Source organism: Calidifontibacter terrae, assembly GCF_054778835.1.
The window spans coordinates 167896-225566 of sequence record NZ_BAAGZF010000005.1; the positions used below are offsets into that span (position 1 = coordinate 167896).

Here is a 57671-nt window from a genome sequence, read left to right on the forward strand (position 1 = left end):
CTCGCGGCCGTCATCGGTGATCTTGTCCGGACCCCACGGTGGCATCCAGACCCAGTTGATGCGGGCCGAACCCACCAGGCCCTCAAGCGCCTGGTGCGTCTGGTCCTCGATCACGTCGGTCAGCGGGCAGGCCGCCGAGGTCAGTGTCATGTCGAGCACGGCGTTCGAGTCGCCGTCGACGGTGATGCCGTAAACGAGACCCAGGTCGACAACGTTGATCCCCAACTCGGGGTCGACGACATCGCGCATGGCTTCCTCGACGTCCGCCACATTGGGCGGGCTTTGCAGGTCGGTCATCGGGTGCCTCCCGTAGAAATGGACGAAATATCGGCGCCGGCTCGGGCCAACGCATCGGTGTAAGCGGCCCAGGACAGCAGCGCGCACTTCACTCGGGCGGGGTATTTCGAGACACCGGCGAGGGCAACGCCATCGCCGATCTGCTCTTCGTCACCGCTGTCTTGACCGCGACTGGTCAGCATCGACCGCATCGCGTCATAGGTCTCCAGGCTCTCGGCCACGCTGTAGCCGATCACCTCCTCGGTCAAGATCGACGCGGACGCGACCGAGATCGAACAGCCGATGGACTCGTACGAGACGTCGACAACCTTCGCCTGCGAACCTTCACCTTCAAGATGAACTCGAAGAGTGATTTCGTCACCACAGCTGGTGTTGACGTGGTGCGTTTCGGCTTCGTACGGCTCCCGCAGACCCGCATGCTGCGGGAACTTCGAGTGGTCCAGAATCAGCTGCTGGTAAAGGTCCATCAGGAAGCCTTCGCCGACACGTCGATCCCGAAGATGCCCGGCACCCGGTCAAGAGCGGTCAGGAAAGCCTCGACCTCGGCCAACGTGTTGTAGACACCGAAGCTCGCCCGCGTCGAAGCCACGACACCGAGCGCACGGTGCAACGGCCACGCGCAGTGATGCCCGGTTCGTACGGCGACGCCCGCGTCATCGAGCACCTGCCCCACGTCGTGCGGGTGAACACCCTCGACCGCGAACGCAACCGCGCCGGCGCGGCGCGATGCCTCCAACGGACCGAGCACCCGGACCCACGGACGCTTCGCCAAGCCGTCGAGCGTGGCCTGAATCAGTTCACGGTCATGGTCGGCCACGACATCCATCCCGATGTCCGAGAGGTAGTCGCAGGCGACACCCAGGCCAACGGCCTGGGCGGCCATCGGAACTCCCGCTTCGAACCGGGTCGGCGGATCGGCGTAGGTGGAGTGGTCCATGTAGACGGTCTCGATCATCGAGCCACCGGTGATGAACGGCGGCAGCGCGGCGAGCAGCTCTCGCCGCCCCCACAACACGCCAATGCCCATCGGGCCGAGCATCTTGTGGCCGCTGAACGCCAGGAAATCGACGCCCAGGTTCGCCACGTTCACCGGCAGGTGGGGCACCGACTGGCAGGCATCGAGGACCACGACGGCACCCACGCGGTGGGCGGCGTCGGTGAGCTCGCGCACCGGGTTGATGGTGCCGACAACGTTCGAGACGTGGCCGAACGCAACAACCTTGGTGTGCTCGTTGATCAGCTCATCGATCTCGCTCAGGTCGAGGGTTCCGTCCGTCTTGTCGACCGGAATCCACCGCAGGGTGGCGCCGCTACGACGGCAGAGTTCCTGCCACGGCACCAAGTTGGCGTGGTGCTCCATCTCGGTGACGAGCACCTCGTCGCCCGCGCCCAGCGCGAACCGCTCACTGCCCTCGATCGCCGGGTGGGGCGCCGAAAGGAAACCGTGGGCCACCAAGTTGAGCGACTCGGTCGCGTTCTTGCTGAACACAATCTCGTCAACGCTCGCCCCGATGAACGCCGCGATCTTCGCGCGCGCCTGCTCGTAGGCGTCGGTGGCCTCTTCGGCCAACTGATGAGCCCCACGGTGTACGGCGGAGTTCTGCGTCTCGTAGTAGGTGCGTTCCGCGTCGAGCACGGTCAACGGCTTCTGCGAGGTCGCCCCGGAATCGAGGTAGACCAGCGGGCGGTCGTCGCGGACCGTGCGACGCAGCAGCGGGAAGTCCTCCCGCAGCCGCTGCACGTCGAACGAACCCATGATCAGGCCTGGACAGCCGACACGTAGCGGTCGTAGCCCTCAGCCTCGAGGCGGTCGGCCAGCTCGGGGCCACCTTCCTCGGCGACCTTGCCATCGACGAACACGTGAACGAAATCGGGCTTGATGTAGTTCAGGATGCGCGTGTAGTGGGTGATCAGCAGAACGCCCACGTCGGTGCTCTCCTTGGCGCGGTTGACACCCTCCGAGACGATGCGCAGCGCGTCGACGTCGAGGCCGGAGTCGGTCTCGTCGAGGATCGCCACCTTCGGGGCGAGCAGCTCCATCTGGAGGATCTCGTGGCGCTTCTTCTCGCCACCGGAGAAGCCCTCGTTGACGTTGCGCTCGGCGAACGCCGGGTCCATCCGCAGGTTCTCCATGGCGCCCTTGACGTCCTTGACCCAGGTGCGCAGCTTCGGCGCAGCGCCGTCGACGGCGGTCTTGGCCGTACGCAGGAAGTTCGAGACGGAGACGCCCGGAACCTCCACGGGGTATTGCATCGCAAGGAACACGCCGGCGCGGGCGCGCTCGTCAACCGACATCGCCAGGACGTCTGCCCCGTCCAGGGTGACGCTTCCGGAGGTCACCTTGTATTTGGGGTGACCGGCGATGGAGTAGGCCAGCGTCGACTTGCCGGAACCGTTCGGGCCCATGATGGCGTGGGTCTCACCGGAGTTAATGGTGAGGTTGACACCCTTCAGGATCTCCTTTTCGCCCTTCTCGGTCTCGACGGAGACGTGCAGGTCGCGGATCTCGAGCGTGGTCATGTTCGTGGGTCTCTTTCTGTTGCAGAGTCAGTCGTTGAGGGCGACAAGCACGTCGGTGCCGTCGATCTTCACGGTGTGGACGGCCACCGGGGCGGTAGCCGGAAGAGCGGTCGGATTGCCGGTACGCAGGTCGAACCGCGATCCGTGCAACCAGCACTCGATCGAGCAGTCGTCGACCTCGCCCTCGGCGAGTGACACGTTGGCGTGGGTGCAGGTGTCGTCGATCGCGTGGACGGTGCCGTGACTGTCGCGGACGATCGCCACCCGGCGACCGTCGATGTCGGCCACGACGGCGCCCATCTGCGGCAACTGGTCAATCGAGCAGATGCGCACGTAGTCGGTCACGGCATCGCTCACGACGGCGTCGCCGCCAGTTCGTCCTCGATCGCCTTCATCAGCGGGTCGCAGATCTCCGGCACACCGATCTTGGCGATCACGTCGGCGAAGAAGCCACGGACGACCAGGCGCCGTGCCTCGCTCTCCGGGATGCCGCGGGCCTGGAGGTAGAACAACTGCTCGTCGTCGAACCGGCCGGTCGAGGAAGCGTGGCCTGCACCCTCGATGTCACCGGTTTCGATCTCCAAGTTCGGCACCGAGTCGGCGCGCGCACCGTCGGTCAACACCAGGTTGCGGTTCAGCTCGTAGGTCTCAATACCTTCGGCTTCCTTGCGGATGAGCACGTCGCCGACCCACACGGTGTGGGCCGAATCGCCCTGCAACGCACCCTTGTAGGTGACCAGCGAGGTGCACCGCGGCGTGTTGTGGTCGACGAACGAGCGGTGCTCGAGGTGTTGGCCGGCATCGGCGAAGTAGACGCCCAGCAGGGTCGCCTGGCCGCCAGGGCCGGAGTATTTGACGTTGGAGTTGATCCGAACGATCTCGCCACCGAGGCTCACCGCGATGTGGCGGTAGGTTGCGTCGCGGCCGACGACCGCGTCGTACTGACCGAGGTGGGTCGCTTCGTCGTCCCACTCAGCAGTGGTGACCAGCGTCAGGTTCGCACCATCGGCGACCTCGACCGACAGCACCTCGCTGTAGTCGGAGGTGCCGTCGTGAACGATGACGACGGTGGCATGGGAGTTCACGCCTGCCCGAACCAACAGGTGGCCGTGGACGACCTGGCGCTGCTGCCCGGTCAACCGCAGACGTACGGGGCCTTCGAGCTCGGCGTTCGCCGCGATGTCGAGCACCGCGAGACCACCGGAGTGGGTGGCCGCCACGGCGGCGGCGCGGTCAGCCGGCAGCGTCGTCGTGGTCGACTGCCACTCCTGCACCGACATCTCGCCGAGGGTTGCGCCCTGCGGGAGATCGTTGGTCCAGGTGAGGTGATTGCCGGTCGCTTCGTCGGTGAACAGCTGTCCCAGCTTGTCGACCGGGGTGAAGCGCCACTCCTCCTCACGACCGTGCGGGACCGGGAAGTCAGAGACCTCGAAGGAGGTCTTGCGCTCCGCCCGCGACTGGTCGGGCACGAAAGCGGCGGCCGGGTCGATGTGACCAGCGGCCTGATTGCGCTCTGGAGTGATGAGCGTCATGAAAGTCGTTCTCCTACTCGTTCGATGTCAGGGGTGATCGGAAGGGCGCGGGTCGCGCTATCCGACAGCCCCTTCCATCTGCAGCTCGATCAGACGGTTCAGTTCGAGGGCGTATTCCATCGGCAGTTCGCGAGCAATCGGCTCGACGAAGCCGCGCACGATCATCGCCATCGCCTCTTGCTCTGACATGCCGCGGCTCATCAGATAGAACATCTGGTCCTCGGACACCTTGGAAACCGTGGCCTCGTGGCCCATCTGCACGTCGTCCTCGCGGACGTCGACGTAGGGGTAGGTGTCGCTGCGGCTGATCTGGTCGACCAGCAGCGCGTCACACACCACGCTGGACTTGGAGTGCTCAGCGCCCTCAAGCACCTGCACCAGACCGCGGTAGGAGGTGCGGCCACCACCACGGGCCACCGACTTCGACACGATCGTCGAGGAGGTATGGGGGGCGGCGTGGACCATCTTGGCGCCGGCGTCCTGGTGTTGACCCTCGCCCGCAAAGGCAATGGACAAGGTCTCGCCCTTGGAGTGTTCACCGAGCAGGTAGACGGCGGGGTACTTCATCGTCACCTTGGAGCCGATGTTGCCATCAACCCATTCCATGGTCGCGCCGGCCTCACAGGTAGCGCGCTTGGTCACCAGGTTGTAGACGTTGTTCGACCAGTTCTGAATCGTCGTGTAGCGAACCCGAGCGTTCTTCTTGACGATGATCTCGACGACCGCGGAGTGCAGCGAGTCCGACTTGTAGATCGGCGCGGTGCAGCCCTCGACGTAGTGAACGTAGGAGTCCTCGTCGGCGATGATCAGGGTGCGCTCGAACTGGCCCATGTTCTCGGTGTTGATCCGGAAGTAGGCCTGCAGCGGGATGTCGACGTGGACACCCTTCGGCACGTAGATGAAGGAACCACCCGACCACACCGCGGTGTTCAGCGAGGCGAACTTGTTGTCGCCGACCGGAATGACCGAACCGAAGTACTCCTTGAAGATGTCTTCGTGTTCGCGCAGGCCGGAGTCGGTGTCGACGAAGATGACACCCTTCTCCTCCAGGTCCTCCCGGATCTGGTGGTAGACGACCTCGGATTCGTACTGCGCCGCCACGCCGGCGACAAGACGCTGCTTCTCGGCCTCCGGGATGCCCAGTCGGTCGTACGTGTTCTTGATGTCCTCGGGCAGGTCTTCCCAGCTGGTGGCCTGCTTCTCGGTGGACTTCACGAAGTACTTGATGTTCTGGAAGTCGATCCCGGTGAGGTCGCTGCCCCACTGAGGCATCGGCTTCTTGCCGAACAAGCGCAGCGCCTTCAGGCGAAGGTCAAGCATCCACTGCGGCTCGGACTTGCGGCCGGAGATGTCCTTGACGACCTCGTCGGACAGGCCGCGACGCGCGCCCGCACCCGCATCGTCACTGTCGGCCCAGCCGTATTCGTAACGGCCGATGTCCTTCAGTCCCGGGTTGAGCTCTTCGATGGTGCTCATCGCGGATCCCTTCTGTTGTCGTGGGAGGGGGCTACTTGCTGAACAGGAATGAACGTGGTGCACACGTGGTCACCGTGTGCGAGCGAGGCCAGGCGCTGAACGTGGACGCCGAGCAGTTCGGAGAACACCTCCGCCTCCGCCTCGCAGAACTGGGGGAATTCGGTGGCGACGTGTTGCACCGGGCAGTGACCCTGGCACAACTGCACGCCGGCCAGCGGGGTGCCCCGACCGACCGGGCGGGTCGACGCCGCATATCCCTCGCGGCCCAGCGCCTCGGCCAGGATCGTAGAACGCTCGTCAGTGTCGACCGCATCGGCCATCTCGGGCGCGATCCGATCGGCCATCGCCCGGGCACGCTGCCGCGCAAATGCCACGACCGCCTCATCGCCCTGCTCGGCGCGCACGAAGCGCAGCACCGAGCTGGCGAGTGAGTCGTAGTCGCCGCGCAGGGTCTGGTGGCCACGCTCGGTCAACACGTAGGCGCGCGCCGGACGGCCGCGCTTGCGAGCACCGACGGGAGCCATCTCGCGGTCCTGCACCGAACCCTCCGCGGCCAACTGGTCGAGGTGGCGGCGTACGCCTGCAGTCGTCAGGCCGAGGGTCTCGGCGACCGCAGCAGCGGTGATCGGGCCGCGCTCGGAGACGAGGTTCAGAACTCGCCGACGCGTGCCCGACTCGACCCGTTCGGGTCCGGGCTCAGCACGGTCAGCGATAAACACAACACCAGTATGACGTTATTCACGGTGAACTTAAAGGCAGGCTCCCCTAACCTGCTGCACGACCTCAGCAGGTGGCCGGCAGCAGCCCCTGCGCCTGCTTCGACTGCAGCATCGCCAGCGTGGCCGCATTCACCCGGGCCCGGAACGTTGCGTTCCTGCCGTAGTAGCCCAAGACCGCCGAATACATCTCCGGGATAGCGGCCGGTGTCACCGTCAGAATCAGCTGTCCACCGGCGTTGATCGTGTTGATTGCCCGCATGCCGTACGACCACGGCGACATCGCCTTCGCGACGCCAAGGTCGTCGGTCATCACGATGCCCTTGTAACCCATGTTGCGCAGCAAGCCCACCACCGTCGGCGAGAAGACTGCGGGCCGGCTGCCATCGATCCGGTCGTATATCGCCGAACTCATCATCACGAACGGAACCCCGTCATTCACCGACTGCTTGAACGGCGTGAGGTAGGGGTTGTTGGATGTCGTGCCGTAATCGTGGACGTTCACCGTCGTGTCAGTGTTCGCGCGGACCGCGCCCAGGCCCGGGAAATGCTTCGCGGTGGGTGCGACCCCCACCGATTTCATCCCGCGCATGAAGGCGCTGGAGGAACCGGCGACCAGCGCCGAGTAGTAGTTGTACTCGCGGTACCAATATCCGATCGGCGGGTTCCCGCGGCCGAGCGACGCCGGAACCGTGTCGGCCACCGGGGCCAGGTTCATGTTCACCCCAGCGGCGCGCATCTGTCGTCCCCAGGTCTGCGCATAGGAATACAGCGTCCCCGTGGAATAGGTGCCCTGCGTCAGACCGGTGGGGATGGTGCTGAACCCGCTGCCCTTCAGGACCTGAACGTAGCCGCCTTCCTGATCGGTGGAGATCAGCAACTTCACGTTCTGGGTGCTGCTGGGGTTCACCGCCGACCGCAATGACGCCGTCACGCTGGCGACCTGAGAGACGCCACCGGTGCTGCGACCGGAGAGGAAGACATTCCCGATGTGGTATTTCGCGATGTAGCTCTTGACCGTGCTGCTCGCTCCCGTGGCCGGGTTGCCGACCATGAACAGTTGACCGATCTTTCGTTCGATCGGCATCACCGACGCCATCCGCGTTGCCGTGCAGGTGGTCACCGACGGCACTGCCGCCGGCGTCGCCTGAGCTGGCGCCACGATCACCCCGGCTCCCCCCATCACCGCGACAACAGTCCCCGCTACCAATGCACCCTTGACCATGACCCGACCCCTTCGGCAGAACTTCGCTTTCCGACGTTTCTCAGCACAGCACGTTCTGGCGACCACGTCCACGGTGGGGCATGGGTAGATCTTCCCGAGGGCAACCTAGAATTGTCGATCGTGGAATCTGCGGCGGTCTCCTATGACGGTGTGACCCATCATTACGGGGCCAACCAGGCCCTTGCCGACCTCACCTTCCAGGCGCCCACCGCCCGCATCACCTGCGTCCTGGGCCCCAACGGGGCCGGCAAGACGACGGCGATGGAACTGGCCGAGGGCCTTCGGGCCCCGCAACAGGGATCCGTACGCGTCCTGGGCCAGCAGCCGTGGCGCGCGTCAGCCGACCATCGGGCCCGCGTCGGGGTCATGCTGCAAGACGGCGGCCTGCCCGGCGCCGTACGAGGCGAGCGCTTTTTGCGCCACGTCGCCAAACTGCTCGGCGGCGATCACCGACTGACGGAATTGACCGGCGTGCTCGGCCTCGAGTCCTTCTGGCAGACCAGCCTGCGCCGCATGTCCGGTGGCCAGCGACAGCGCATCGCGTTGGCCGCTGCGCTCACCGGCTTGCCGGACGTTGCCTTCCTGGATGAACCGACGGCCGGCCTGGATCCGCATGCGCGACTCGACGTCTGGGATCTCGTTCGCGCCGAACGCGACCGTGGGGCGACCGTCGTGGTCACCACCCACTCCTTCGACGAGGCAGAACGATTGGCCGACAAGATCGTGGTCGTCGCCGACGGGCGGGTGCTCGCCGACGGATCGCTGGCAGAGGTGGCCGGAGCCGACGGCCTCGAACAGACCTACTTCGCGTTGACCCGACCGGGGGGCGCCCGATGACCGCGACCGCCGCAAGCAACCACGCAGCGCCTGCGAGTCCCGCCGGCCGCATCCGCGCCCAGGCCGGCTACGAGGCCCGCACCCTGCTCGGCAACGGCGAGCAGTTGCTGGTGTCGCTCATCCTGCCGGCGCTCGCCCTCTTCGGCATGGCCCTGTCGTCACAACCGTCCCTCGGGGCGGGCCGACGGATCGATGTCGTGGTGCCTTCGGTCCTCGCGCTCGCGGTCGTGTCGACGGCGTTCACCGGTCAGGCCATCTCCACCGGATTCGACCGCCGTTACGGCGTGCTGCGATTCCTGGGCACCACACCACTCGGCCGCGCCGGCCTGTTGGGTGGCAAGGCGCTCGCGGTGCTGGCTGTCGTGGCCCTGCAGACTGTCGTGCTTTCCGTTCTCGGCCTCGCCCTCGATTGGCATCCGAATCTGGGCGGGATCGCGGTGGCGGTGTTGCTCCTGCTGCTCAGCACTTTCAGCTGGGTCGCCATTTCGCTGCTCCTGGCGGGCTCGTTGCGAGCCGAGGGCGTGCTGGCTGTGGCCAACCTGGTGTGGGTCTTGCTGGCCGCCGGCGGCGGCTTGCTCTACCCCACCTCACGGATGCCCGATGGCCTCGGATCAGTCGTCGCCCTGCTGCCGTCGGGTGCCCTCGGCGACGGGCTGCGCGCCGCGTTCATCGGCCATCTGGGCGACACCTGGCTGCCTGCCCTGGTGCTGGTGGTCTGGGGCGCCGCAGCGGCGGCCCTGACCACGCGTACGTTCCGGTGGGGCGACTGACCCCGTGACTTCGAGCCTGACCGAGAGTGACCGATCGATGCTTCTCCCCCGTCCCCTGCAGCCGGCCCTGCCTCGCTGGCTGACTGCATTGTTCTGGCTCAACCTGGTTGTTGAGACCGGCATCGTGGTGACGGGCGGACTCGTGCGCCTCACCGGCAGCGGGCTCGGGTGTCCGAGATGGCCGCAGTGCGTCAACGGGTCACTCACCCCGACCAGACACCAGGCTCAGAGCTGGCATAAGTACATCGAGTTCGGCAACCGCACCCTGACCAGCGTGGTGAGCATCGTGGCCCTCGCACTGCTGATCGGCATCATCACCTCCGCGCGCCATCGCAGTGGCCTGCGCCTTCCGGTCGCCGGGGTTCTCGCCGGCATCGCGTTGCAGGCCATCGTCGGCGGAATCACCGTCTTGACCGGCCTCAACCCCGGCCTGGTGGCCGCCCATTTCCTGATCTCGATGCTGTTGGTGTCAACGTCGGCCTGGCTGGTCTGGCGGGCCCGCGAGGGTGACGGAGCGGCGACTGCCGTCGTACGACCAGGCGTGGTCCAACTGGGCCGTGGCACGGCCGCGTTCGCCGGTGTTGTGTTGCTTCTCGGCACCCTGGTGACCGGTTCTGGACCCCACTCGGGCGATGCCGACCATCCCGCTCGGCTCGGCCTCGATCCGCGCACGATCTCCTGGATGCATGCCGATGCAGTCATGCTTTTCATCGGTCTCGTGGTCGCGATGATCGTCGCCGTCCGACTCACAGCGGCCGACACCGCAGCGCCGCGCGCCTGGACCGCTTTGCTGGGCGTGACGCTGCTGCAAGGCGTGATCGGCTACGTCCAATACTTCACCGGGCTGCCCTGGGCAGTCGTGTTGTGTCACATGCTCGGCGCCTGCCTGCTGGTGATCGCCGTGACCTGGGCGGTGTTGTCGTTGCGCACCCGTGGCGAGAACGTCGACGTGGCGAAAGACCTGCCCTGACCGAGCAGACGGAGCAGGACATGGGGGCGGAGACCGACCACGACACCGAGCAGTCGAGCCGCGTGGGTCGCCTGTTCCGCCGGATCCTGCGCTGGGTCCTGATCACCTGGTTCGTCGTCACCATCATCAGCGTGACCGGCAATGCGCTGACTGCGCCGAGTGCCACCTTTCCGGCACCGGACGGCTCCGACGTGCGGGTCGATGGACATCGCATCCACTACGCGTCTTGGGGCACCTCTGGCTCACCAGTGGTGCTGATCGGCGGGTTCGCGGAGAGTTCGGTGTCGTGGGCGACGGTTGGGCCCCTCCTCGGTGCCACTCACCGCGTCTACGCAATCGATCTGCCGGGCTACGGCTACAGCGATTACACCGGCCACTACACGCTCGCCGACCAGACGCAAGTAGTCGCCGGATTCATTCGTACGCTGCATCTTTCCGCGCCGATCGTCGTCGGCCACTCGCTCGGAGCCGCCGTCGCGGGCTCCCTTGCACTGACAGCTCCCCAGGAGATCAGCGGCGTGATCTTCGCCGACGGTGACGCACTGCCGTTCGCCGGCGGAAACAGCCGGCCACCGGGCTGGGTGTTGAAGCTCCCCTACGTGACATCGCTCTACCGGATGGGCACTCGGTGGTCCTGGCTCGACCAACAAATCGTCAAGGGTCAATGCGGTTCGGTGTGCCGGGGTTACTCCCCCGGGCTGGTGCGTGCTTGGCTGCGGCCCTTGCAGCAGGGAGATGCGGAACGCGCCATGCTCGCGATGGCGCAGGCGCCCTTGCTGCATCTGAGCCCGACCCAGATCAGGTCCATCCGCGTTCCCCGAGCGATCATCTGGGGATCCGAGGACGCAACCTCCGGCGGATCGTTGCAGGCCACGCGGACCAACCTCGGCAACCCGCGGGAAGTGATCCTGGCTGGCGCCGGACACCTGTCGATGGTGGCCGATCCGCAGGGCTTCGCAGCCGCCGTACAAAGCCTGTCGAGTCAGTGAGACCCGGGCCGGCTGATCAGTGCAGTCCGGGAAGCGCGATGTGCAGGATCGGGTCGATCGCGACGCCGAGGAACACCAGCGTCAGGTAACTGATCGAGTAGTGGAACAAGCGCATCGGCTTGAGGTCGGCATAGGGCACGCCCTGCTTCGCGCGCAGCTGCAAACGGTGCGCCTCGATCAGGAACAGCCCACCGGACAGCACCGCCAGGACGGTGTAGATCCACCCCATCGGCGCCACCGGAATCAGGACCACAGTCGTCAGCACAGTCGCCCAGGCATAGAGCACGATCTGGCGGGCAACTGCGGTGTCGCGCGCGACCACCGGCAACATCGGAACACCGGCGTTGGCGTAGTCGTCCTTGAACCGCATCGACAGCGGCCAGTAGTGCGGCGGGGTCCAGAAGAAGACCACCAGGAAGAGCACCAGCGCCGACCACGACAGTGAGTTGGTCACCGCGGACCAGCCGATCAACACCGGCACGCAGCCGGCAACGCCGCCCCACACGATGTTCTGCGAGGTGCGCCGCTTGAGCAGCATCGTGTAGAAGCCGACGTAGAGCACGATCGCCCCGAGCGACAAAGCCGCGGAAAGCCAGTTGACCAGCAACCCGAGCCACAGCACCGAAGCGACCCCGAGCACGGTCGCGAACGCCAAGGCGTTGCGCGGGGCGATGCTTCCCACCGCGAGCGGGCGCCCTTCGGTGCGGTGCATCAGCTTGTCGATGTCGCGGTCGATGTAGCAGTTGTAGGCATTAGCCGAACCGGCCGACATCGTTCCGCCCACCAGGGTGGCGATGATCAGCCAGAGCGACGGCACACCGCGGTCTGCGAGGAACATCACCGGGAAGGTGGTGACCAGCAGCAACTCGATGATCCGCGGCTTGGTCAACGACACATAATCCCGAACGACGTCACCGAAGGGGCGCTTGGACCGAGCGTCGGCCGCGGACCCTCCAGCCGTACGGGGCTCGATCGTGGTCACAGGCATCCTCGCGTCAACACTTCCGGGAACTTCCAACAAACTTCTGGGCCCTGCACGGCAACCGGCTGGCTGCTGTGGCAGACCGGGGCAGCAAACGCCCCCAGCGGCCCAGTCTATCTGCCTCCGGAATGTGCTCCGACGCCTACCGGTGGGGCCCACCAACCGTAGGGCGCGCAGGTCTAGGCTCGACCGTGAACGTTCAAGCTGTCATTCGAAGGAGCCTTTCCACGTGAGCACGGACGCATCCGCTTCCCCCCTCGCCGGTCGCGACGAGAACCTCTCCCTGCCCCGCGCGCAAAAGATCGGCTGGACCGACCTCGATGTCCGCGCCGTCGACACCGCGCGCATCCTGGCGGCTGATGCCGTTCAGAAGACCGGCAACGGTCACCCCGGCACCGCTATCAGCCTGGCGCCGGCCGCGTACCTGCTCTTCCAGAACGTCATGCGCCACGACCCGACCGACCCGCACTGGCTTGGTCGCGACCGGTTCGTGCTGTCGGCCGGCCACTCCAGCCTGACCCAATACATCCAGCTCTACTTCAGTGGTTACGGCCTCGAGCTGTCCGACCTGGAAGCGCTGCGCACCTGGGAGTCGAAGACCCCCGGTCACCCCGAAGTCACCCACACCACCGGCGTCGAGATCACCACGGGCCCGCTCGGTTCCGGATTTGCTTCCTCGGTGGGCATGGCGATGGCGCAACGACGTCAGCGCGGGATGCTCGACCCCGATGCTGCTCCGGGCACCAGCCCGTTCGACCACCACATCTACGTCATCGCCGGCGATGGCTGCCTGATGGAGGGCGTCAGTGGTGAGGCCAGTTCGTTGGCCGGAACCCAGGAACTGGGCAACCTGATCGCGATCTACGACCAGAACCAGATATCCATCGAGGACGACACCGATGTGTCGTTCAACGAGGACGTCAAGGGTCGTTATGAGGCCTACGGGTGGCAGGTCATCGATGTGCCCTGGCGCGGCCACCACGGCACCACCGACCCCGACTACGTCGAGGATGTCGACGCGCTTTACGCAGCGATCGAAGAGGCCAAGGCCGAAACGACGAAGCCGAGCCTGGTCATCCTGCACACCGTCATCGCATGGCCTTCCCCCACCAAGCAGGGCTCGGGCAAGTCCCACGGGTCCGCGCTGGGCGACGAGGAGATCGCGGGCCTCAAGACCCGCCTCGGCTTCGACCCCGAGAAGACCTTCGAGGTCAGCGACGAGGTCGAAAAGCACGTCCGCGCGGTTGCTCAGCGGGGTAAGGATGCTCACGCCGAATGGGACACCGCCTACCAGGCGTGGCGCTCGGCGAACGCCGACGGCGCGAAGTTGCTCGACCGCTTGGTCGCCCGCGAGCTTCCGGACGGTTTCGCTGAGGCCTTCCCCACCTTCGATGCCGACGAAAAGGGCATCGCCACCCGCGCCGCGTCGGGCAAGATCCTGACCGCCCTCGCTGACGTGATGCCCGAACTGTGGGGCGGTTCGGCCGACCTCGCGGAATCGAACAACACCACGATGGGCGGCCAGCCCTCGTTCATCCCGAGCAACCGGCAGACGCAGGAATGGACGGGCAGCCCGTACGGCCGCACCCTGCACTTCGGTGTTCGCGAGTTCGCGATGGGCCTGGCACTCAACGGGATCGCGCTGGAAGGCCTCACCCGGCCCTATGGCGGCACCTTCTTGGTGTTCTCCGATTACATGCGCGGTGCCGTACGTCTGGCCGCGCTGCAGAACATCCCGGTCACCTTCGTGTGGACCCACGACTCTGTGGGCCTGGGTGAAGACGGTCCGACCCACCAGCCGGTGGAACACCTCGCCACGCTGCGCGCGATCCCGATGCTTGACGTCGTCCGCCCGGGCGACGCGAACGAGACCGCCGTCGCTTGGCGAACGATTCTGCAGACCACCGACCACCCGGCCGGTCTGGCGCTCTCGCGCCAGGCACTGCCGACGGTCGACCGCAGCAAGTTCGCCTCGGCCGACGGTGTCGCCAAGGGCGCCTACGTTCTGGCCGACACCGAGGGAACGCCCGACGTGATCCTGATCGCCAGCGGGTCCGAGGTCTCCGTCGCGCTCGAGGCCCGCGAGGCTCTGGCCGGCGAGGGCATCGCCGCTCGGGTTGTCTCGGCGCCTTGCCTTGAATGGTTCGACAAGCAACCGAAGGCCTACCGCGACGAGGTCCTGCCGCCGTCCGTCAAGGCGCGCGTCAGCGTCGAGGCGGGCATCTCGATGCCGTGGCACCGCTACGTCGGTGACGCCGGCCGTTGCGTCTCGATCGAACACTTCGGTTCCTCCGCAGCTGGCCCGTTGCTGCTGGAGAAGTTCGGCTTCACCGCCGCCAACGTGGTCGCCAACGCCAAGGCTTCAATCGCCGACGCCAAGTCCGGCGACGCGACCCCCGGCAATGACGTCGAGGTGCCGGTCTGGCCCCTCGAGGCTCACTGAACCTTTTTTTCGTACGTCTTTTTGAGAGGAACGACATGAGCAACAGCAACACCCAGGCCCTGTCCGACGCCGGAGTCTCGATCTGGCTCGACGACCTGAACCGCACCATGCTGCAGCAGGGCGATCTGGCCACGCTCAACGCCGAGAAGAATGTGGTCGGCGTGACCACGAACCCGACGATTTTCGCCACGGCGCTGTCCGACGGCCAGGCCTACAACGAACAGGTAGCAGCGCTCGCCGCTCAGGGCGCCGACGTCGACCAGACGGTCTTCGCGATCACCACCGACGACGTACGCAACGCCTGCGACCAGCTCCGTCCGGCCTTCGATGCGAGCGAGGGCCAGGACGGCCGCGTCTCGATCGAGGTCGACCCGCGTCTTGCCCGCGACACCGCGGCGACCAACGACAGCGCCAAGAAGCTGTGGGCGACCGTCGACCGGCCGAACGCCATGATCAAGATCCCGGCCACGGTCGAGGGTTTGCCGTCGATCACCGCGACCCTGGCGGAAGGCATCAGTGTCAACGTGACGTTGATCTTCTCCCTCGACCGCTACCGCGCTGTGATGAACGGCTACCTGGACGGCCTGGAGCAGGCCAAGGACGCCGGCAAGGACCTGTCGACCATTCGTTCGGTCGCCTCGTTCTTCGTCTCCCGGGTCGACTCGGAGATCGACAAGCGCCTGGATGCCTCCAACGCCGCGGGCGCGGCCGAGCTCAAGGGGAAGGCCGGCGTTGCGAACGCACGCCTCGCCTACCAGGCCTTCGAAGAGGTCTTCAGCACCCCGCGTTGGGAGTCGCTCAAGGCAGCCGGCGCTCACGTGCAGCGTCCGTTGTGGGCATCCACCGGCGTGAAGAACCCCGACTACAAGGACACGATGTACGTTGTCGACCTTGCGGCGCCGAACACGGTCAACACGATGCCGCCGAAGACGCTCGACGCTCTGGCCGACCACGGTGAGGTTGCCGGGGATCAGGTCACCGGCGCCTACGACGACGCTCGCGCGGTCATGCAGCAGCTCGACCAGGCCGGCGTGGACTACGACGACGTGGTGAAGGTGCTCGAGGAAGAAGGCGTCACCAAATTCGAGGGCTCCTGGACCGAGTTGCTGCAGTCGGTTGAGGCAGAGCTGAAGAAGGCGGCCACCAAGTGAGCGACGTTCAGGTTTTCGTCGCCGGCGCCGCGGCGCAGGCTGCCGAGGCCCACGTCTCGACCCTGGTCACCGACAAGGTCGCCAGCCGACTCTTCGCCCAGGACCACACCCTGTGGGGTCCGGACGCGGAGAGCGAGTCCGCCAAGCGTCTGTCCTGGGTGAGTCTCGGCGAGTCGTCCCGACCCCTGGTCGAGCCGATCGAGTCCCTGCGGAAGTCGTTGCAGGACAAGGGTGTCGACCACGTCGTGCTCTGCGGCATGGGCGGTTCTTCGTTGGCCCCCGAGGTCATCTGCGCGACCGCAGGAGTTCCGATCACGGTGCTCGACAGCTCGCAGCCCGACATGGTGCGCGCGGCGTTGGAGGACCGGCTCGAGCAGACGGTCGTGGTCGTGTCGTCCAAGTCAGGTTCGACGGTGGAGACCGACTCGCAGCGGCGCGCCTACGTTGCCGCTTTCGAGAAGGCCGGCATCGACCCGACCGAACGTGTCGTCGTTGTCACCGACCCGGGCAGCCCGCTCGACAAGGAGGCCCACGAGGCGGGCTTCACGGTGTTCAACGCCGACCCGAATGTCGGTGGCCGTTACTCGGCGCTGACCGCCTTCGGTCTGGTGCCCAGCGGACTCGCCGGCGCCGACATCGGCGCTCTGCTCGATGAGGCTGCCGCCGCGCAGGCGATCCTGTCCGCGGACGAGGCTGACAACCCGGCGCTGCGTCTCGGCGCCGCGCTGGGCGGCACCACCCCGCTGCGCGACAAGGTTCTGCTGATCGACGAGGGCACCCCGAACAAAGGTTTCGGTGACTGGGCCGAGCAGCTCATTGCCGAGAGCACCGGAAAGCTCGGCAAGGGCCTTCTCCCGGTTGTCGTTGATGACGCGCCCCAGGGCGAACTGCTCGCCGACGAGCTGTCTGTTCACCTGGTCGCCACCGCAAGTGCCGCGCCCAGCGGCGTGGCCGACGTGGCCGTCTCCGGCAGTCTCGGTGGCCAGATGCTTCTCTGGGAGGCCGCCGTGGCCGTCGCCGGCCGATTGATCGGGATCAACCCGTTCGACCAACCCGACGTCGAGTCCGCCAAGCAGGCCGCCCGCGACCTCATGGGTCAGAGCAACACCGCTGGTGACGAAGCGAACTTCACCGAGGGTGCGGTTGAGGTGCGCGCTAACGGCGACTGGCTCGGCGCTGCCGACTCTGTCTCGGGCGCGCTGGCCGCGCTGCTGGCACAGGTTCCCCAGGACGGCTACCTTGCGGTCATGGCTTACCTGGACCGGGTCGCGGATCGGTCACTGGCCGACGTACGCGGTCTGTTCGCCCGGAAGCTGAACCGCCCCGTCACCTTCGGGTGGGGCCCGCGGTTCCTGCACTCCACCGGGCAATATCACAAGGGCGGCCCGGCGATCGGTGTCTACCTGCAGATCACCATCGAGCCCACACAGGACCTCGCTGTCCCGGGTCGCGATTTCACCTTCGGCAGCTTCATCTCGGCTCAGGCCGCGGGTGACGCGAAGGTGCTCGCCGACAAGGGGCGGCCGGTGCTGCGGTTGCACCTCACCGATGGTGAGGCCGGCATGGGCGAACTGGTGCAGGCGATCCGGACAGCCACCAGCGCCTCGTGACCACCACGACAGCGGCCCGAGTGGCGCGCGGCATCAACCCACTGCGGGAGGCGGACGACCGCCGCCTCCCGCGGATCGCGGGACCTTGCAGCATGGTCATGTTCGGGGTCACCGGTGACCTGGCCAAGCGCAAGTTGTTGCCGGCGATCTACGACCTCTACAACCGTGGCTTGCTGCCGCCGGGCTTCAGCCTGATCGGCTTCGCCCGCCGCGACTGGGATGACCAGGACTTCGGTCGGATCGTTCATGACGCGGTCAAGCAGGGGGCCCGCACCGAGTTCTCCGAGGCGGTGTGGAAGAACCTGCTCGACGGGCTGAGGTTCGTTCATGGTTCGTTCGATGACGACGAAGCCTTCGATGAACTGGCCCGCACCGTCGCGGCGCTTGATGAGGAGCGCGGCACCGGCGGCAACCACGCGTTCTACCTGTCGATCCCGCCGGGATCGTTCTCCCAGGTCTGCCGTCAACTCGAACGCAGCGGGCTCTCGACCCCGCGGCCGGGCACCTGGCGACGGGTCGTTATCGAGAAGCCGTTCGGTCACGACCGCCAGAGCGCTGCCGAGCTCAACGATGTGGTGGCCTCCGTCTTCCCCGAAGACTCGGTCTTCCGGATCGACCACTACCTCGGCAAGGAGACGGTCCAGAACATCCTGGCGCTGCGCTTCGCCAACCAACTGTTCGAGCCGGTGTGGAACAGCCACTACGTCGACCACGTGCAGATCACCATGGCCGAGGACATCGGGATCGGCAGCCGAGCCGGCTACTACGACGGCATCGGCGCAGCCCGAGACGTGATCCAGAATCACCTCCTGCAGTTGCTGGCGATCACCGCGATGGAGCAGCCGAACAACTTCGAGGCGAAGGCCCTTCGTACGGAGAAGGAGAAGGTGCTGGCGGCCGTACGCCTGCCCAAGGACCTCGGCACCTTCACCGCCCGCGGCCAATACACCGCCGGTTGGCAGGGTTCGGAGAAGGTCATCGGCTTCCTCGAAGAGGACGGGATCGACCCCGACAGCCGCACCGAAACCTACGCCGCATTGAAACTCGAGCTGGCCACCCGGCGCTGGGCCGGGGTGCCGTTCTACCTGCGCGCCGGCAAACGCCTCGGCAAGCGCGTGACCGAGATCGCGGTCGTGTTCAAACGGGCTCCCCACCTGCCGTTCACCGAGAGCGACACCGAGGAGCTCGGCCAGAATGCGATCGTCATCCGAGTGCAGCCCGACGAAGGCGTCACCATGCGCTTCGGGTCGAAGGTTCCCGGCGCAGGCACCATGGAGGTGCGCGACGTGACGATGGACTTCGGCTACGGCAGCGCCTTCACCGAGTCGAGCCCGGAGGCGTACGAACGCTTGATCCTCGACGTGCTGCTGGGCGATCCGCCGTTGTTCCCGCGCCACGAGGAGGTCGATTTGTCCTGGCAGATCCTCGACCCGGTCGAGCGCTACTGGGACCGCAACGGCAAGCCCGCGCCGTACGACTCCGGCGGTTGGGGCCCCGCCACCGCCGACGAGATGATGCGCGTCGACGGGCGCAGCTGGAGGATGCCGTGATGTGCGCATGATCGTCGACCTGCCGAACAGCTCGACCCGTGACGTCGCCAAGGCGCTGGTCCGGCTGCGCGGCGAGACCGGAGCGGCCACCCTGGGTCGGGTGATGACGCTGTTGGTCGTCACCGACGACGAGGGCGCCGACACCGCGATCGAGGCGGCAGCTGAAGCCAGCCGCGCTCACCCAAGCCGGATCATCACGGTCGTCCGCGGCACCAAGCGCGGCCGCAGCCGGATGGACGCGCAGGTGCGGGTCGGCGGTGACGCCGGGGTGTCCGAGCTCGTGGTGCTGCGGCTCTACGGTGAGCTCGCGGCCCACGACGGGAGCGTCGTGACGCCCCTGCTGGTGCCCGACTGTCCAGTTGTTGCCTGGTGGCCGACCGCTGCCGACGACGACCTGGCCACCACCCAGATCGGTCGACTCGCCCGCCGCCGGATCAGTGACGCCTCGCAAGCGACGCACCCGCGCCGCGAGATCCAGCGCCGAGCCGACCACTACGCCGATGGCGACACCGACATGGCTTGGTCGCGCACGACCCGGTGGCGTGGCCTCTTGGCCACCGCTCTCGATCAGGAGCCCTTCGAGTCGGTTACCAAGGTGACGGTCACCGGGGCCCCCGACTCGGCCAGCAGCGACCTGCTCGCCGGCTGGCTTGGTGTTCGGCTGCGCTGCCCCGTTCGGCGCCGCACGGTCGAAGGCGAAGGCCTGCAACGCGTACGGCTGGATCGCCCGAGCGGGCCGATCACCCTCGAACGTTCGGGACCGGTCCACGCCGTTCTGACCCAGCCGGGCCAGCAGCCGCGAGAATTCCCACTCCCCCGGCTCTCGACGGTGGAAGCCCTCGGCGAGGAACTGCGCCGACTTGACCGCGACGAGACCTACCGCAACGCACTGTTGCACGGCTTGCCGTTGCTGCGAGCGCATCGTTCGACGACCCCGAAGGCAGATGACGCATGACCGATCGGCAGATCATCGTGGAGCCCGACAAAAGGGTTCTTGCGGATCGCATCGCAGTCGAGCTCGACCAGCAGATCGAGGCCGCCCTCGAGGCGCGCCAGGAAGCCCATATCAGCCTCACCGGCGGGTCGATGGGCCAAGCGCTGGTCGAGGCGTGGGTGCAGTTGGATCACAGCGACCGCGACTGGACGGGGGTCCACCTCTGGTGGGGCGACGAGCGATTCACGCCCAAGGGCGACGCCGACCGCAACGACCAGCAGGCCTACGACGCCGGGCTGCGCCGCTTGGGAGTGCCAGCCGATAACATCCACTCCGCCCCGGCCAGTGACGCGGTTGCGTCGGCCGAGGAAGCAGCTACCGCCTACGCCGCGGAGCTGGCTGAATACTCCGAAACCGAGACCGGCTGCCTGGCCGAACAGCCAGCGGTGCCGACCTTCGATGTGATGATTCTGGGTGTTGGACCCGACGGCCATGTGGCGTCGCTGTTCCCGCAGCATCCGGCTCAAAACGTGATTGAGACCACCACGGTTGCGGTGCACAACTCCCCCAAGCCGCCACCCAACCGGATCAGCTTGACCTTTCCGGCATTGAACAACTGCCGTGAACTGTGGCTCACCGTTGCCGGAACGGATAAGGCCGAGGCGCTAGCGCGAGCCGCGGCGGGCGAAGACCCGTGGGCTGTGCCGGCGTCCGCCGTACACGGGCAGTTGAAGACCGTGTGGTGGCTCGACGAAGCTGCCGCGGCGCAGTTGCCGCAGCACTGAGCGACTGCGCGACACGAAGAACGTCCCGACCGGTTCGGTCGGGACGTTCTTGTTGTGCGATCGGGGCGATCAGCGAATCAGGCCACGGCCGCGCAAGGTCTCGAGGGCCTCTTCGAGGATCACTGCGCCTTCGGCGTCGGAGCGGCGCTCCTTCACGTAGGCGAGGTGCGTCTTGTAGGGCTCAACCTTCGGCGGGGCCGGCGGGCTGCTCTTGTCTTGACCAGCCGGGAGACCGCAGCGCGGGCAGTCCCATTGGTCCGGCACCGCCATACCCGGCTCCTGAGCGAAGCTGGGCTTCGTCTCATGCCCGTTGGAGCACCAGTACGACACGACGACCCGCGGGGCCGCCTCGCCGCGCTCGGCCTCTCCCATCGGGCCAGCACCGACCCGACTTCCACGAATTGCGTTGCCACCTGCCACGACTGGCCTCCTTACTGGGCGAACCGGGTCACAAGACCCAGGCCGATGATGGACACGGCCCAGACGGATCCGGCAATCACCGTCATCCGGTTGAGATTCTTCTCGGCGACGGATGAGCCACCGAGGTTGCTGCTCACACCGCCACCGAACATGTCGGAGAGGCCGCCGCCCGAACCCTTATGCATCAGGATCAGCAGCACCAGGAACAGGCTGCTCAGGACGACTAGGGCCTGCAGCGCGATTCGCATCGCATCCACGTCGCGTAACTCACCTTCGTCTGTACGTCAGGACAATGCCCCGGGGGGCAACTCGCCCAAGATTACCTTGTCTGGGCGCCGGTTTCGGGCAGCGCCGTGGCCGCGGGGTCAGGCAGCGCCGTGATGGTCCCGGAAACGGCAGATTGTGGCGAACTCGACGGGGTCGAGCGAGGCCCCGCCAACGAGCGCCCCGTCAACGTCTTGCTCGGCCATGATCGTGGCGACATTGCCGGACTTCACGGACCCGCCGTAGAGCACTCGGACGCCGTCGGCCAGCTTTTGGTCGTAGATCGAGGCGAGCTCAACCCGGATTGCCGCGCAGACCTCCTGCGCGTCGGCCGGGGTGGCGACCTCGCCGGTGCCGATCGCCCAGACCGGCTCGTAGGCGATCACGATCGACTCAGCCGACGCGGCCGGCAACCCGTCGAGCGCGGCGCGCAACTGGGCCACGACATGAGCGACCTGCTCACCAGCCTGGCGGACTTCGAGCTTCTCGCCGACACACAGGATCGGCACCAGATCGTACTTGTAAGCCGCCTTGACCTTCGCCGCCACGACCTCATCGGTCTCAGCGTGGTATTCACGGCGCTCACTGTGGCCCACAACGACGTAGACGCAGTTCAGCTTGCGCAGGAAGGCCCCGGCGATCTCACCGGTATAGGCGCCCTCGTCGTGGGCGCTGAGGTCCTGAGCGCCCAGCTTCAGCTTCAGCTTGTCGCCATCGATCAGGGTCTGCACCGATCGCAGATCGGTGAACGGCGGGATGACCGCGACCTCGACCTTGTCGTAGTCGTGGCGACCATCGCGCAGGGTCCAGTCCAGCTTCTGCACCAACACGGTGCCCTGCTGGTGGTCCAGGTTCATCTTCCAGTTGCCCGCGATCAAGAACGTGCGGGTCGGTTCAGCAGCGGCCATGTGTCTCAGTCCTCCAGAACCTGCAGGCCGGGGAGTTCCTTGCCCTCGAGATACTCCAAGCTCGCCCCACCGCCTGTCGAGATGTGGGTGAAGTCGGAATCGGCGAAGCCCAACTGGCGCACCGCGGCAGCGGAGTCGCCGCCGCCGACGACGGTGAGGGCTCCGTCCTTGGTGGCGTCGACCAGACCCTGGGCGAGCACCTTGGTTCCGGCGGCGTACGGGGCCATCTCGAAGGCGCCCATCGGACCGTTCCAGAACACAGTCTTCGCACCGCGTACGGCGTCAGCGAACTGGCGGGCGGACTCCGGGCCGATGTCCAGACCCATCCGGTCGGCCGGGATCGCGTCAGCGGCGACAACCTCGTGGTCGGCGTCGGCGGAAAACGCCGTCGCCGCAACGACATCGACCGGCAACAGGATGCGTACGCCGCGCTTCTCAGCCTGCTCCAGGTAGCCCTTGACCGTGTCGACCTGGTCCTGCTCGAGCAGGCTGTTGCCGACTTCGTGGCCCTGGGCCTTCAGGAAGGTGAACACCATCCCGCCGCCGATGAGCAACAGGTCTGCGGTCTGCAGCAGGTTGTCGATGACGCCGAGCTTGTCGCTCACCTTCGCGCCGCCGAGCACGACGGCGTAAGGGCGGCCCGGGTTCTTGGTGAGGCGCTGCAAGACCTCAACCTCGGTCTGCACCAAACCACCGGCGGCATGCGGGAGCACCTGAGCAATGTCGTAGACCGACGCCTGAGCGCGGTGCACCACACCGAACCCATCTGAGACGAAAACGTCTGCCAATGAAGCGAGTTCACCGGCAAACGCGGAACGTTCGGCGTCGTCCTTGCTGGTCTCGCCCGGGTTGAACCGCAGGTTCTCCAGCAGAACGACGTCGCCGTCGTTCATCGCTGCGACCTTCGCGTGGGCGTCTTCGCCAACGGTGTCGGCGGCGAACCCCACTGGAGCGCCGAGCAGTTCGCCGAGGCGAGCGGCGACCGGCGAGAGCGAGTACTTCTCCTCGGGCGCACCCTTCGGGCGTCCGAGGTGAGCGCACACGATGACCCGGGCGCCCTGATCGGTCAACGTCTTAATCGTCGGAACGGAGGCACGGATGCGACCGTCGTCGGTGATCGTCGTGCCATCGAGCGGCACGTTCAGGTCGCTGCGCAGCAGCACCCGCTTGCCCGACAGGTTGCCCAGGTCATCGATAGTGCGCATCGGTTCAGAGACCCTTACCGACGAGACCGCAGAGGTCGACGAGGCGGTTGGAGTAGCCCCACTCGTTGTCGTACCAGCCGACGACCTTCACCATGTTGCCGGTCACCTTGGTCAGGCCCGAGTCGAAGATGCACGACGACGGGTCAGTCTCGATGTCCTTGGACACAATCGGGTCCTCGGTGTAGACGAGGTAGCCCTTCAACGGACCCTCGGCAGCAGCCTTGACCGCAGCATTGACCTCTTCGACGGTGGTCTCCTTCGAGGCCGTGAAGGTGAGGTCGGTGGCCGAGCCGGTCGGAACCGGGACACGCAGCGCGTAGCCGTCCAGCTTGCCCTTGAGCTCCGGCAGCACCAGGGACACGGCCTTGGCCGCACCCGTGGTGGTCGGGACGATGTTCAACGCTGCAGCGCGCGCACGACGCAGGTCCTTGTGCGGCGCGTCCTGCAGGTTCTGGTCCTGCGTGTAAGCGTGAATCGTCGTCATCAAGCCCTTCTCGATGCCGATCGAGTCGTTCAGGGCCTTCGCCATCGGCGCCAAGCAGTTGGTGGTGCACGACGCGTTGCTGATGATGTGGTGGGTCGCGGCGTCGTACTTGTCGTCGTTGACGCCCATCACGATGGTGATGTCTTCGTTCTTCGCCGGGGCGGAGATGATGACCTTCTTGGCGCCAGCGTCGAGGTGGGCCTTCGCCTGCGTCGCGTCGGTGAAGAAGCCGGTGGACTCGACCACGATGTCAACACCGAGGTCCTTCCACGGCAGCTTGCTCGGGTCCTTCTCGGAGAACGCGGCGATCTTCTTGCCACCGGCGCTGATCGATTCCTCGTCGAAGGTGACGTCGCCGTTGAAACGGCCGAGGATCGAGTCGTACTTCAGCAGGTGAGCAAGGGTCTTGTTGTCAGTCAGGTCGTTGACGGCGACGACTTCGACGTCGGCTCCGGACTCGACGACTGCACGATAGAAGTTGCGGCCAATACGGCCGAATCCGTTGATTCCAACGCGGACGGTCACGATGACACAGCCCTTTCTGGGAGTCTTTTTCGAACAGCCTCGACCCTATGCGATGACTCGCGGGTAGCCGTACTTAGTCCGCCCGACGGACCGGTTCGCCACGGGAATGCGCGGGCTCAGTCGGCCGCTCAGTCGTCGAGCATGTCGGCGGTCAGTCCGGCGCTGGTGTTCGCGACGCCGAGCTCGTCGGCCCGCTTGTCGGCCATCGCCAGCAGACGGCGGATCCGACCGGCCACCGCATCCTTGGTCATCGTCGGTTCGGCGAGTTGACCGAGTTCTTCCAGGCTCGCCTGCTTGTGTTCCAGGCGCAGCTTTCCGGCGTGGGCCAGGTGATCGGGAACCTCCTCGCCGAGGATTTCCAGGGCACGTTCGACGCGCGCACCGGCGGCGACGGCGGCCTGGGCCGACCGGCGCAGGTTCGCGTCGTCGAAGTTGGCCAACCGGTTTGCGGTGGCCCGCACCTCGCGCCGCATCCGGCGCTCCTCCCACGACATCACGCAGTCGTGAGCACCCAGCCGGGTGAGCAATTGGCTGATCGCGTCGCCATCGCGGATCACGACGCGGTCGACCCCGCGCACCTCGCGCGCCTTCGACGCAATGCCCATCCGGCGGGCGGCGCCCACCAGGGCGAGGGCCGCTTCGGGTCCGGGGCAGGTGACCTCGAGGGCCGACGACCGGCCGGGTTCGGTCAGTGACCCGTGAGCCAGGAAAGCTCCACGCCACGCAGCCTCGGCGTCGCACAACGCGCCGTTGACCACGCGCGGCGGCAGACCTCGTACGGGGCGGCCTCGGGTGTCGATCAAACCGGTCTGCCGGGCCAGCGCTTCGCCGTCTTCATTGACGCGTACGACGTAACGGCTGGTGCGCCGTAAACCACCGGCGCTCATCACCACAACGCTCGGCACCTGGCCGTAGAGGTCGGCAATGTCACGGCGCAACCGGCGCGCGGCCTGGGCGGTGTCGAGCTCGGCCTCGATGACAATCCGGCCACCAACGATGTGCAGACCACCCGCGAAACGAAGGACGGCGGACACTTCCGCTTTGCGGCAGCAGGTCTTGGTGACCTTCAACCGGCTGAGTTCGTCTTTCACCGCGGATGTCATGGCCATGCGGGCCATCCTCTCACCCTCGCGGCGTGACGAAGGCCGGGCGGTGTGGGGCTCAGCGGATCAGGTCGCGATAGGCGGCCGCCAACAAGAACGAGTCATGGGTTCCGGAGCCGTCGCTGCTGGCGACTGGGCGAACGACCACCTCGGCGCCCATCGCCGCGGCCGTCGCTCGCAACTTGTCTTCCTCGCCGGCCACCGAGCCCTGATCAGCCAGCACGATGTCGAAGTGCAGCTCGGGGGCGTGGGCGACCATTGAGTCCAGGTGATCGGCTGCGGTGAACCCTTCGGTCTCACCGGAACTGACGACGTTGAGGGTGAGCATTCTGCGAGCCCTGGTCTGCACGAGGGCATCCCGCAAATCCGGCACCAGCAGGTGCGGCATCACCGAGGTGAACCAAGACCCGGGTCCGAGAACGACCCATTCGGCGTCGTGGATGGCGTCGACGGCCTCTCGGCAGGCAAGCGGCGGGTCGGGTGTCAGCGCGATCGACTCCACCCGGCCGGCGGTCTTGGCGACCTGGGCCTGCCCGACAACCGTGACGATTTCGTCGGGCCGTCCGTCGTCGTGGCCGCGCACCTGCGCGCGAATCTGAAGCGGCTCTGCGGCCATCGGAAGGACCCGGCCACGAGCGCCCAGCAATCGGCCGACGAGGTCGAGGCCGGCGACTGGGTCGCCGAGGAGATCCCAAAGCGAGGCAATGATCAAGTTTCCGAGCGCGTGGCCACCCAGCGGACCGTCACCGGCGAAGCGGTGCTGCAGGGCATCGCGCCACTGCAGTCCCCACTCGGTGCTGTCACAAAGGGCGGCCAAGGCCATCCGCAAATCACCGGGCGGAAGGATGTCGAACTCTTCGCGCAGGCGACCGCTGGATCCACCGTCGTCGGCGACGGTGACGATCGCAGTGATCGAGTCGGTGACCAGCTGCAGCGCGTGGAGCGAGGCCGAGAGCCCGTGGCCGCCGCCGAGGGCTGCCACGCGGACGCGGCCGCCGAACCGCCGACCGTCGAACTCACGACCACCAACCCGCGGACCGTCCTGGTCGCCACGGGCCATCATTCGCGACCCAAGTCACGATGGACGACGACGGAACGCACCAAGCCATCGCTGTGGTTGTCGATGCGCGCGGCGAGAGCCTCCGCCATCGCCACGGAACGGTGTTTGCCGCCGGTGCAACCGATCGCGATGGTGATGTAGCGGCGCCCCTCGCGCAGGTAGCCCGCCATCATCGGTTCCAGCAGAGCTTCCGCGCGTTCGAGGAACGCCGGAGCCCCCTCCTGACCAAGCACGAAGTCGGAGACCACCTTGTCCTTGCCGGTGTAGGGCCGTAGGTCAGGGTTCCAGAACGGGTTGGGCAGAAAGCGCATGTCGAACACGAGATCGGCATCGAGCGGGATGCCGTATTTGAAGCCGAACGACAAAACGGCGACCCGCAGATCCGCCTCGTCGTCGGGACCGAGGAACTGCTTCACCTTCGCCGACAACTGGTGCACGTTCAGCCCACTGGTGTCGATCAGGACGTCGGCATTCGACCGCAGGTCACGCAGTAATTCGCGCTCGGCCTGGATGCCGTCGAGCAACCGACCGCCGGCCTGCAACGGGTGGGGTCGCCGGACTGATTCGAAGCGACGGACGAGGGCCTCGTCGGTGGCGTCCATGAAGACCACGACCGGACGCCAACCCTGTTCGCGCAACCGCTCAAGCCCGTCCCGGAAATCGGTGAAGAACGAGCGCGCTCGCACATCGACCACGGCGGCGAGATGCGGAAGGTCGTCGCGGGGGCCGGCCGACACCAGCTCGGCCATCGACACCATCAGTTGGGGCGGCAGGTTGTCGATGACGTACCAGCCCGCGTCCTCGAGCACATTGGCCGCCGTTGAGCGACCGGCGCCGCTCATGCCGGTGAGGACGACGATCTCGTTCTGATCGCGGCCCAGGAGGTCGTCGGGCTGGTCCTGGTGGGTCATCGGTCTCCCTCAGTTCAGTCGAGGACCTCGCCAGTGGTCAGGTTGACCGCAGGCTCGGCATCATCTTGGCGCATGTGGGCGTGGATCGTTGCGGCGAGGGCTGGACCGATGCCGTCGACCTGCTCGATCTGCTCGACCGAGGCAGCGCGCAGCTTCTTCACCGAGCCGAATGTCCGCAGCACGGCTTTGCGGCGCTTCTCCCCCAACCCGGGAATCTCATCGAGTGCGGAGGTCGTCATCGACGCCGAACGGCGCTGCCGGTGGAAGCTGATCGCGAAGCGGTGGGCCTCGTCGCGCACGCGCTGCAAAAGGTAGAGACCCTCGCTGGTGCGCGGCAGGATCACCGGGAACTCATCGCCATCGACCCACACCTCCTCGAGCCGTTTTGCCAGGCCGACCACCGGAATGTCATCGATGCCGAGCTCGGACAGGGCGCGCACGGCGGCCGAAACCTGCGGCTTGCCACCGTCGACCACGACCAATTGCGGTGGGTAGGCGAAGCGCCGGGGCTTGCCGGTGGTTTCGTCGATGGGACCGGAGGTCGGCGCACGACCACTGCGATCGACTTCGGTGCTGATTTCGGCGCTGTCGTCCTCGCTGTCGTCGATCTCCACATCACTGGCGCCGTCACGGTCAGCGAGATAGCGGCGGAACCGGCGAGTGAGGACTTCGTCCATCGCCGCGGTGTCATCGACCCGAATGGATCCGTCATCGCCGACCTTCCCGCGGATGATGAACTTGCGGTATTCGCTCTTGCGCGGAAGGCCGTCCTCGAAGACGACCATGCTGGCCACGACGTTGGTGCCTTGGACGTGGCTGATGTCGTAGCACTCGATGCGCAACGGCGCCTGCTGCAGATCGAGGTATTCCTGCAGGTCCTGCAAGGCCTGACTGCGCGCGGACAGGTCGCCGGCTCGGGTCACTTTGTGACGAGCGAGCGACTGGGTGGCATTGCGGCCGACCGTTTCCATCAGGGTGCGTTTGTCACCGCGTTGAGGCACGCGCAGGGATACTCGCGACCCACGGCGTTCACCGAGCCAGGCGCCCATCGCTTCGGCGTCAGTGGGGAGCACCGGAACCAGCACCTCCCGGGGAACGCCTTGCGCTGACTCGTCTCCGTAGACCTGCTGGAGCAACCGCTCGACCACGTCGGCCTGACCGATGTCGCCTTCTGCTTCCTTGTCGACAACCCACCCACGTTGGCCACGGATCCGGCCACCGCGCACGTGGAAGACCTGCACCGCTGCCTCCAACTCGTCGTCGGCGATCGCGAACACATCGGTGTCGGTGGCATCGGGCAACACCACAGCGGAACGCTCGAGCGACTTGCGGAGCGCCTCAATGTCGTCACGCCGGCGAGCGGCGGTCTCGAACTCGAGCTCAGCACTCGCCAGCTTCATCTGCTCCTCGAGCCGCTTGACGAAGCGGCCGGTGTTGCCGTCCATGAAGTCGCAGAACTCCTCGGCAATGAGGCGATGTTCCTCAGCGGAAACCGATCCGACGCAGGGCGCGGAGCACTTCTCGATATAGCCGAGCAGGCAAGGTCGGCCAACTTGACCGGCGCGTTTGAACACACCAGAGCTGCAGGTGCGGACGGGGAATACCCGCAGCAGCTGGTCGAGGGTCTCGCGGATAGCCCAAGCATGCGCATAAGGGCCGAAGTATCGGGTGCCCTTGCGCTTCGCGCCGCGCATCACCTGAGCACGCGGGAATTCCTCCCCCATCGTGACCGCGAGGTAGGGGTAGGACTTGTCGTCGCGGTACTTGACGTTGAATCGCGGGTCGTATTCCTTGATCCAGGAATACTCCAGTTGCAACGCCTCGACCTCGTTGCGGACCACGGTCCACTCCACCGCCGCGCCGGTCTGCACCATGGTGCGAGTGCGCGGATGGAGGGCGGTGATGTCTTGGAAGTAGGAAGACAGCCGCTGGCGCAACGACTTCGCCTTGCCGACGTAGATGACGCGGCCGTCGGCGTCACGGAACCGGTAGACACCTGGGTCCACGGGGATGGAACCAGGCGCTGGTCGGTAGGTCGATGGGTCAGCCACATGACAACCCTACGAGGGGACACTGACAACCTCGCTGGCCACCGGCAGCCGCAACGCGCTAGTGGTCAACCAATGACAAGGTTGTCGCCGCTGGCGGTGACCGACTTCTCGTTCAGTGGCTTGGACGCGGGGCCGTTCTCCACCGAACCGTCGGTGATCTTGAACTTGCTGCCGTGACAGGAGCAGCTGATGCTGGTGCCGGACAGCGCCGTCATCGGGCATCCCTGATGGGTGCAGATGGTGCTGAACGCTTTGAAGGTGTTCGCGGTGGGCTGCGAGACCACGACCTGCTGCGCGGTGTCGAGGTAGCCACCGCCCACTGGCACCTTCGATTTGGGGATCGAGTTTCCAGCGGCCGCGGAGTTGCCAGAGCCCGCAGCGTTCGAGGATGAGTTGCCGGCTGACGAGCCACCGGAGCCGGACGCGGGGGTGTTGTCGCTGCCGCACGCTGCAAGGCCTCCGGCTGCGGCGATCATGCCCATTCCGATGAGCATCGAGCGCCGGTCGGGCTGGCGAAGTTTCACGGCCATAATTGATTGCTCCTGGATGGTGGGAAGCGGTGGGTGGTCGATCTGCGCAGGCGAGACTGGCAGGAAATCCTGTCTGTCAGGTGTGAGAACGATCAACCAAGGTCAACTCTCCCGGGATGCGGCCCGGCTTCCGTCCGGAACGGTTACGCACCGGCACCCGATGACACGACCTTCCCGCCGCAATGGTTCACCGCTGCCGGACCGGACCTTATTCGGGCGCCGATCGCGCAGTTGCTGTCTTCCTCGTCGCAGCAGCCTTCTTGGCCGCGGCTTTCTTGGCCACCGTCTTCGTCGGCGCGGCTTTCTTGGCCGCCGAACCGGCCGCCTTCTGAGCTATGGCTTTCTTGGTCGCTGCACCAGTCGCCTTCGCTGCTGAACCAGCCGCCGCCTTCGTCGCCGTCGCGTTCGCTGGCGCCGATGAACTCGTGCGGCCCGCGGAATCGGTGGCGCGGCGAGTGGAAGGGCGGGCCGCCCGGGCAGCCTCGAGCAACGGCTTCAGGTAGCGCCCGGTGTGACTCTCCTCGACCTGGGCCACCTCTTCCGGAGTCCCGGTGGCGACCACTCGGCCTCCTCGGAACCCTCCCTCGGGACCCATGTCGATCAGCCAGTCGGCCGACTTGATCACGTCGAGGTTGTGTTCGATCACCACGACCGTGTTGCCCTTGTCGACCAAGCCCTGCAACACACCCAGCAGCTTGCGGATGTCCTCGAAGTGCAGGCCGGTCGTCGGCTCATCGAGCACGTAGATGGTGCGGCCGGTGGACCGCTTCTGCAATTCGGCGGCCAACTTCACTCGCTGAGCCTCACCACCAGACAGCGTCGGCGCCGGCTGACCGAGACGCACGTAGCCGAGGCCCACGTCGACCAGGGTGTTCATGTGGCGCGCAATGGCCGGGACAGCGGCGAAGAACTCCTTGGCCTCCTCGATCGGCATGTCCAACACCTGCGAGATCGTCTTGCCCTTGAAGTGCACCTCAAGGGTTTCCCGGTTGTATCGAGCGCCATGACACACCTCGCACGGCACGTAGACGTCCGGGAGGAAGTTCATCTCAATCTTGATCGTGCCGTCGCCGGTGCACGCCTCACAGCGACCGCCCTTGACGTTGAATGAGAACCGGCCCGGTTGATAGCCACGGACCTTGGCCTCGGTCGTCTCGGCGAACAGCTTGCGGATGTTGTCGAAGACGCCGGTGTAGGTCGCCGGGTTGGACCGCGGGGTTCGACCAATCGGGCTCTGGTCGACGTGGACCACCTTGTCGAGTTGGTCGAGGCCCTCCACCGTTCGGTGGCGGCCCGGCACGTGACGGGCGCCGTTCAGCTGGTTGGCCAGCACGTTGTAGAGGATCTCGTTGACCAGAGTCGACTTTCCCGAACCCGAGACACCGGTGACGGCGATCAGGTTGCCCAAGGGGAACGCGACATCGACACCAACCAGGTTGTGTTCGCGCGCACCGCGCACGACGATCTCGCGACCATCGTGGGGGCGACGCTCGGTCGGGGTCTCGATGGACCGACGGCCAGCGAGATAGGCGCCGGTGATCGATCGCTCGTTGGTGAGCAGATCCTCGACCGACCCGCAGTGGACGACCTCTCCCCCGTGTTCGCCCGCGCCGGGACCGATGTCGATCACCCAGTCGGCGGTGGCAATGGTGTCTTCGTCGTGTTCGACAACGATCAACGTGTTGCCGAGGTCACGCAGCCGGGTGAGGGTCTCGATCAACCGGTGGTTATCGCGCTGGTGCAGGCCGATCGACGGCTCGTCGAGCACATAAAGAACGCCCACCAAGCCGGACCCGATCTGGGTGGCCAGCCGGATGCGCTGGGCCTCCCCACCGCTGAGGGTTCCCGCCGGCCGGTCGAGCGACAGGTAGTCGAGTCCGACGTCGAGCAGGAAGCCCAGCCGCGCCTCGATCTCCTTGATAACCCGTTCGGCAATCTGCCGCTCGCGCACCGTGAAGTCGACCTGGCTCAGGAAGCCTGCCGAATCGGAGAGCGGCATCGCGCAAACCTCCGCGATGGACTTCTCACCAATGGTGACGGCCAAAATCTCCGGCTTCAGCCGGGCGCCACGACACGTCGGGCAAGGCACCTGGCGCATGTAGCCCTCATAGCGTTCTCGGCTCCAGTCGGAATCGGTCTCGCTGTGGCGACGCTTCACGAAGGGAACGACACCCTCGAAGCCAGTGGTGTAGCTGCGCTCGCGGCCGTAGCGGTTGCGGAACTTGACGTGAACCTTGTAGTTCTCGCCATGCAGCAAGGCTTCCTTTGCACGCTCGGGCAAGGCCCGCCAGGGGGTGTCGAGCGAGAAGCCCAGGTCTTCCCCCAGCGCCCCAATCACCCGAGTGAAGTAGTCACTCGACCCGGATCCAGATGCCCAGGGCAGGATCGCGCCGTCGTTGATCGACTTGTCTTCGTCGGGTATCAGCAGGTCAGAATCAACCTCGAGTTCGGTGCCGAGACCGGTACATGCCGGGCAGGCCCCGAACGGTCCGTTGAAAGAGAACGACCGCGGCTCGATCTCGTCGATCGCCAGCGGGTGGTTGTTCGGGCAGGCCATCTTCTCGGAGAACCGTCGTTCGCGCTGCGGGTCGTCGGCTTCGAGGTCGATGAACTCGATGAGGACCAGACCGCCGGCCAGGCCGAGCGCCGTCTCGATCGAGTCGGTCAATCGCTGCTTGCCGGAGGTGTCATCAGGTCCGCGCGAAACGAGTCGGTCGACCACGACATCGATGGAGTGCTTTTTTTGTTTGGCCAGCGTGGGCGGTTCGGTGAGTGTGATGACCTCGCCGTCGACCCGCGCGCGGGAGTAACCCTTGGTCTGCAACTCGGCGAGCAGGTCGAGATATTCGCCCTTGCGCTCCCGCACCACTGGGGCGAGCACCTGGAAACGGGTGCGGTCAGGCAGTTGGAGTAACTGATCGACGATTTGCTGGGGCGTCTGCTTGGCCACCGGTTCACCACAGACGGGGCAATGGGGCCGACCCGCGCGGGCATAGAGCAGCCGGAGGTAGTCGTAGACCTCGGTGATCGTTCCGACGGTTGATCGCGGGTTGCGGTTAGTCGACTTCTGGTCGATCGAGACCGCCGGTGAGAGACCCTCGATGAAGTCGACGTCGGGTTTGTCCATCTGCCCCAAGAACTGACGCGCGTAGGCGGACAACGACTCGACATAGCGACGCTGCCCCTCAGCGAAGATCGTGTCGAACGCCAACGAGGATTTCCCGGAGCCGGACAGACCGGTGAAGACGACCAGGCTGTTGCGGGGCAGGTCGACGTTGATGTTCTTGAGGTTGTGTTCTCGCGCGCCACGGACCCGAAGGTGGTCGTGGGTGGGTCGCGGGGCGGAGGAACTCGAGGTGGCTACAGACACGATGAACATGCTAAGTGCCACCACCGACAACCTCCGCCGTCCACCCGGTTGGCCCCTGCGACCTAAGGTGGACGGACTTGGGGAACAGCACGTACGAGAGGCTTTGGCGATGACCTATGACGGGCGCGTGACACCGGACGGTGCTCCACAGCAACGGGACGTTGGTAACGCGACGATCACCAAGATCGCGGTTGGCGCCATGAGCAACAACGCTTACGTGGTCCGCGACGCTGCGACGGGCGAGGCGTTGCTGATCGACGCAGCCACCGAATGGCCCGCCCTGCAGCGGGCTCTTGACGACGCAGACGTCTCCGAAGTGGTGGGCATCCTGACCACCCACCGCCACCACGACCACGTCGGGGCCCTCCCCGACGCGGTCAGCGCCACCGGGGCAGCCACGTACGCCGGTGAAGCCGACGCTGACGCGCTGCCGGTGCCGGTGGATCACCGGCTGAACGACGGCGACACCCTGCGCATCGGCGACTTGGTCTGCACCGCCACCCACATCCGCGGCCACACCCCCGGATCCATCGCATTGTCCTTCGTCGACGCGGCAGGCGCCACACACCTGTTCACCGGTGACACACTGTTTCCCGGTGGGGTGGGCGCGACGAACCACTATGATTACCAATCGTTTTCGCAACTAATTGACGATGTCGAAGAGCGGCTGTTCGGCCGTTTCGACGACGCCACGTGGGCCTACCCGGGCCACGGGGATGACACGACACTCGGGGCGGAGCGGCCGTCCCTGACCGACTGGAGGAAACGTGGCTGGTGACCAGGCTGTGCAGGGATTCGTGACGGTCGATTCGACGGTCCTCTGGCGCCGGCCCGACTCGCCCAGGTCGGTGGACGCAGCAATGCTGAGCGATGAGCCGGACCACGCTGCGTGGTTGGCGGCAATGGACGAGCATGACGTCGACGACGCGCTCGGGCGCACAGGCCTCTTGGACCGGATCGAGACCGAGCTCAACCGAGGCGAAGCCGTCGAGATCCATGCCACCGATGGCGACTGGACCCAGGTGACGGCCTCCTGGCAGCCGCACCAGAGTAACGAGCGTGGCTACCCCGGATGGGTGCGCACCGCGCACCTTCAGGTCGGACCGACTAGCGTCCCGCGCCCAGTAGCCGGCCCGCTCGCCGTGACTGCTGAGACCTTCCTGGCCAAGGCTCGGGAGCACCTCGGACTGGGATACCTCTGGGGCGGCAACACTGCCGCTGGCCTCGACTGTTCGGGTTTGGTCCACTACACCGCGCGCGCACTGGGCTATCTGGTGCCGCGCGACGGAGCGGACCAGCAGGAGGCCGGCACCGCTGTTCCGCTGGACGACGTGCGCCCGGGCGACCTCTACTTCTTCGCCCACCCGGGCAACGAACCTCATCACGTCGGCATCGTGATCGAGAAGGGATTGATGCTGCACGCGCCCGAGTCGGGCGCGGCGGTCGTCGAAGAACCTCTCGGTGAGCGCCGTACGGCGACGCTGTGTGGCGCCGCTCGGATCCTCGTCTGAGCGGCCCTACCCGGGTTCCAGCACCCCCCGTCGCGCTGGTTCTTGCGGCCATCGCGTCGGTGCAGTTCGGCGGGGCTCTGGCCGTACGGCTGATCCCGACCGTCGGTCCGACCGGAGCCGTCACCCTGCGGATCGTCTTGTCGGCGATCGCGCTAGTGGCCGTCGTACGCCCCCGGTGGCGAGGTCGCAGCGCCGCCGATTGGCGAGCCGTCACGTCGTACGCCGCGGCCCTGGTGGTGATGAACCTCAGCTTTTACGAGGCGATCGCCCGACTCCCGATGGGTGTGGCCGTCACCATCGAGTTCGTCGGGCCGCTGCTCCTTGCGGCCGCTCTCTCTCGGCGGGCGTGGGACTGGCTTGCGATTGGCGCTGCCGCCATCGGGGTGCTGCTCATCTCCGGCGCCCTGACCCAGCCGTGGTCGACCCTTGACCACGTCGGGATCGCGTTCGCGCTGATCGCCGGCGCCTGTTGGGCGCTCTACATCGTCACCAGCGGACGCACCGGAGCACGATTCGAACAACTCGACGGGCTCGCCATTGCCCTGACGCTGGGCGCCATCGCCTTGCTCCCGCTCGGCATCGCCACCAGTGGTGGTGCGCTGGTGCGCGGTTGGGCGCCGGTGCAGGGGCTCGGCGTCGCGCTGCTGTCGTCGCTGATCCCCTACAGCCTGGAACTGATCGCGCTCCGCCGGATGGCGGCGTCGACGTTCGGGGTGTTGCTCAGTATCGAACCGGCCGTTGCGGCCATTGCCGCACTGGTCGTGCTCGGCCAGACACTCGACGGCCGTCAAGTGGTCGGCATGGCCCTGGTGGTGGCGGCCAGCGCGGTGGTGTTGGGCGCAAGTCGCAGGCATGGCTGAGCGTCGTCTCGCCCCAGTGAAGCCGGAGCCGAGATGTGGGCTCAGCGGACCAGCAGGCCCATGCGCTCGGCGCGCCGCTCGAACCAGATGGTCATGAACGGCGGGATGCTGCTGACCAAGGCGAGCAGCAGTTCCTTGGCCGACCAGCGGTGGTCCTTGGCGGTCCACAGCGAGGTCAGCACATAGCAAATGAACACGAACCCGTGGATCGGGCCGAAGACCTGCACACCCACCTGGGTCGACTGCACAACCCACTTGAAGAACATCCCGATCAGCAAGCCGAGCCAGGACACCGCCTCCGCGAACGCGGCAATTCGAAACACCTTCGCGGACAGCGAAACGGACTGGGACTGGGTGGGGCTCACGACGTCGGACACCGCACCAGGATAAGCGCCCGCCGCGGCGACCCGATCCACGGTTCGGCTCGTGGTCACCCAGCTGATCGCCGCAGCGCTAGCGCGTGCCCTCGGCCATGTGTCGCAGCTCCTTCTTCAGCTCGGAGACCTCGTCTCGCAACCGCGCAGCCAACTCGAAGTGCAGGTCGGTGGCCGCTTGATGCATCTGTTCGGTCAGTTCCTGGATCAGGTTCGCCAGTTCGGAAGCCGGCAACGAACCGGTGCGGGAGGTTCCGGCAACCTCGGAGTCAGCGGCCGCGGCGCCGCGGCCGCCTCGGCCCTTCCCACGCGATTGGGTGCGCCCGCTGCCCAGCAGAGAGTCGGTGTCGGCGTCTTCACGCTGCAGCAGATCGGTGATGTCGGCGATCTTCTTGCGCAGCGGCGTCGGGTCGACGCCGTTCTCCTTGTTGTAGGCAATCTGCTTGTCGCGCCGACGCTGGGTTTCCTCGATGGCTTGCTGCATCGACGGAGTGATCTTGTCGGCGTACATGTGGACCTGACCGGAGACGTTACGAGCCGCACGGCCGATGGTCTGGATCAGTGACCGGGCCGAGCGCAAGAAGCCCTCCTTGTCGGCATCGAGGATGCTGACCAGTGACACCTCCGGAAGGTCGAGGCCTTCGCGCAGCAGGTTGATGCCGACCAGAACGTCGAACTCGCCCATCCGCAACTCACGCAGCAGCTCGACCCGGCGCAGTGTGTCGACCTCGGAGTGCAGATATCGAACCCTGACATCGCGCTCGAGCATGTAGTCGGTGAGGTCCTCGGCCATCTTCTTCGTCAGCGTCGTCACCAGAACGCGCTCGTTCTTCGCAGTGCGTTCGCGGATCTCGTGGAGCAGGTCGTCGATCTGACCCTTCGTCGGCTTGAGCACGATCTCCGGGTCGACCAGGCCGGTCGGCCGGATGACCTGTTCGACATAGCCGTCGGACTTGGCCAACTCGTAGTTGCCTGGCGTCGCCGACAGATAGACGGTCTGGCCGATGCGGCCCAGGAACTCCTCCCACTTGAGTGGGCGGTTGTCCATGGCCGACGGCAGTCGGAAGCCATGGTCGACCAGCATCCGTTTGCGGGACATGTCGCCTTCGTACATCGCCCCGATCTGTGGAACCGTCTGGTGGGACTCATCGATGACCAGCAGGTAGTCCTCCGGGAAGTAGTCCAGCAGGCAGTTCGGCGCAGAACCAGCGGCGCGGCCGTCGATGTGGCGCGAGTAGTTCTCGATGCCCGAGCAGGACCCCACCTGGCGCATCATCTCGATGTCATAGGTGGTGCGCATCCGCAGTCGCTGCGCTTCGAGTAGCTTGCCCTGCTTCTCCAACTGAGCGAGCCGCTGCTCAAGCTCGGCATCGATGCCCTTGATCGCTCGTTCCATCCGCTCCGGGCCGGCGACATAGTGGGTGGCCGGAAAGACATACATCTCTTCTTCCTCGTGAACCACCTCGCCAGTCAACGGGTGCAGCGTGTAGATCCGCTCGATCTCGTCGCCGAAGAACTCGATCCGCAGCGCAAGTTCCTCGTAGACGGGGATGATCTCGACGGTGTCGCCGCGAGCCCGGAAGGTCCCACGGGTGAACGCCAAGTCGTTGCGCGAATACTGCATCTGAACGAACTGGCGCAGCAGGTCGTCACGGTCGCGCCGATCCCCCACCCGCAGGCGGACCATCCGGTCGACATATTCCTGGGGGGTGCCGAGGCCATAGATGCAGGACACCGACGCGACCACGACCACGTCACGACGAGTGAGCAACGAGTTGGTGGCGCTGTGTCGCAGCCGCTCGACCTCGTCGTTGATCGAGGAGTCCTTCTCGATGTAGGTGTCGGTCTGCGGGATGTAAGCCTCTGGCTGGTAGTAGTCGTAGTAGGAGACGAAGTATTCAACGGCGTTGTTGGGCAACAGTTCTCGGAACTCGTTCGCCAGCTGCGCGGCCAGCGTTTTGTTCGGCGCCATGACCAAGGTGGGGCGCTGCACCTGCTCGATCAACCAGGCTGTTGTCGCCGATTTCCCGGTTCCGGTCGCACCCAGCAGGACGACGTCCTGCTCCCCCGCGTTGATGCGACGGGTCAACTCGGCAATAGCGGTTGGCTGGTCGCCGCTCGGGGTGTATTCCGACACCACCTCGAACGGGGCGACGCGGCGCTTCAGGTCTGTGGTCGGGCGCATGCGATAACCGTACGCGGCACCACCGACAACCACTGGCGGGTGACAATAGACCCATGAGCTCAGGCGTCGCGCGACCATGAACCCCGAGGTTTACGCCGCCGGCGCCTACCTGGTGATCGGGCTCGCCCTCTTCATCGGGCTGTTGCTGCCTCGGCTCACCGCGCGGCGAGCCGTGTCGGCGCCGATCGTGCTGCTCGGGATCGGAGTCGTTGCTGGGCTCATCCCGCTGCCGGCCCGACTCTCGCTCGACCCGATGCGTCACGCGGCGATCACCGAGCAAGTCACAACCGTGACCATCATCGTGGCCCTCACCGGTGTCGGGTTGGCGATCGATCGGCCGCTACGCCGCAGCCGCGCGACGTGGCGGCGCTGGTCCTCGACGTGGCGCTTGCTGCTGCTGGGCATGCCCCTGTCGATCGCCGCGATGACCCTGCTCGGCTGGTCACTCGTCGGCCTCGCGCCCGGCGCGGCGTTGGTCCTCGCCGCAGCCCTCGCCCCCACCGACCCGGTTCTGGCCTCCGACGTTCAGGTCGAGGGACCGACCACCGACGTCGCGGACGACCGCCTCGACGAAGACGATGAGATGCGCTTCGCCTTGACCTCCGAGGCCGGACTCAACGACGGCGCCGCCTTCCCGTTCGTCGTCGGCGGGATCACCCTGCTGACCACCGGATTGAGCGTTCACTCGGCCACCCAATGGTTCACCTGGGAGATCATCGGCCGCACCGCGATCGGCGTTGGCGTCGGATGGCTGGTCGGCACCCTGCTGGGCAAGTTCGCCTTCCGCGCCCCGCGGCGATTGCAATTGGCCGAGATCGGCGATCCGTTGCTGATCGTCGCCGCACCGTTCATCGCGTACGGCCTCGGCGAGCTGGCCCAAGGGTGGGCCTTCCTGTCGGTCTTCGTCTGCGCGTTGTGTATGCGGGCCGGCAACCCGACCCACGACTACCACGGCTCGATGCACGACGTGATTGACCGGTTGGAGCATTTGCTCACGCTGGTCGTGCTGCTGCTTCTCGGAGCCGCGCTGAGCGGCGGCCTGCTGCGCAGCCTCACCTGGCAGGGCGCCCTGCTCGGTGTGCTACTGATCCTCGTCGTACGCCCGCTGACCGGCTGGCTCGCACTCTGGACCCCCGGGGGTGCCGACCGTGCGGGCGACGGCGTTCTCGGCCCGCGCGAGCGGCTGGCCACCGCTTTTCTGGGCGTACGCGGCATCGGAACGATCTACTACCTCGCCTACGCCACCACGCACGCGGAAATTGATGACATGGGATTGCTGTGGTCCGTCGCCGCCTTCACCGTCGCGTTGTCGGTGGTGGTGCACGGCGTCGCGGCGACCCCGATCGTCGTACGGCTGGACCGAGCCCGGCGCGTCAGACCGGCCGGCTCAGCGCCCACTGCCGCGCGCGCGGCAGATTGATGTCGAACCAAGGTTCCTTCGCGGCGACGTAGTCCTGCTTGGTCTCGGTGGATCCGCCCGGATGCTGCTGCGCGGCGTCTCGCTTCATCGCTTCGTACGCCGCCCGTTCGGAAGGCTCCGCCCGCAGCCAATCCCGGAACTGCAATGCGATCTGCGCGCCAGGCCCCCCGGCTTGGCGGATGTGCAGATGGACGACCTGTTCAGGATCGGCGCCGTTCGCATAGAACTTGCGCCACTCCTGCGGGTCCGGCGCCCACGGCTTCGGCTCGTCGGCATTGGCGCGCAGCTCGACGATGCCAGCCGCCCGCAATGCCGCGCGGAAGGAATCCTGCTGTGCCACTGCGAGTTCCGGAACCTGGAGCTGCAGATCGAGCACGTCCTTGGCGGCTAGGCCGGGCACAGCCGTCGAACCGATGTGGTCGACCGGCATCGGATCGAAACCAGCCGCGGCGAGCTGCCACCGGATCCGGGCGGTCAAGCGCTGCGCGCGGTGCTGCCACCGCGGGTCGGAGGGCACGAGCCGTACGCCGTCGGGCCGGCGCACTCCGCGATCGGCGGCGAGGTTGCTCGCGTACGGCGTGATCCGCTCCGCCCACAGCCGGTCGACCGCTTCGTCGAGGTTTTCGCGGGCCCCGCTGTTGTCCACCAGCACATCCGCCGCCGCGCGGCGCTGCTCATCGCTCGCCTGGGCCGCGATCCGCGACCGAGCATCGGCATCCGACATCCCGCGCAGCTCGACCAAGCGGCGTACGCGCAGTTCCTCGGGGACGTCGACGATCACCATCAGGTGATACCCGTCGGTCTGACCGGTCTCGACCAGCAGCGGCATGTCGTGAACGACCACTGCCTCCGCGTCTGCGGCTGCAAAGCGAGCGGCGGTCTCGGCGGCTATCAACGGGTGAGTGATCGCCTCGAGGGCGCGGCGCCGATCGGCGTCGGCGAACACGATCGCGCCGAGGGCGGGCCGGTTGAGCGAGCCGTCTGCGCTGATCACCGCGTCGCCGAACTCCTGCCGAATCTGCGCCAGCCCGGGGGTGTTGGGCTCCACGACCGCGCGCGCGATGAGGTCGGCGTCAATGACCTCGGCGCCAAGCTGCGCCAGTCGCGCCGACACCGTGGACTTGCCCGATCCGATTCCTCCGGTGAGCCCGATACGCATCATGGCGCCGAATGTACCCGCGCCACCGAGCCGACCAGAATGACCGGGTGACCACCCCCGTCGCCATTCGCCTGCCGGTCCGGCTGCCCTTCGCCGCCGCCGCGCTCTCGGCCGCTCTCTGCGCCCACGCTGTGCCCGGGCTGGAAACCGCCGACGGCACACGACACTGCCGCGCCGTCTCGGCACCGGGAGGTCCGGCCCTCGTCGTGTTCGACCTGGGTCAAGTCACGCCCACCGGTGCCGGCGCAGCGGAGCTCACCGCCACCTTTCACCTCACCGACCCCCGCGATCGCGACCACGTGACCGCGGCCGTACGGCGGTGGCTCGACCTGGATCACGACCCGGCCGTCGTTGACGACGCCCTCGCCGCGGACCCGACCATCGGACCATTGGTTGCTCGCCGACCGGGCCTGCGGGTGGCGGGCGCGGTCGACGCCGCGGAGTGCGCACTCTTCACGGTGATCGGCCAACAGGTATCGCTCGTGGCGGCCCGCACCATCCAAGCCCGACTCGTCGCGACGTACGGAACCTCGGTAGCCCTTCCCGGTGGGCCCTGGACTGCGATGCCCACTGTCGAAAGCCTGGCGGCTGTGGATGTCGACGAACTCCGAACCTCGTTGCGGCTCACCGGAGCCCGCGCTCGTACGCTGCATGGCCTAGCCGAGGCTTTGGCCGGCGGGCTGCCCTTGGACCCGACCGATTTCGCATCCACGCGCGCCGCGCTGCTAGCGCTGCCAGGCATCGGACCGTGGACCGCTGGCTACGTCGCCCTGCGCGCGCTGGGCGACAGGGACGCGTTCACCGCCGGCGATGCGGTGCTGCGCCGCGCACTGCAAGGGGTCGGGCCCCGCGAGGCCGAACGGATCTCCCAGCCGTGGCGACCGTGGCGCAGTTATGCGCTGACGCACCTATGGACCGAAGAGTCCTACTCGCGGGTCACATTGCCTACTCTGGAGTCATGAGCACCACCCAGCTGCACCAACAAGCCCTGGATCAGTCGAAAGCAGTCGTCCGCTGGGGCGCTGGCCACGCGTTGCCTCGTCTGGTCCTGCGCGCGGGCCGGTCTCGGGAGGACATCCAGACCACGCTGATCCGGGCGACCGCCGAGCAGGACAACGCCACCTTGTTCCGGCTCTACGACGAGTTGCATGCCGGGAAACCCTTCGTGAAGGGACGCTTCACTTACCTCGCGGGCGACCACGCGACGGTGCGAGATGTGTTGAGCAGTAACGATGTTCGCGTCGGTCAGCCAGACATCGGCGGCCCGGTCGCGAAGTTGCTGCAATGGTCCGACACCCCGTTGTTGCACCCCTTGCGACCGCCGTCGTTGTTGGCGGTCGATGGCCCGCAACACGCGCGCTATCGCAAAATGGTCACCCGCGTCTTCACCGCGCGGGCCGTCGAGGCGCTGCGCGGCACCGTCGAGAAACGGGCCCGTCAGTTGCTGGACGACCTGGTCGCCACCCACGGCGCCGATGCGACCGTCGACCTGGCCCAGACCTACTGCGCCGATCTCCCGGTGGTGATCATCAGTGAGATCCTGGGCGTGCCCGACGCCGATCATGCGCGGGTGCTCGCGATGGGAACGGCCGCCGCACCCAGCCTGGACTTCGGACTCCCCTGGCGTTCGTTCCGTTCGGTCGAACGCAGCTTGCTCGACTTCGACGCCTGGTTGAGCACCCACCTGGAGAAACTGCGCCGCGAGCCCGGCGACGACCTGCTGAGCCAACTCGTCCAGCAGCGCGACGAGAAGGGCGGGCTCGACGAGTGGGAGCTGAAATCGACCGCTGGGTTGGTGCTGGCCGCCGGCTTCGAGACGACGGTGAACCTGCTGGGCAACGCCATCGCTTTGCTCGCCGATCACCCGGACCAGCTGGCTGCGGTGACCCGCGACCCGAGTCTGTGGGGCAATGTCGTGGAGGAAACCCTGCGCTTCGACCCACCGGTTCTGCTCACTGGCCGGGTTGCGTTGCGCGACACCGAGATCAACGGCGGACACCTGCCGGCCGGCGCCATGGCGGTCGTGGTCCTCGGCGCTGCGGGCCGCGATCCGCGCGTCTTCGACAACCCCGGAGTCTTTGACGTACGCCGGGAGAACGCCCGCGACCACATCGCCTTCTCCGGTGGCCGGCACTACTGTCTGGGCGCCGCCCTCGCCCGTTTGGAGGGCGAGGTCGGGCTACGAGTGCTCTTCGAGCGCTTCCCCCAGTTGCGCCTGACCGGCCAGCGGGAACGCCGCCCCACCCGCATCCTGCGCGGGTTCGAACACCTTCCGGCCGTCCTGGGCTGATGGCCGCGCCGTAACCTGGCCGCATGACGCGACGCATCGTGATCACCGGTGGCGGCACCGGGATCGGCAAGGCCATCGCCCACCGCTTGCTCGCCGAGGTCCCCGACCTCGTGCTTGTCGGCCGACGCCCGGGACCGTTGGAGGAGACCGCGGCAAATCTGCGTGCGGCCGAACCGCGAGCCCGGGTCGCCACCCGCGCTTGCGACCTGACCAATCCCGATCAGGTGCAGGCGTTGGCCGCCGAACTGAGCCAAGGTGCGCCGATCGACGTGCTGGTCGCCAACGCAGGTGGCAACTACGGTCTGGGCGCCACCAGCCTGGTCGACATCGCGGCCGCCTGGCGGGCTGACTTCGACGGGAACGTCTTGTCGGCGGTGCTGATCACACACGCGCTGCAAGACCATTTCACCCGACCTGGTGGACGCATTATCGCCATGTCATCGATCGCGGCCCTCCGGGGCAGTGGTGCGTACGGCGCCGCGAAGGCGGCCGTGAACGCGTGGGTTCTCAGCCTGGCGACGCAGCTTGCTCCGGAGGGAATCACGGTCAATGCGGTCGCCCCTGGATTCGTGCCCGACACCGACTTCTGGAAGCAGCGCATCGCGGACAACCCCGACATCCTCGCCAATCGCGTCGCGCCCATCCCCATGGGTCGCCCCGGCACCCCGATCGAGATCGCCGACGCGGTCGGCTATCTCGCCGGCCCCGACGCGGGCTGGACGACCGGCCAGATTCTGCAGGTCAACGGCGGCACCCTGCTCGGCCGCGGCTGATACAGGCGCAACTGCTGGCAGCCCGCCGGGACCGACAGCCCGAGGCAACCAACGCGAAGGCCCCGCTCACCCAACGGGTGAGCGGGGCCTTCAGCTGAGGTCAGTCAGCTCAGTTGCCGGTGAGCTTCTCGCGCAGAGCGGCCAGAGCCTCGTCCGACGCGAGGGTGCCCTCGGCCGGCGCGGAGTTGTCGCTGCTGCTGCTGCTACCGCCGCCGTTGCTGCTGCCGCTACCCGAGGAGTAGGTGGTCGGCGCGGTCGCTGCGGTGGCAACAGCCTCCGCGTCGGCCTTGCGGGCGGACTCGATCTGAGCCTGGTGCGCCTCGAAGCGAGCGTGCGCCTCGGCGTACTGGTGCTCCCACTTCTCGCGCTGGTCCTCGAAGCCCTCGAGCCACTCGTTGGTCTCCGGGTCGAAGCCCTCGGGGTACTTGTAGTTCCCCTGGTCGTCGTACTCGGCGGCCATGCCGTAGAGGGTCGGGTCGAAGTCGGCAACGCCCGAACCGTCCTCGTTGGCCTGCTTGAGGCTCAGCGAGATGCGGCGACGTTCGAGGTCGACGTCGATGACCTTGACGAACAGCTCGGTTCCGACGGTGACGACCTGCTCCGGCAACTCCACGTGGCGCTCGGCCAACTCGGAGATGTGGACCAGACCCTCGATGCCGTCTTCGACGCGCACGAACGCACCGAACGGAACGAGCTTGGTGACCTTACCCGGCACGACCTGGCCGATCGCGTGGGTGCGGGCGAAGTGCTGCCACGGGTCTTCCTGGGTCGCCTTGAGCGACAGGGAGACGCGCTCGCGGTCCATGTCGACGTCGAGAACCTCGACGGTGACTTCCTGGCCGACCTCGACAACCTCGGACGGGTGGTCGATGTGCTTCCAGGAAAGCTCGGACACGTGGACCAAACCGTCGACGCCACCAAGGTCGACGAATGCACCGAAGTTGACGATCGAGGAGACGACACCGGAGCGAACCTGGCCGCGCTGCAGTTCCTTGAGGAACGTGGTGCGAACCTCGGACTGGGTCTGCTCCAACCAGGCGCGACGCGACAGGACCACGTTGTTGCGGTTCTTGTCGAGCTCGATGATCTTCGCCTCGACCTCCTTGCCCACGTAGGGCTGCAGGTCGCGAACACGACGCATCTCGACCAGCGATGCGGGCAGGAAGCCGCGCAGGCCGATGTCGAGGATGAGGCCGCCCTTGACGACCTCGATGACGGTGCCGGTGACGACGCCGTCCTCTTCCTTGATCTTCTCGATCGTGCCCCAGGCGCGTTCGTACTGAGCGCGCTTCTTGGACAGGATCAGGCGACCTTCTTTGTCCTCCTTCTGGAGAACCAGGGCCTCGACCTCATCGCCCACGGAAACGACCTCGGTCGGGTCGACATCGTGCTTGATGGAGAGTTCGCGGGAGGGGATGACACCCTCGGTCTTGTAACCGATGTCGAGGAGAACCTCGTCGCGGTCGACCTTGACAATGACACCTTCGACGATGTCACCGTCATTGAAGTGCTTGATCGTCGCATCGATTGCGGCGAGCAGCTCTTCCTCAGAGCCGATGTCGTTGACAGCGATCTGAGAAGCGGTAGTGGCAGTCATGTAGTAGGAAACCTTTGGTGGACGGTTGTGAACGGACAATGGACGATGTACGGAAGAAGTGATCAGCCGTACGACGGACGCACGCGAGTGCGCTCGTCCACCCTACCTGCTGTGCAACAAGGGAGCAAAAGTGGTTGAGAACACACCGGACAGCTCGGGACGGGCCGGAGAGACGGTCGACGACACCGAGGGCGGGCGGGCGCAACGGGCCTATTGGGACGGCGAGGCCGACGACTATTACGCCGAGCATGGCGCGTTTTTGCGCGACGACCAACTGGTGTGGGGACCCGAGGGTGTCAGCGAGGACGACCTGGGTCTGCTGGGTGATGTCATCGGCCGCGACGTCCTGGAGTTCGGCGCCGGCGCGGCGCAGGGTTCGCGTTGGGTGGCTGGCCGCGGCGGGCGAGTTGTCGCCTCCGACATCTCGCTCGGCATGCTGCGCGTTGGCGCTCGCCTCGACCGTGACACCGGCTCCGCCATCGCGGCGGTGCAGGCCGACGCCCTGAGTCTCCCGTTCGCCGACGCTGCCTTCGACATTGCGTTCTCGGCCTACGGCGCAGTGCCCTTCATCGCCGACGCAACCGGCCTGATGCGTGAGCTCGCGCGGGTGCTGCGCCCGGGTGGACGACTGGTCTTCTCGACCACCCACCCGATTCGGTGGAGCTTCCCCGACGTCCCCGGTCAGAACGGCCTGGTCGCCGAGCACTCGTACTTCGACCGGTCGCCCTACGTTGAGCGCACCGGCGGTGTCGTGACCTATGTGGAACACCACCGCACGCTCGGCGATCGGATCCGCGACCTGGTCACCGCCGGATTCAGCGTGGTCGACATCGTCGAGCCCGAGTGGCCGGTGTGGAACGAGGAGACCTGGGGCGGATGGAGCCCCTTGCGGGGCACCAGAATCCCGGGCACCGCGATCTTCGTGGCGCGGCGCAACTGACTGCGCCCGACCGAAGCAAGCCGTGGGTTGCTGAGTTGCTCAGTGCACCTTCGGCTGGTGGCCGGCGGCGATGATTTCCTCGGTGTCGGCCGCGGTGAGCGGCGGGGTCTCGCGCGCGTGATCCCGGAACCACTCGATCGTCTGGCGCAGCGCGTCTTCGATCGGGACGATCGGCGCCCAACCCAGTTCCTCGCGGGCGAGGGTGGCGTCGGGCTGCCGGACCGTCGGATCGTCGACCGGTCGCTCGATGTGAACCAGCGGCGACGTCGAGCCGACCAGATCGATAATCCACTGCGCCAGGTCGAGCATCGAGATTTCGTGCGGGTTGCCGATGTTGATCGGACCGCTGTGGTCGGACTCCCCCATCGCCAGGATGCCCGCAACGAGGTCGTCGACGTAACAGATCGACCGGGTCTGCGAACCGTCACCGGCGACCGTCACCGGTTCACCGGCCAGGGCCTGGCGGATGAAGTTGGGAATCGCCCGACCATCGTTCGGACGCATCCGCGGCCCGAACGTGTTGAAGATGCGCACGATGCCGGTGTCGACGCCGTACGACTGCCGGTAAGCCAGCGTCAGCGCCTCACCGAAGCGCTTCGCCTCGTCGTAGACCCCGCGCGGGCCGACCGGGTTCACGTGACCCCAGTAGGTCTCCGGCTGCGGGTGGACCTGCGGGTCGCCGTAAACCTCGGAGGTCGAGGCGATCACGAACCGAGCCGACTTGCTGCGGGCGAGTTCCAGGGCATTCAGGGTGCCTTGGGAACCGACGCGCAACGTCTCGACCGGCATGCGCAGGTAGTCGACCGGTGATGCCGGGCTCGCGAAGTGCAGGACGAGGTCTACTCGGCCCTCGACCTGGACACCTTCGGTGACATCGGTCTCGACCAAGGTGAAGCGCCCGCTGTCGTGCAGGTGGGCGACATTGGTCGGGGACCCAGTGCAGAAGTTGTCCAGCGCAACGACCGTGTGGCCGCGACCGATCAACGTCTCGCACAAGTGGGAGCCGAGGAATCCGGCACCACCGGTGACGACTACCCGCATCAACTCAGGATTCCTGGTGGCGTGCGCGGGCTTCCGAGCTGGACCGCCCGCTCAGCAACAGCATGATCAGGCCGATGAGGACCAGGATCACGCCCAGCGGCAGCAACACCCAGGGCGCCACCTTGAGCGCGCCGAGCTGCTGCGCCTTGCTGGAGTATTCGTCGACGTTCTTCTTGATCGTCGCGTCGTCCATGACCGAAACCGTGTTCATGACCGTCAGCGGGTCATGGTTGGGAATCTTCACGGTCTGCACCTGGTGCTGCTGGATCTTCATGAACACACCCGTCACCGGGTCTGCCCAGATCGTGATGTCGTTCTTGTACGTGCGATCCGCGTTCTGCGCCGGGCTGTCCTTGGCCAGACCGAACAGGAAACCGGGGATCTCCATCTTGGTGAAGACGGTCTCCGGGACGGCGACGGTGTATTTGTACGTCTGCATCCCGCGCACCTTTTCGGTTCCCTGGTAGGCCAGGTCGACCGGCTTGCCGAGCGTGGTGTCGAAGTAGGGATAGGACTTGCCCTTGGTCAGACCGAAGGGCAGCTTGATGGTGTAGGCACCCTGATAGTCCGTCGGGTTCCCGTCCAGCTCCGCACCCTGCCACGACACGGCCTTGCCGGTCGAGCGGTCGAGCGCATAGCGCTCGGTCGTCGCCGAGATCGGCGGGGCGGCGGTCTTGCCGTCAGGCCCGGGGTTGTCGGTGTACTGCCACTGGCTGATCACGATCTTGTTGCCACCGAGCTGCTTGGAGGCCTTCTGGTCGGCGACGACAGTCGCGACAGTGGTGATCTTGCCCTGGACGAACTTCAGCGACGTGGCGTCGAGGAACTTAGCGTTGTTGTCGACAAGTGTCTGACTGGTGTTCTGGTCCTTCGGAATAACCGCGAGTCGCGGGTATGCGTAGAACTTCAGCAACAGCGCGAGCGTAATAAAGAACGCGCCGAAACCGATCACGATGGCGGATTTCCGCACAGTGGCCTCCCGTAAGGTCGAGCAAGGTCTACCGGAGAGTAGCAGCTTCCCTGCGACCTGCGTCACATGCAGCAGCAGTCGATATTGCGGCGCGTCACCAGTCGAGCGCGGCCGGCCACCGACCGCTGGGAACCTTCAGGACCGCGCAGCCAAGCCGCAGCGCGGGGAGCAAGTCACTGTCGTTGTCGCCGACCATCACCGTACGACGGACATCGGCCCACGGTGCTCGTCGCAGAACTCGACGGAACAGTCCATCCGCCGGTTTTCGGCAATCGCAGGATCCAGTCAGGTGGGGACAGACGGCGAACCCATCGACCCAGGCACCGTGGTCGGCGAGCAGGTCGACCAACCGGCGGTGGACGAGGGCCAAGTCCTCGATCGACATCCGCCCCTTCCCGACCCCCTGTTGGTTGGTGACCACGACCACCGGGCTGCCAGTGCGGTTGATGGCAGCCAGCCGAGGTCCGACACCCGCGATGAGTTCCAGGTCAGCGGGCCGCTCGACGTAGCCGGGTCGGTGCACGTTGAGCGTGCCGTCGCGATCCAGCAGAACCAGGTCCCACCGTGCGCGGTGGGACCTGGTACTGCGGCGCAGCGGCGTCTCCAGCAATCCACCGAGCTCGGCGTCAGAAAGTTTCAACGCTCCTGCGCCGGTCATGGGGACAGTTCAGTCCTCGGGGCGGCAGAGCACGTCGACGGCCTCGCACCACGCGTGCGTCCACAGCATGTGGACCTCCTGGATGCGCGGAGTTGACCGTGATGGAACCACCAGCAGGTGGTCGACGCTGCCCGCAAGGGCAGCCCCACCCTCGCCGGTCATTGCGATGGTGAGCATGCCGCGTTCGCGGGCCGTCGCCAGCGCGGCAACCACGTTGGGACTGGTGCCGCTGGTGCTCATCGCGAGCAAGACGTCGCCGGCGCGCCCGTGCGCCGCGACACCGCGGCTGAAGACCTTGTCGTAGCCGTAGTCGTTCCCGATCGCGGTGATCGACGACAGCGACTCCGCCAGGTTGATCGCCGGCAGCGGTTCCCGGTCGTGAATGCACTTGCCGATGAACTCGGCGGCCACGTGGCTGGCGATCGCGGCCGATCCGCCGTTGCCGGCAACCAGCAGAGTCCGTCCCGCGACCAGGGCAGCGATGAGGTCCTCGCCCGCAGCGCCTACGGCATCGGCGAGTTCCGCCGCGGCAAGGCCCTGCGCCAGGCTCGCCCAGTCGGCGATCCCCTCGCTCAACTGTTGCCGCACGATACGTGACGCGGTCGCCGCGTCGCTGGCGTGCAGCACGTGGTCGTACGCCGGGCCGTAGCCGACGTTCATCTGTTCTGTCGGCGCCATGTGGTCACGCCCTCCTTGCTGAAGGTCACCTCGGAGACCTGCAGACCCAAGTCGATCAATCGTTGCGCCACGAGGTGACGCCGTTCGAATTCGCAGATGAAGACCATGTGGCCACCGCCACCGGCTCCGGTGACCTTGCCACCGAGCGCGCCGGCCTTGGTGGCTTCCGCCACCGCTTCGTCGATGAGCGGGGTGGTGATGCGGGAGGACATCTTCTGCTTTTCCTGCCACGCCTGGCCCAGCAGCCGGCCGACGGTGTCGACCTCACCACGCACCAGCGCGATCTTCATCGCGGCGGCGAGTTCCTTCTGAGCCCGCAGCCCGGCCAGCGCGTCGACGTTGCCGGTCTCGTAGCGGCTGCGCTGGTCTTCGATGATGTGGTCGGAGACCCGGGTCGCGCCGGTGAAGGCGAGCAGCATGTTGTGTTCGAGTTCGTGCACCGTTGCCGGACGGATCCGCAACGGGTTGACCACCGTCTGGTCGGCACCGAATTCGATGAAGTTGAAACCCCCGAAAGCAGCGGAGTATTGGTCCTGGGACCCGCCGGGGATTCCGAGGTCTTCGCGCTCAAGCGCATACGCCAACTCGGCCGTTTCATAGGGCGTCAGGTCGACGCTGCAGTGTTGGGCGACCAAGCCGATCACCGACACCATCACGGCGCTGGAGGATCCGAGGCCGGAACCCGGGGGCGCCTGGGTGTGCAGGAACAGGTCGAAACCGGTGGACGGTCGGGCGCCGGCAAAGTCCTTCACCCGAGCGATCGCTGCCTTGGGCAGATCGAGCACCCCGTCGAACTCGACCGGCTGATCAATGTCGAAGCCGATCGAGCGACCGAAGTCCAGCGACTGCACGGTGACTCGACCATCGGTACGCGGGCGCAAGGTGGAGAACGCGAACGCCGAGATGGTGCTGGACAAGACGCACCCACCCTCCCGTTCCGGGAAGGGCGCGACATCGGTGCCACCACCGGCGAACGAGATCCGCAGCGGGGCGCGAGCGCGCAATACCGGACGGTGCGGGTCGACGACGGAGGGGTCGGTCGGCTGCGGTTGTGCCATCACTGCCGATAACCTCCAGATTCGAGACGGGACTGCCCCGCGGACGAAACCTACTGCACAGTAGACAACATCGGGAGGAAGCATGCGTCGATTCCCGTTGATCGACGCGCTGCGCGGTCTCGCGGCCGTGCTGGTGCTGCTCTCCCACGTTGGATTCTGGACCGGAGCCTGGCGCGTCGACACCTCGGGCCCGCTGCTCGCCCGCGGTGACAGCGGAGTTGCGGTGTTCTTTGCCATCTCCGCGTTCCTGCTGCTGCGTCCGTTCCTGCACGCCCGGCAGCAGCCGACCCGGATCTACCTGCGGCATCGCGCGGCGCGGATTTTGCCGGCCTATTGGGTGGTCCTCTGTTGCGTCGTCGCCGTTGAACTCATCCGGGGCCACGGCTTCGACGTCTTCAACTTCGCGAGCCATTTGTTCCTGTTGCAGGGATACACCGGCACCAGCTACCAAGCGTTTACCCAGACCTGGAGCCTGACCACCGAGGTCACCTTCTATTTGCTGGTGCCGCTGCTCGGTCCGGCACTAGCCCGCGTCGTACGCCGATCCCCCGGCGCTGCGCTGCGGATGCTCGCGGTGGTCGCTGCCGGCGGACTGGTCGTGAACCTCATCGCCACCCTCGGCTCCCGTGCGGGTTCGCCGTGGTGGCCCGGCGTGCTGGGCACGAGCGTTCTCGGCCACGCCGCCTGGTTCGCGGTTGGCGCCGCGCTCGCGGTGCTGGAGTCCCCCACCGGTCGCGCGCTACTGCGCGATCGTTTCCCGCGCACCATGGGTGGCCCGACCACGTTATTGGCTATCGGCCTGTTGATCTACCTAGTGGCAGCCACGCCGTTGGGCGGGCCAGTCACCCTCACGGTGCCGACCGTCGCGGCGGCCGTTCTGAAGGAAGCGTTGTACGCCCTGCTCGGCCTGGTCCTGCTCGCTGCGGCGATCGCGCCGACCAGCGATCCAGCCGCCGCTCGGGTCGCGGACTCCGCCGCGACTCGTCGGGTCGGCGATCTGTCGTACGCCGTCTTCTTGTGGCACCTGCTGGTCCTGCAGTTGATCTATCTGCTGGCCGGATGGCCGCTTTTCTCCGGCGGCTTAGCCACCATGTTGTTCGCGGTCGCGGTCTTCACGGCGCTGCTGGCGCTGGCGAGCGCCGAGCTCATTGAGTTGCCGGCGTTGCGTCGCTGGGCTGGTCGCTCGCACGAGTCGCCGGACGATCCGGCAGTCCGGCAGCCAGTGTCGTCAGGCTGAGAGTTCCAGCCACCTGGCCGACCGCAGCCCCCCAGGATTTCGCGTCGACCACTCCTCCGACCGCCAGCGCCAAGCCGGCCACCGTGAGCGCGCCGACAACCACGATGCCGCGCAACCGTCGTGGGCAGAGCGCCGAAACGACCCCGAGCAGCAGTCCGTACGGTCCGGCGGCCAGGGCGCCGACCACGATCGCCAGCACCACCCCCATCGGCCGAGCGCGCGGCGACGGGCGGGGGTCGGCGGGTAGTTCAACGGGCTCCCGAGCACCCCGGGTCCGCAGCAGAACCAGCGCGCAGGCCAGCACCGCGATCGCCCCCAGTGCCAACCCGAGGCGATGCAGCGCAGTCGCCACGAAGTGTTCGGCAGCGGAGTCGCCGGTGTATCCCTGTCGCCACCCGTCGACCGCCACCGCAGCGCCGGCGGAGTCGCTGCGCCAACCGCTGTTGTATCCGTGGGTGGTGGCGCTCACCGAGGCGACCGCCGGATCGCTGGAGCCCGCTGAGGCGTTGGCCGGGCTCAGGAGGAGATGCAGGGCGGTGCCGGTGGCCGGCTGCAAGGAAACCGTCGCGCGGCCGGCCGGAATCCGCAGGTCGCCACAGGAGGTGGCGGTGAGCTCACCGCTGCCGGCGCGAGTGGCGCGCAGCGGAACCCGCACGTCGGCGACCACCACCGTTCCCGCTGCCCCGCAGGAGGTGTCGATCCGCGTCGAACCGGTGTCGATCGTCGCCACCGCGCGCAGGGTGACCGCGGACCCGAAGGTCGCCGAGCGCAGCAGCGTCGCGCCGCCCTCGCTAGCGCGAGCCGGCACCGTCGAAGCGACCGGGTCGGCGCCAAGCAGCAGCGACATTCCCGGCTCCACCGTTCCGGGCACCGTGATGATCGAGCCCCAGTCCGTGCCCGACAACTGCGCCTCGCTCAGCCCCATCACCGGGTCGGCAACCCAGGACGGCGCATCGAGTTGGATCCGCAGCGAACTGCTCCCGGCAGCCACCGGCACCGTCAGTTGGTCGGCCCCGCGCGGCACCTCGCGCGCATGGCCGTTCACCACCACGCGGGCCGGGCGGGTGACCCCGGCGCCGGTCGCGAAATGCAGACTCAGCGTTCCGCCAACGCGGCCTGTTGTGGTCAGGGTGAGGACGCCGGCCGCCTCGTGATCGCCAGTCAGCCAGGAGGTCGTCGGATCACCATCAAAGGCGGCGAACTGGGAGAACCGCACACCTCGGTAGGCCGCCGCGAACGGGTCGGCCGCACTCGAGGACGCCGACACTGCGCGCAGGCCGATGAGTTGCCGGTAGGGCCGTGCGCTGCGCGGTTCGCGGACCGGGAGGTCCTTCGCGCCCGCCTGCAGTGGCGCCTGGTCGCCAGCGGTCAGCACCGGCCCGTACGCATCCTGCGGCGGCACGCCGTTGTGGTAGACCCGCCACGGCGCGGCATCGGTGAGCACCGTGATCGGAGTGCGCAGCGAATCGTCCGGGAGCAGGAAGGCGGTGTCGCGGTTGAGCAAGCCGGTCGCGAGACCGGCGAACAACAGTTCCGGCCCGCCGGTGACGACGTCGGCATGGGCATAGGTGGTCGGCAGGGCGCCATCAATTTTCCATAGCGACCGATGGGTGTCGGTCGAGTCCGGAACGCGGTGGACCCCGGGCGAGGCGGCGAGTGTCTTCTCAACCAACCGCCAGTCGGCGGCGCCGGAGGTCGGGGCAAGATCCCGGCGTACGGCGACCACGCGGATCCCCATCCTGGTCAGGCCTGCGGCGAGGTTGGGCTGCGCGGTCCCCGATTGGGTCAGCGTGTCGACCGCGTCGAGCAGCCGCGTCGCCGAGGGGTTGCCCAGCGGCGCTGACGCACGGACGACGACGGGGCTGCGCACTAGTGCGGCGAGTGGTTCATCGGTCGACTTGCCCCAGATGTAGGTCGCGGTCCGCGAACTCGGCAGCAGCAGCGTCGTGTCGGGTTGCCCGGCCGCGACGCCTGCGGTGAGCTGGTCGATCTTGGTGGCGGCAGCGCGCCAGGAGGCCGGGATGTTGCGATACGCCGCCGCGTCACCGACTCGCCCCTGCCACAGCGGCACGAACGAGACCAGGACCAGCACGGCGATGCCCATCGCGCGCACCCGCCGCATCAGCAGATCCCGACCGGGCGCATGCGCGGCGAGGCTGATCATTCGAGCCAGGCCGAGCGCGACCGGGATCCGCACCAGCGGATCGAACTTATGCACGTTGCGCAGTGGCGCCAACGGGCCGTTCAACAGACTGCGTACGGGGTCAGCCAGCGGCGAACCAGCGAACCCGGGGTGCCCCACCACCATGACCGTTGTGCCCAGCACCACGCTGACCAGGGCGAACCGGCGTACGACGCCATCGGTGCGCAGCACCCCCGCCAGGCCGAGCCCGGCGACCAGGCAGCCCACGACGATCGCGGTGAGCGATTGGGCGGCCACCCAGCCGCCCTGCCAGACCGGGTGGGAGGCGCTGTCCAGGATGTAGGCCACCCAGTCCTGGGCGCCGCGCAACGTGTTCGGCACCGAGGTGACCGCGGTGGTGATCGACGCAGTCTCGATGTAGTCCAGGAACGGATAGGCGAACGCGCCCAGCAGGAGCAGCGGCAGGATCCACCACAGACCGCCCAACAACGCGGCGAGCAACAGCAGGCCAACCCGTCGCCGACCCGTCGGGTGAACCAGCAGCAGTAACAGGGCGGGCAACACCGCGATGGCCGATGCGGCCGCGTTCACTCCGCCTAAGGCGGCGACCGCCAAGGCGAACAGGGCGACGGTGTGCAGCCGGGTTCGCCACGACCACTCCCCCGCCAGGAATCGAGTCACGACCACCAACAGCCACGGTGCCATCGCATAGGGCCAGGCCTCGACCGAGTTGTTCGACAGCAGGGTGAGGACGCGCGGTGCGAGCGCATACCCGACGGCGGCGATCGAAGCGGCCGTCGGGCCAGCCACCTGCCAGCGGCGAATCAGCGCCCGCATGCCGGTGAATGCCACGACCAACAGCAGGGTCCACCAGAGCCGCTGGATCACCCAGGCCGGTAACCCGAGCGAACTACCGACTCCGAAGAACGGGCCCATCGGGAAGAGGTAGCCGTAGGCCTGGTTCTGCACCTCGCCCAGGCCGCCGTGTGGGTTCCAGGCGCTGAGCGCACGACCGAGGTAGCCCCACGGATCGAGGGTGAGATCGACCTTGGTGTCGGGCTGGGTCAGCCCGGGTTGGATCAGCCACGGAACGACGGCCAGCACCGCGATCCAGAGACGGTCACGCCACACGGTCATCGTTTGCGCAGCACCAGCAGCAGGTTCCAGGTCAACACCTCGCGCAGGGCGGGCACCTTCAGCAGCACGGCAGCTGCATCGGGCAGGTAACGCGGGCGCGCCACGAGCACCTCCACGCCGCGGCGGCCACGGGCCCATTCCAGCCCCTGGCGAACCGACACTCGGAACAGCGTGTGGTCCACCAGGTTCTTCGGCGGGTGGCCGTGCCGTTGCTCATAACGTCGGGCGGCCCGTTCGCCGCCCGTCCAGTGCCACGGCGAGGTCTCGTGGCCGCCCCAGGGCGACAGCCAGTTCGTGTAGGACAAGAAGACGAGGCCGCCTGGCCGGGTCACCCGCACCAACTCGTCGGCGACCGCCTCCGGGTCGGGAACGTGTTCCCACACGTTGCTGCTGAACACGATGTCGACGCTGTTGTCGGCGAACGGCAGCGCCGCGGCCGTCGCGACCACTCCTCCATCGCGTACGGAGGCCACGGTCACGTCGTGATCGACCGGCACGTAGCGGGCACCCGCGGCGCGGAACGCGGCCGCGAACTCAGCCGGGCCGGCCCCCACGTCCAGCACAAACTTCCCACCCAACGTGGTGACGTCCTGCAACAACTCGATCGAGTCGTCGGCCAAGGCGCCATAGAAGACCTCGGGGCGGGTCTGCTCGAGCCGGAAGGCGCGGAACAGACGGGCCGACCGGGCAATCCCGCGACGTGGCGAAGTCATCGCGGACGGCGCGCGATCAGGTGCAGCGTCGGGCGGGTCACGGGTGACACCGTACGCAGCGCGGCCACCAACGGGGCAGTGGCGAGGCCGGCGGCCAGCACCGGAGTGGAACCCAGCACGCCGTGCGGGCGCGGCCGACGCGAGACTCGGCGGGCTAGCGAGCCGATATCCGTGGTCAAGCTGTCGAGCACCGGCCGGCGCACCTCGATGTCGACGAACCCGGCAGCGGCCAGGGCCCGGCGGGCACTCTCGGCGGTGAAGAAGCGAACGTGGGTCGGGTCCTCAAGCATCCACCACGAACCGCGGTAGCGCCGCAAGCCCCAGCTGTCACCGGCCGGGGTGAAGAACTGCACTTGACCGCCGGGGGCGAGCAGATCGTGGGCGACTTCGAGGGTGCGCGCGGGATCGTGCACATGCTCCAAGACGTGGATTCCGTAGACCAGGTCGGCCTGCACCGCGTCGGGGGGAACGTCCTCGATGCCGCTGGCGAACAGCTTTCCCTGAGCACGCACCATCGGGTCGACGGCCAAGCCGAGCTGGTCGGGGTCGGCGCCGCCGACGTCCAGGCCGGCGCCGAGGAATCGGCGCAACAGCGAGCCGGTGCCGAACCCGATTTCGAAGACCGACCGGGCGGCGGTCGCGGCGCGCAGTTCACGGAAGGTGAGCGCGAGGCGAACACGGTCAAGCGCTGGTTCACCGCCGTACGCGAGGTCGCGATGGCCGGCCGGAGCCGACACCAAATCTCGACGCAGGTGGCCGCATTGTTCGCAACGGTTCAGCTCACAGTCGGCGGCCAGCCGCCAGCCGGCGGTCGGGCCGTCGCAGATCTCGCACCCAGAGGGCATTCGTCTCGTCCTTACCTACCGGTAACCTTTCGCGTTACCCTAGACCGCCGGTTGCGAGACAGACCGTCGAACGGTGAACGAGGAGATCAGTTGAGTGTGAAGGAACAACAGCCACTGCGCGTGTTGTATCTGTCATGGCGTGACAGGGACAACCCGGAGGCGGGTGGCGCCGAGGTATTCACCGAGCGCACCAGTGAGGTCATGACCCAGCTCGGCAGCGAAGTCACCCTCTTCTCCAGTCGTTTCCCCGGCAGCTCGACCGAAGACCGCCACGGCGATGTTCGGGTCGTACGCCGCGGTGGACGGTTCGGTTGTTACGTCGCCGGCCTGCACCACCTGCTCACCCACCGCGACGACTACGACGTGGTCATCGACGTGCAGAACGGGGTGCCTTTCTGGGCGCCGCTGGTGGCGAAGGTCCCCGTCGTCAACATCACCCATCACGTTCACCGCGACCAGTGGCC

At 66.8% G+C, this 57671-nt stretch carries 53 protein-coding genes (2 of these 53 only partly in view); 20 read left to right on the forward strand and 33 right to left on the reverse strand.

All coding sequences use genetic code 11. The features are described 5' to 3' along the window. The 9 genes from ACYU98_RS07770 to ACYU98_RS07810 all read right to left on the reverse strand — a co-directional run. Window positions 1–297, reverse strand: the 5' portion of a protein-coding gene (locus tag ACYU98_RS07770; protein ID WP_460467637.1) for a metal-sulfur cluster assembly factor. 30 nt of this gene lie to the left of the window's left edge; 297 of the gene's 327 nt are visible here — the first part of the coding sequence; the start codon lies at window positions 295–297; its stop codon lies off the left edge, out of view. Beyond that, window positions 294–764: a Fe-S cluster assembly sulfur transfer protein SufU gene (sufU, locus tag ACYU98_RS07775; RefSeq protein ID WP_460467638.1), complete on the reverse strand. Its 471-nt coding sequence runs from the start codon at window positions 762–764 to the stop codon at window positions 294–296. The genes ACYU98_RS07770 and sufU overlap by 4 nt, the downstream gene beginning before the upstream one ends. Continuing rightward, a complete protein-coding gene (locus ACYU98_RS07780; protein WP_460467639.1) occupies window positions 764–2053 on the reverse strand; it encodes an aminotransferase class V-fold PLP-dependent enzyme in 1290 nt (429 codons plus the stop codon). The genes sufU and ACYU98_RS07780 overlap by 1 nt, the downstream gene beginning before the upstream one ends. Window positions 2054–2055: 2 nt before the next feature. Further along, the gene (gene sufC / locus ACYU98_RS07785) at window positions 2056–2817 is read right to left on the reverse strand and encodes a Fe-S cluster assembly ATPase SufC (protein ID WP_460467640.1); all 762 of its coding nucleotides are present in this window, start codon (window positions 2815–2817) and stop codon (window positions 2056–2058) included. Window positions 2818–2844: 27 nt separating this feature from the next. Then, window positions 2845–3174, reverse strand: coding sequence for a non-heme iron oxygenase ferredoxin subunit (locus ACYU98_RS07790; RefSeq protein ID WP_460467641.1), 330 nt, complete (start codon window positions 3172–3174; stop codon window positions 2845–2847). Next, complete coding sequence (gene sufD, locus ACYU98_RS07795) at window positions 3171–4349, reverse strand: Fe-S cluster assembly protein SufD (protein ID WP_460467642.1); 1179 nt, start codon at window positions 4347–4349, stop codon at window positions 3171–3173. Before sufD ends, ACYU98_RS07790 begins: the two co-directional genes overlap by 4 nt. 57 nt (window positions 4350–4406) lie before the next feature. After that, entirely contained in the window at window positions 4407–5825 is a 1419-nt protein-coding gene (gene sufB, locus ACYU98_RS07800) for a Fe-S cluster assembly protein SufB (protein WP_460467643.1), read from the reverse strand. Next, the gene (locus ACYU98_RS07805) at window positions 5822–6544 is read right to left on the reverse strand and encodes a helix-turn-helix transcriptional regulator (RefSeq protein ID WP_460467644.1); all 723 of its coding nucleotides are present in this window, start codon (window positions 6542–6544) and stop codon (window positions 5822–5824) included. Before ACYU98_RS07805 ends, sufB begins: the two co-directional genes overlap by 4 nt. A 64-nt stretch (window positions 6545–6608) precedes the next feature. Then, window positions 6609–7766 (reverse strand): glycoside hydrolase family 3 N-terminal domain-containing protein, encoded by a 1158-nt coding sequence (locus ACYU98_RS07810; RefSeq protein ID WP_460467645.1) that lies wholly within the window; start codon window positions 7764–7766, stop codon window positions 6609–6611. A 120-nt stretch (window positions 7767–7886) separates the two neighbouring features. Here ACYU98_RS07810 and ACYU98_RS07815 point away from each other — a divergent pair, with 120 nt between their 5' ends. The 4 genes from ACYU98_RS07815 to ACYU98_RS07830 are packed head-to-tail and all read left to right on the forward strand — an operon-like array spanning window position 7887 to window position 11332. After that, entirely contained in the window at window positions 7887–8603 is a 717-nt protein-coding gene (locus tag ACYU98_RS07815) for an ABC transporter ATP-binding protein (RefSeq protein WP_460467646.1), read from the forward strand. Continuing rightward, window positions 8600–9373 (forward strand): ABC transporter permease, encoded by a 774-nt coding sequence (locus ACYU98_RS07820; protein ID WP_460467647.1) that lies wholly within the window; start codon window positions 8600–8602, stop codon window positions 9371–9373. Before ACYU98_RS07815 ends, ACYU98_RS07820 begins: the two co-directional genes overlap by 4 nt. A 37-nt stretch (window positions 9374–9410) precedes the next feature. Next, the gene (locus ACYU98_RS07825; RefSeq protein ID WP_460467648.1) at window positions 9411–10343 is read left to right on the forward strand and encodes a COX15/CtaA family protein; all 933 of its coding nucleotides are present in this window, start codon (window positions 9411–9413) and stop codon (window positions 10341–10343) included. Between the two features lie 20 nt (window positions 10344–10363). Next, window positions 10364–11332, forward strand: coding sequence for an alpha/beta fold hydrolase (locus ACYU98_RS07830; RefSeq protein ID WP_460467649.1), 969 nt, complete (start codon window positions 10364–10366; stop codon window positions 11330–11332). Window positions 11333–11348: 16 nt separating this feature from the next. On the opposite strand, the gene ACYU98_RS07835 is transcribed toward ACYU98_RS07830, so the two are convergent. Beyond that, window positions 11349–12314, reverse strand: coding sequence for a heme o synthase (locus ACYU98_RS07835; RefSeq protein ID WP_460467650.1), 966 nt, complete (start codon window positions 12312–12314; stop codon window positions 11349–11351). 229 nt (window positions 12315–12543) lie between these two features. On the opposite strand from ACYU98_RS07835, the gene tkt reads away from it, so the two are divergent. From tkt to pgl, 6 genes are read left to right on the forward strand one after another with little or no spacing between them, the layout of a single operon-like run. Next, window positions 12544–14757, forward strand: a complete 2214-nt coding sequence (gene tkt / locus ACYU98_RS07840; protein WP_460467651.1) for a transketolase — start codon at window positions 12544–12546, stop codon at window positions 14755–14757. Between the two features lie 35 nt (window positions 14758–14792). Further along, on the forward strand, window positions 14793–15908 hold the full coding sequence (tal, locus tag ACYU98_RS07845) for a transaldolase (RefSeq protein WP_460467652.1): 1116 nt from the start codon (window positions 14793–14795) through the stop codon (window positions 15906–15908). After that, the gene (locus tag ACYU98_RS07850; protein ID WP_460467653.1) at window positions 15905–17518 is read left to right on the forward strand and encodes a glucose-6-phosphate isomerase; all 1614 of its coding nucleotides are present in this window, start codon (window positions 15905–15907) and stop codon (window positions 17516–17518) included. Before tal ends, ACYU98_RS07850 begins: the two co-directional genes overlap by 4 nt. Further along, a complete protein-coding gene (gene zwf, locus ACYU98_RS07855; protein WP_460467654.1) occupies window positions 17515–19068 on the forward strand; it encodes a glucose-6-phosphate dehydrogenase in 1554 nt (517 codons plus the stop codon). Before ACYU98_RS07850 ends, zwf begins: the two co-directional genes overlap by 4 nt. Window positions 19069–19075: 7 nt before the next feature. Then, window positions 19076–20023, forward strand: a complete 948-nt coding sequence (locus ACYU98_RS07860; RefSeq protein ID WP_460467713.1) for a glucose-6-phosphate dehydrogenase assembly protein OpcA — start codon at window positions 19076–19078, stop codon at window positions 20021–20023. Next, window positions 20020–20787, forward strand: a complete 768-nt coding sequence (gene pgl, locus ACYU98_RS07865) for a 6-phosphogluconolactonase (protein ID WP_460467655.1) — start codon at window positions 20020–20022, stop codon at window positions 20785–20787. Before ACYU98_RS07860 ends, pgl begins: the two co-directional genes overlap by 4 nt. A gap of 69 nt (window positions 20788–20856) precedes the next feature. Here pgl and ACYU98_RS07870 read toward each other — a convergent pair whose 3' ends face one another. From ACYU98_RS07870 to uvrA, 11 genes are all read right to left on the reverse strand, one after another. After that, the gene (locus ACYU98_RS07870) at window positions 20857–21207 is read right to left on the reverse strand and encodes an RNA polymerase-binding protein RbpA (protein ID WP_460467656.1); all 351 of its coding nucleotides are present in this window, start codon (window positions 21205–21207) and stop codon (window positions 20857–20859) included. A gap of 11 nt (window positions 21208–21218) precedes the next feature. Further along, window positions 21219–21464 carry a preprotein translocase subunit SecG gene (gene secG, locus ACYU98_RS07875; RefSeq protein WP_460467657.1) on the reverse strand — a complete coding sequence of 82 codons (246 nt, stop codon included), beginning with the start codon at window positions 21462–21464 and terminating at the stop codon, window positions 21219–21221. 108 nt (window positions 21465–21572) lie between these two features. Further along, complete coding sequence (gene tpiA, locus ACYU98_RS07880) at window positions 21573–22379, reverse strand: triose-phosphate isomerase (RefSeq protein ID WP_460467658.1); 807 nt, start codon at window positions 22377–22379, stop codon at window positions 21573–21575. A 5-nt stretch (window positions 22380–22384) separates the two neighbouring features. Next, complete coding sequence (locus ACYU98_RS07885; RefSeq protein WP_460467659.1) at window positions 22385–23584, reverse strand: phosphoglycerate kinase; 1200 nt, start codon at window positions 23582–23584, stop codon at window positions 22385–22387. A 4-nt stretch (window positions 23585–23588) separates the two neighbouring features. Beyond that, window positions 23589–24593, reverse strand: coding sequence for a type I glyceraldehyde-3-phosphate dehydrogenase (gene gap / locus ACYU98_RS07890; RefSeq protein ID WP_460467660.1), 1005 nt, complete (start codon window positions 24591–24593; stop codon window positions 23589–23591). 128 nt (window positions 24594–24721) lie between these two features. After that, window positions 24722–25702 carry a DNA-binding protein WhiA gene (gene whiA, locus ACYU98_RS07895; RefSeq protein ID WP_460467661.1) on the reverse strand — a complete coding sequence of 327 codons (981 nt, stop codon included), beginning with the start codon at window positions 25700–25702 and terminating at the stop codon, window positions 24722–24724. A 52-nt stretch (window positions 25703–25754) separates the two neighbouring features. Further along, entirely contained in the window at window positions 25755–26756 is a 1002-nt protein-coding gene (locus ACYU98_RS07900) for a gluconeogenesis factor YvcK family protein (protein WP_460467714.1), read from the reverse strand. Then, entirely contained in the window at window positions 26756–27667 is a 912-nt protein-coding gene (gene rapZ, locus ACYU98_RS07905; protein ID WP_460467662.1) for an RNase adapter RapZ, read from the reverse strand. The genes ACYU98_RS07900 and rapZ overlap by 1 nt, the downstream gene beginning before the upstream one ends. 14 nt (window positions 27668–27681) lie before the next feature. Further along, window positions 27682–29718 carry an excinuclease ABC subunit UvrC gene (gene uvrC / locus ACYU98_RS07910; RefSeq protein ID WP_460467663.1) on the reverse strand — a complete coding sequence of 679 codons (2037 nt, stop codon included), beginning with the start codon at window positions 29716–29718 and terminating at the stop codon, window positions 27682–27684. Window positions 29719–29783: 65 nt separating this feature from the next. Further along, complete coding sequence (locus tag ACYU98_RS07915; RefSeq protein WP_460467664.1) at window positions 29784–30248, reverse strand: Rieske (2Fe-2S) protein; 465 nt, start codon at window positions 30246–30248, stop codon at window positions 29784–29786. A 208-nt stretch (window positions 30249–30456) separates the two neighbouring features. Further along, window positions 30457–33627 carry an excinuclease ABC subunit UvrA gene (uvrA, locus tag ACYU98_RS07920; protein ID WP_460467715.1) on the reverse strand — a complete coding sequence of 1057 codons (3171 nt, stop codon included), beginning with the start codon at window positions 33625–33627 and terminating at the stop codon, window positions 30457–30459. Between the two features lie 190 nt (window positions 33628–33817). Here uvrA and ACYU98_RS07925 point away from each other — a divergent pair, with 190 nt between their 5' ends. The 3 genes from ACYU98_RS07925 to ACYU98_RS07935 are packed head-to-tail and all read left to right on the forward strand — an operon-like array spanning window position 33818 to window position 35989. Then, window positions 33818–34396: an MBL fold metallo-hydrolase gene (locus tag ACYU98_RS07925; protein ID WP_460467665.1), complete on the forward strand. Its 579-nt coding sequence runs from the start codon at window positions 33818–33820 to the stop codon at window positions 34394–34396. Further along, on the forward strand, window positions 34386–35129 hold the full coding sequence (locus tag ACYU98_RS07930; protein ID WP_460467666.1) for a C40 family peptidase: 744 nt from the start codon (window positions 34386–34388) through the stop codon (window positions 35127–35129). The genes ACYU98_RS07925 and ACYU98_RS07930 overlap by 11 nt, the downstream gene beginning before the upstream one ends. A 59-nt stretch (window positions 35130–35188) precedes the next feature. Next, complete coding sequence (locus tag ACYU98_RS07935; protein ID WP_460467667.1) at window positions 35189–35989, forward strand: EamA family transporter; 801 nt, start codon at window positions 35189–35191, stop codon at window positions 35987–35989. Between the two features lie 41 nt (window positions 35990–36030). Here ACYU98_RS07935 and ACYU98_RS07940 read toward each other — a convergent pair whose 3' ends face one another. After that, the gene (locus ACYU98_RS07940) at window positions 36031–36366 is read right to left on the reverse strand and encodes a DUF3817 domain-containing protein (protein ID WP_460467668.1); all 336 of its coding nucleotides are present in this window, start codon (window positions 36364–36366) and stop codon (window positions 36031–36033) included. Between the two features lie 76 nt (window positions 36367–36442). Continuing rightward, entirely contained in the window at window positions 36443–38548 is a 2106-nt protein-coding gene (gene uvrB, locus ACYU98_RS07945) for an excinuclease ABC subunit UvrB (protein WP_460467669.1), read from the reverse strand. Between the two features lie 76 nt (window positions 38549–38624). Here uvrB and ACYU98_RS07950 point away from each other — a divergent pair, with 76 nt between their 5' ends. Further along, window positions 38625–39968: a cation:proton antiporter gene (locus ACYU98_RS07950; protein ID WP_460467670.1), complete on the forward strand. Its 1344-nt coding sequence runs from the start codon at window positions 38625–38627 to the stop codon at window positions 39966–39968. Here ACYU98_RS07950 and coaE read toward each other — a convergent pair. Beyond that, the gene (gene coaE / locus ACYU98_RS07955) at window positions 39922–41130 is read right to left on the reverse strand and encodes a dephospho-CoA kinase (RefSeq protein WP_460467671.1); all 1209 of its coding nucleotides are present in this window, start codon (window positions 41128–41130) and stop codon (window positions 39922–39924) included. The two genes, ACYU98_RS07950 and coaE, sit on opposite strands and share 47 nt — an antisense overlap. A gap of 44 nt (window positions 41131–41174) precedes the next feature. Here coaE and ACYU98_RS07960 point away from each other — a divergent pair, with 44 nt between their 5' ends. Genes ACYU98_RS07960 through ACYU98_RS07970 form a run of 3 tightly spaced genes read left to right on the forward strand, consistent with a single transcriptional unit; the run spans window position 41175 to window position 44190 of the window. Continuing rightward, window positions 41175–42089: a DNA-3-methyladenine glycosylase 2 gene (locus ACYU98_RS07960; RefSeq protein ID WP_460467672.1), complete on the forward strand. Its 915-nt coding sequence runs from the start codon at window positions 41175–41177 to the stop codon at window positions 42087–42089. Continuing rightward, window positions 42086–43417, forward strand: coding sequence for a cytochrome P450 (locus tag ACYU98_RS07965; protein WP_460467673.1), 1332 nt, complete (start codon window positions 42086–42088; stop codon window positions 43415–43417). Before ACYU98_RS07960 ends, ACYU98_RS07965 begins: the two co-directional genes overlap by 4 nt. 23 nt (window positions 43418–43440) lie before the next feature. Further along, the gene (locus tag ACYU98_RS07970) at window positions 43441–44190 is read left to right on the forward strand and encodes an SDR family NAD(P)-dependent oxidoreductase (RefSeq protein WP_460467674.1); all 750 of its coding nucleotides are present in this window, start codon (window positions 43441–43443) and stop codon (window positions 44188–44190) included. Window positions 44191–44299: 109 nt separating this feature from the next. Here ACYU98_RS07970 and rpsA read toward each other — a convergent pair whose 3' ends face one another. Further along, window positions 44300–45787: a 30S ribosomal protein S1 gene (gene rpsA, locus ACYU98_RS07975; RefSeq protein ID WP_460467675.1), complete on the reverse strand. Its 1488-nt coding sequence runs from the start codon at window positions 45785–45787 to the stop codon at window positions 44300–44302. 130 nt (window positions 45788–45917) lie between these two features. On the opposite strand from rpsA, the gene ACYU98_RS07980 reads away from it, so the two are divergent. Continuing rightward, window positions 45918–46727 carry a class I SAM-dependent methyltransferase gene (locus ACYU98_RS07980; RefSeq protein WP_460467676.1) on the forward strand — a complete coding sequence of 270 codons (810 nt, stop codon included), beginning with the start codon at window positions 45918–45920 and terminating at the stop codon, window positions 46725–46727. 39 nt (window positions 46728–46766) lie between these two features. On the opposite strand, the gene ACYU98_RS07985 is transcribed toward ACYU98_RS07980, so the two are convergent. From ACYU98_RS07985 to ACYU98_RS08005, 5 genes are all read right to left on the reverse strand, one after another. Further along, window positions 46767–47768, reverse strand: coding sequence for a UDP-glucuronic acid decarboxylase family protein (locus tag ACYU98_RS07985; protein WP_460467677.1), 1002 nt, complete (start codon window positions 47766–47768; stop codon window positions 46767–46769). A 4-nt stretch (window positions 47769–47772) separates the two neighbouring features. Continuing rightward, window positions 47773–48738, reverse strand: coding sequence for a PorA family protein (locus ACYU98_RS07990; protein WP_460467678.1), 966 nt, complete (start codon window positions 48736–48738; stop codon window positions 47773–47775). A gap of 94 nt (window positions 48739–48832) precedes the next feature. Continuing rightward, window positions 48833–49396 carry a D-glycero-alpha-D-manno-heptose-1,7-bisphosphate 7-phosphatase gene (locus tag ACYU98_RS07995; protein ID WP_460467679.1) on the reverse strand — a complete coding sequence of 188 codons (564 nt, stop codon included), beginning with the start codon at window positions 49394–49396 and terminating at the stop codon, window positions 48833–48835. Between the two features lie 9 nt (window positions 49397–49405). After that, on the reverse strand, window positions 49406–50074 hold the full coding sequence (locus tag ACYU98_RS08000) for a D-sedoheptulose-7-phosphate isomerase (RefSeq protein WP_460467680.1): 669 nt from the start codon (window positions 50072–50074) through the stop codon (window positions 49406–49408). Continuing rightward, window positions 50053–51132: a GHMP family kinase ATP-binding protein gene (locus ACYU98_RS08005; protein WP_460467681.1), complete on the reverse strand. Its 1080-nt coding sequence runs from the start codon at window positions 51130–51132 to the stop codon at window positions 50053–50055. The genes ACYU98_RS08000 and ACYU98_RS08005 overlap by 22 nt, the downstream gene beginning before the upstream one ends. A gap of 82 nt (window positions 51133–51214) precedes the next feature. Here ACYU98_RS08005 and ACYU98_RS08010 point away from each other — a divergent pair, with 82 nt between their 5' ends. Beyond that, a complete protein-coding gene (locus tag ACYU98_RS08010; protein WP_460467682.1) occupies window positions 51215–52369 on the forward strand; it encodes an acyltransferase family protein in 1155 nt (384 codons plus the stop codon). Here the strand turns inward: ACYU98_RS08010 and ACYU98_RS08015 are convergent. From ACYU98_RS08015 to ACYU98_RS08025, 3 genes are read right to left on the reverse strand one after another with little or no spacing between them, the layout of a single operon-like run. Further along, a complete protein-coding gene (locus tag ACYU98_RS08015; protein ID WP_460467683.1) occupies window positions 52278–55649 on the reverse strand; it encodes an alpha-(1->3)-arabinofuranosyltransferase domain-containing protein in 3372 nt (1123 codons plus the stop codon). The two genes, ACYU98_RS08010 and ACYU98_RS08015, sit on opposite strands and share 92 nt — an antisense overlap. Continuing rightward, entirely contained in the window at window positions 55646–56362 is a 717-nt protein-coding gene (locus tag ACYU98_RS08020; RefSeq protein WP_460467684.1) for a class I SAM-dependent methyltransferase, read from the reverse strand. Before ACYU98_RS08020 ends, ACYU98_RS08015 begins: the two co-directional genes overlap by 4 nt. Continuing rightward, window positions 56359–57207: a class I SAM-dependent methyltransferase gene (locus ACYU98_RS08025; RefSeq protein ID WP_460467685.1), complete on the reverse strand. Its 849-nt coding sequence runs from the start codon at window positions 57205–57207 to the stop codon at window positions 56359–56361. Before ACYU98_RS08025 ends, ACYU98_RS08020 begins: the two co-directional genes overlap by 4 nt. 96 nt (window positions 57208–57303) lie before the next feature. Here ACYU98_RS08025 and ACYU98_RS08030 point away from each other — a divergent pair, with 96 nt between their 5' ends. Next, window positions 57304–57671: the start of a glycosyltransferase family 4 protein gene (locus ACYU98_RS08030; RefSeq protein ID WP_460467686.1), read on the forward strand. It continues 886 nt past the right edge of the window; 368 of the gene's 1254 nt are visible here — the first part of the coding sequence; the start codon lies at window positions 57304–57306; its stop codon lies off the right edge, out of view.

Bases quoted from the DNA above. Each gene is read 5' to 3' on its own strand.
- sufU (WP_460467638.1), bottom strand. From the start codon at position 764: ATGGACCTTTACCAGCAGCTGATTCTGGACCACTCGAAGTTCCCGCAG.
- ACYU98_RS07780 (WP_460467639.1), bottom strand. From the start codon at position 2,053: ATGGGTTCGTTCGACGTGCAGCGGCTGCGGGAGGACTTCCCGCTGCTG.
- sufC (WP_460467640.1), bottom strand. From the start codon at position 2,817: ATGACCACGCTCGAGATCCGCGACCTGCACGTCTCCGTCGAGACCGAG.
- sufD (WP_460467642.1), bottom strand. From the start codon at position 4,349: ATGACGCTCATCACTCCAGAGCGCAATCAGGCCGCTGGTCACATCGAC.
- sufB (WP_460467643.1), bottom strand. From the start codon at position 5,825: ATGAGCACCATCGAAGAGCTCAACCCGGGACTGAAGGACATCGGCCGT.
- ACYU98_RS07810 (WP_460467645.1), bottom strand. From the start codon at position 7,766: ATGGTCAAGGGTGCATTGGTAGCGGGGACTGTTGTCGCGGTGATGGGG.
- ACYU98_RS07820 (WP_460467647.1), top strand. From the start codon at position 8,600: ATGACCGCGACCGCCGCAAGCAACCACGCAGCGCCTGCGAGTCCCGCC.
- ACYU98_RS07825 (WP_460467648.1), top strand. From the start codon at position 9,411: ATGCTTCTCCCCCGTCCCCTGCAGCCGGCCCTGCCTCGCTGGCTGACT.
- ACYU98_RS07830 (WP_460467649.1), top strand. From the start codon at position 10,364: ATGGGGGCGGAGACCGACCACGACACCGAGCAGTCGAGCCGCGTGGGT.
- tal (WP_460467652.1), top strand. From the start codon at position 14,793: ATGAGCAACAGCAACACCCAGGCCCTGTCCGACGCCGGAGTCTCGATC.
- ACYU98_RS07860 (WP_460467713.1), top strand. From the start codon at position 19,076: ATGATCGTCGACCTGCCGAACAGCTCGACCCGTGACGTCGCCAAGGCG.
- pgl (WP_460467655.1), top strand. From the start codon at position 20,020: ATGACCGATCGGCAGATCATCGTGGAGCCCGACAAAAGGGTTCTTGCG.
- tpiA (WP_460467658.1), bottom strand. From the start codon at position 22,379: ATGGCCGCTGCTGAACCGACCCGCACGTTCTTGATCGCGGGCAACTGG.
- ACYU98_RS07885 (WP_460467659.1), bottom strand. From the start codon at position 23,584: ATGCGCACTATCGATGACCTGGGCAACCTGTCGGGCAAGCGGGTGCTG.
- whiA (WP_460467661.1), bottom strand. From the start codon at position 25,702: ATGGCCATGACATCCGCGGTGAAAGACGAACTCAGCCGGTTGAAGGTC.
- ACYU98_RS07900 (WP_460467714.1), bottom strand. From the start codon at position 26,756: ATGGCCCGTGGCGACCAGGACGGTCCGCGGGTTGGTGGTCGTGAGTTC.
- rapZ (WP_460467662.1), bottom strand. From the start codon at position 27,667: ATGACCCACCAGGACCAGCCCGACGACCTCCTGGGCCGCGATCAGAAC.
- ACYU98_RS07915 (WP_460467664.1), bottom strand. From the start codon at position 30,248: ATGGCCGTGAAACTTCGCCAGCCCGACCGGCGCTCGATGCTCATCGGA.
- uvrA (WP_460467715.1), bottom strand. From the start codon at position 33,627: ATGTTCATCGTGTCTGTAGCCACCTCGAGTTCCTCCGCCCCGCGACCC.
- ACYU98_RS07925 (WP_460467665.1), top strand. From the start codon at position 33,818: ATGAGCAACAACGCTTACGTGGTCCGCGACGCTGCGACGGGCGAGGCG.
- uvrB (WP_460467669.1), bottom strand. From the start codon at position 38,548: ATGCGCCCGACCACAGACCTGAAGCGCCGCGTCGCCCCGTTCGAGGTG.
- ACYU98_RS07950 (WP_460467670.1), top strand. From the start codon at position 38,625: ATGAACCCCGAGGTTTACGCCGCCGGCGCCTACCTGGTGATCGGGCTC.
- coaE (WP_460467671.1), bottom strand. From the start codon at position 41,130: ATGATGCGTATCGGGCTCACCGGAGGAATCGGATCGGGCAAGTCCACG.
- ACYU98_RS07965 (WP_460467673.1), top strand. From the start codon at position 42,086: ATGAGCACCACCCAGCTGCACCAACAAGCCCTGGATCAGTCGAAAGCA.
- ACYU98_RS07970 (WP_460467674.1), top strand. From the start codon at position 43,441: ATGACGCGACGCATCGTGATCACCGGTGGCGGCACCGGGATCGGCAAG.
- rpsA (WP_460467675.1), bottom strand. From the start codon at position 45,787: ATGACTGCCACTACCGCTTCTCAGATCGCTGTCAACGACATCGGCTCT.
- ACYU98_RS07985 (WP_460467677.1), bottom strand. From the start codon at position 47,768: ATGCGGGTAGTCGTCACCGGTGGTGCCGGATTCCTCGGCTCCCACTTG.
- ACYU98_RS07995 (WP_460467679.1), bottom strand. From the start codon at position 49,396: ATGACCGGCGCAGGAGCGTTGAAACTTTCTGACGCCGAGCTCGGTGGA.
- ACYU98_RS08000 (WP_460467680.1), bottom strand. From the start codon at position 50,074: ATGGCGCCGACAGAACAGATGAACGTCGGCTACGGCCCGGCGTACGAC.
- ACYU98_RS08005 (WP_460467681.1), bottom strand. From the start codon at position 51,132: ATGGCACAACCGCAGCCGACCGACCCCTCCGTCGTCGACCCGCACCGT.
- ACYU98_RS08010 (WP_460467682.1), top strand. From the start codon at position 51,215: ATGCGTCGATTCCCGTTGATCGACGCGCTGCGCGGTCTCGCGGCCGTG.
- ACYU98_RS08015 (WP_460467683.1), bottom strand. From the start codon at position 55,649: ATGACCGTGTGGCGTGACCGTCTCTGGATCGCGGTGCTGGCCGTCGTT.
- ACYU98_RS08020 (WP_460467684.1), bottom strand. From the start codon at position 56,362: ATGACTTCGCCACGTCGCGGGATTGCCCGGTCGGCCCGTCTGTTCCGC.
- ACYU98_RS08025 (WP_460467685.1), bottom strand. From the start codon at position 57,207: ATGCCCTCTGGGTGCGAGATCTGCGACGGCCCGACCGCCGGCTGGCGG.